Origin of the sequence: Chryseobacterium cucumeris, from assembly GCF_016775705.1 — a bacterium.
Lineage (GTDB): Bacteria > Bacteroidota > Bacteroidia > Flavobacteriales > Weeksellaceae > Chryseobacterium > Chryseobacterium cupriresistens.
Map to the genome: position 1 here is coordinate 2941246 of NZ_CP068760.1, position 57671 is coordinate 2998916.

64 protein-coding genes and 1 riboswitch (2 of these 65 only partly in view) are annotated in these 57671 nt (G+C 35.9%); of the genes, 27 read left to right on the forward strand and 37 right to left on the reverse strand.

The annotated features are described in order from the left end of the window. A protein-coding gene (locus JNG87_RS13160) for a hypothetical protein (protein ID WP_202838822.1) crosses the window boundary here: on the reverse strand, positions 1-228 show its start. The gene continues 1704 nt to the left of window position 1, outside the view; 228 of the gene's 1932 nt are visible here — the first part of the coding sequence; its start codon is at positions 226-228; its stop codon lies off the left edge, out of view. Positions 229-1256: 1028 nt separating this feature from the next. On the opposite strand from JNG87_RS13160, the gene JNG87_RS13165 reads away from it, so the two are divergent. From JNG87_RS13165 to JNG87_RS13180, 4 genes are all read left to right on the forward strand, one after another. Then, entirely contained in the window at positions 1257-2732 is a 1476-nt protein-coding gene (locus JNG87_RS13165) for a LuxR C-terminal-related transcriptional regulator (RefSeq protein ID WP_202838823.1), read from the forward strand. Between the two features lie 719 nt (positions 2733-3451). Beyond that, positions 3452-4207, forward strand: coding sequence for an aspartate/glutamate racemase family protein (locus tag JNG87_RS13170; RefSeq protein WP_202838824.1), 756 nt, complete (start codon positions 3452-3454; stop codon positions 4205-4207). 44 nt (positions 4208-4251) lie between these two features. Beyond that, the gene (locus JNG87_RS13175) at positions 4252-5202 is read left to right on the forward strand and encodes a BPSS1187 family protein (RefSeq protein WP_202838825.1); all 951 of its coding nucleotides are present in this window, start codon (positions 4252-4254) and stop codon (positions 5200-5202) included. Positions 5203-5540: 338 nt separating this feature from the next. Then, positions 5541-6650, forward strand: coding sequence for a heparan-alpha-glucosaminide N-acetyltransferase domain-containing protein (locus tag JNG87_RS13180; RefSeq protein ID WP_202838826.1), 1110 nt, complete (start codon positions 5541-5543; stop codon positions 6648-6650). A 64-nt stretch (positions 6651-6714) separates the two neighbouring features. Here JNG87_RS13180 and JNG87_RS13185 read toward each other — a convergent pair whose 3' ends face one another. The 10 genes from JNG87_RS13185 to JNG87_RS13225 all read right to left on the reverse strand — a co-directional run bounded on the left by JNG87_RS13185 (position 6715) and on the right by JNG87_RS13225 (position 12384). Then, a complete protein-coding gene (locus tag JNG87_RS13185) occupies positions 6715-7071 on the reverse strand; it encodes a cupin domain-containing protein (protein ID WP_202838827.1) in 357 nt (118 codons plus the stop codon). A gap of 19 nt (positions 7072-7090) precedes the next feature. Beyond that, entirely contained in the window at positions 7091-7510 is a 420-nt protein-coding gene (locus JNG87_RS13190; RefSeq protein ID WP_202838828.1) for a DoxX protein, read from the reverse strand. A gap of 112 nt (positions 7511-7622) precedes the next feature. Then, positions 7623-8414 (reverse strand): helix-turn-helix domain-containing protein, encoded by a 792-nt coding sequence (locus JNG87_RS13195; RefSeq protein ID WP_202838829.1) that lies wholly within the window; start codon positions 8412-8414, stop codon positions 7623-7625. Positions 8415-8614: 200 nt separating this feature from the next. Beyond that, positions 8615-9382: a GLPGLI family protein gene (locus JNG87_RS13200; RefSeq protein ID WP_202838830.1), complete on the reverse strand. Its 768-nt coding sequence runs from the start codon at positions 9380-9382 to the stop codon at positions 8615-8617. A 59-nt stretch (positions 9383-9441) separates the two neighbouring features. After that, positions 9442-9711 (reverse strand): hypothetical protein, encoded by a 270-nt coding sequence (locus tag JNG87_RS13205; protein WP_114822606.1) that lies wholly within the window; start codon positions 9709-9711, stop codon positions 9442-9444. A 215-nt stretch (positions 9712-9926) separates the two neighbouring features. Beyond that, positions 9927-10502: a hypothetical protein gene (locus JNG87_RS13210; protein ID WP_202838831.1), complete on the reverse strand. Its 576-nt coding sequence runs from the start codon at positions 10500-10502 to the stop codon at positions 9927-9929. Positions 10503-10644: 142 nt separating this feature from the next. Beyond that, positions 10645-11241 carry a hypothetical protein gene (locus JNG87_RS13215; RefSeq protein ID WP_202838832.1) on the reverse strand — a complete coding sequence of 199 codons (597 nt, stop codon included), beginning with the start codon at positions 11239-11241 and terminating at the stop codon, positions 10645-10647. 125 nt (positions 11242-11366) lie between these two features. Continuing rightward, the gene (locus JNG87_RS13220) at positions 11367-11762 is read right to left on the reverse strand and encodes a hypothetical protein (protein ID WP_110011329.1); all 396 of its coding nucleotides are present in this window, start codon (positions 11760-11762) and stop codon (positions 11367-11369) included. Between the two features lie 51 nt (positions 11763-11813). After that, the gene (locus tag JNG87_RS21730) at positions 11814-11945 is read right to left on the reverse strand and encodes a hypothetical protein (RefSeq protein ID WP_262486817.1); all 132 of its coding nucleotides are present in this window, start codon (positions 11943-11945) and stop codon (positions 11814-11816) included. A gap of 82 nt (positions 11946-12027) precedes the next feature. After that, positions 12028-12384, reverse strand: a complete 357-nt coding sequence (locus JNG87_RS13225; RefSeq protein ID WP_202838833.1) for a hypothetical protein — start codon at positions 12382-12384, stop codon at positions 12028-12030. Positions 12385-13020: 636 nt separating this feature from the next. Here JNG87_RS13225 and JNG87_RS13230 point away from each other — a divergent pair. The 5 genes from JNG87_RS13230 to JNG87_RS13250 all read left to right on the forward strand — a co-directional run bounded on the left by JNG87_RS13230 (position 13021) and on the right by JNG87_RS13250 (position 17358). Continuing rightward, on the forward strand, positions 13021-14034 hold the full coding sequence (locus tag JNG87_RS13230) for a nucleoid-associated protein (RefSeq protein ID WP_137905808.1): 1014 nt from the start codon (positions 13021-13023) through the stop codon (positions 14032-14034). Positions 14035-14095: 61 nt separating this feature from the next. Next, on the forward strand, positions 14096-15058 hold the full coding sequence (locus JNG87_RS13235; protein ID WP_202838834.1) for a hypothetical protein: 963 nt from the start codon (positions 14096-14098) through the stop codon (positions 15056-15058). A gap of 321 nt (positions 15059-15379) precedes the next feature. Further along, positions 15380-15583 (forward strand): bacteriocin-like protein, encoded by a 204-nt coding sequence (locus tag JNG87_RS13240; RefSeq protein ID WP_202838835.1) that lies wholly within the window; start codon positions 15380-15382, stop codon positions 15581-15583. 66 nt (positions 15584-15649) lie between these two features. Beyond that, complete coding sequence (locus JNG87_RS13245; protein ID WP_202838836.1) at positions 15650-16507, forward strand: GLPGLI family protein; 858 nt, start codon at positions 15650-15652, stop codon at positions 16505-16507. An 80-nt stretch (positions 16508-16587) separates the two neighbouring features. After that, on the forward strand, positions 16588-17358 hold the full coding sequence (locus tag JNG87_RS13250; protein WP_202838837.1) for a cyclase family protein: 771 nt from the start codon (positions 16588-16590) through the stop codon (positions 17356-17358). 67 nt (positions 17359-17425) lie between these two features. On the opposite strand, the gene JNG87_RS13255 is transcribed toward JNG87_RS13250, so the two are convergent. The 6 genes from JNG87_RS13255 to JNG87_RS13280 all read right to left on the reverse strand — a co-directional run bounded on the left by JNG87_RS13255 (position 17426) and on the right by JNG87_RS13280 (position 24610). Continuing rightward, complete coding sequence (locus JNG87_RS13255) at positions 17426-18178, reverse strand: succinate dehydrogenase/fumarate reductase iron-sulfur subunit (RefSeq protein ID WP_202838838.1); 753 nt, start codon at positions 18176-18178, stop codon at positions 17426-17428. 12 nt (positions 18179-18190) lie between these two features. Beyond that, positions 18191-20107: a fumarate reductase/succinate dehydrogenase flavoprotein subunit gene (locus JNG87_RS13260; protein ID WP_202838839.1), complete on the reverse strand. Its 1917-nt coding sequence runs from the start codon at positions 20105-20107 to the stop codon at positions 18191-18193. Between the two features lie 11 nt (positions 20108-20118). Further along, entirely contained in the window at positions 20119-20775 is a 657-nt protein-coding gene (locus tag JNG87_RS13265; RefSeq protein ID WP_062674167.1) for a succinate dehydrogenase cytochrome b subunit, read from the reverse strand. Between the two features lie 16 nt (positions 20776-20791). Then, a complete protein-coding gene (locus JNG87_RS13270) occupies positions 20792-22222 on the reverse strand; it encodes an anion permease (RefSeq protein WP_098971746.1) in 1431 nt (476 codons plus the stop codon). A 19-nt stretch (positions 22223-22241) separates the two neighbouring features. After that, entirely contained in the window at positions 22242-23408 is a 1167-nt protein-coding gene (locus JNG87_RS13275; protein ID WP_202838840.1) for a porin, read from the reverse strand. Positions 23409-23560: 152 nt separating this feature from the next. Next, the gene (locus JNG87_RS13280; protein ID WP_110011339.1) at positions 23561-24610 is read right to left on the reverse strand and encodes a linear amide C-N hydrolase; all 1050 of its coding nucleotides are present in this window, start codon (positions 24608-24610) and stop codon (positions 23561-23563) included. Between the two features lie 356 nt (positions 24611-24966). On the opposite strand from JNG87_RS13280, the gene JNG87_RS13285 reads away from it, so the two are divergent. From JNG87_RS13285 to JNG87_RS13295, 3 genes are all read left to right on the forward strand, one after another. After that, positions 24967-27189 carry an ATP-binding protein gene (locus JNG87_RS13285; RefSeq protein ID WP_238349590.1) on the forward strand — a complete coding sequence of 741 codons (2223 nt, stop codon included), beginning with the start codon at positions 24967-24969 and terminating at the stop codon, positions 27187-27189. Positions 27190-27210: 21 nt separating this feature from the next. Next, positions 27211-27762 (forward strand): biliverdin-producing heme oxygenase, encoded by a 552-nt coding sequence (locus tag JNG87_RS13290; RefSeq protein ID WP_202838841.1) that lies wholly within the window; start codon positions 27211-27213, stop codon positions 27760-27762. 117 nt (positions 27763-27879) lie between these two features. Next, positions 27880-28806: a malate dehydrogenase gene (locus JNG87_RS13295; RefSeq protein ID WP_034699354.1), complete on the forward strand. Its 927-nt coding sequence runs from the start codon at positions 27880-27882 to the stop codon at positions 28804-28806. Between the two features lie 140 nt (positions 28807-28946). On the opposite strand, the gene JNG87_RS13300 is transcribed toward JNG87_RS13295, so the two are convergent. The 7 genes from JNG87_RS13300 to JNG87_RS13330 form a co-directional block, all read right to left on the reverse strand. Then, positions 28947-29498, reverse strand: a complete 552-nt coding sequence (locus JNG87_RS13300) for an REP-associated tyrosine transposase (protein WP_202838842.1) — start codon at positions 29496-29498, stop codon at positions 28947-28949. Positions 29499-29660: 162 nt separating this feature from the next. Further along, positions 29661-30578: an alpha/beta fold hydrolase gene (locus JNG87_RS13305; RefSeq protein WP_202838843.1), complete on the reverse strand. Its 918-nt coding sequence runs from the start codon at positions 30576-30578 to the stop codon at positions 29661-29663. A 228-nt stretch (positions 30579-30806) separates the two neighbouring features. Continuing rightward, positions 30807-31358: a putative glycolipid-binding domain-containing protein gene (locus tag JNG87_RS13310; RefSeq protein WP_202838844.1), complete on the reverse strand. Its 552-nt coding sequence runs from the start codon at positions 31356-31358 to the stop codon at positions 30807-30809. 113 nt (positions 31359-31471) lie between these two features. Further along, positions 31472-31702, reverse strand: coding sequence for a hypothetical protein (locus tag JNG87_RS13315; protein ID WP_202838845.1), 231 nt, complete (start codon positions 31700-31702; stop codon positions 31472-31474). Positions 31703-31782: 80 nt separating this feature from the next. Next, complete coding sequence (locus JNG87_RS13320; RefSeq protein ID WP_202838846.1) at positions 31783-32319, reverse strand: GNAT family N-acetyltransferase; 537 nt, start codon at positions 32317-32319, stop codon at positions 31783-31785. Positions 32320-32328: 9 nt separating this feature from the next. After that, on the reverse strand, positions 32329-32721 hold the full coding sequence (locus JNG87_RS13325; RefSeq protein WP_202838847.1) for a VOC family protein: 393 nt from the start codon (positions 32719-32721) through the stop codon (positions 32329-32331). A gap of 19 nt (positions 32722-32740) precedes the next feature. Then, the gene (locus tag JNG87_RS13330; protein ID WP_202838848.1) at positions 32741-33526 is read right to left on the reverse strand and encodes a hypothetical protein; all 786 of its coding nucleotides are present in this window, start codon (positions 33524-33526) and stop codon (positions 32741-32743) included. Positions 33527-33628: 102 nt separating this feature from the next. On the opposite strand from JNG87_RS13330, the gene pafA reads away from it, so the two are divergent. Then, positions 33629-35275, forward strand: a complete 1647-nt coding sequence (pafA, locus tag JNG87_RS13335; protein WP_202838849.1) for an alkaline phosphatase PafA — start codon at positions 33629-33631, stop codon at positions 35273-35275. 55 nt (positions 35276-35330) lie between these two features. On the opposite strand, the gene JNG87_RS13340 is transcribed toward pafA, so the two are convergent. Both JNG87_RS13340 and JNG87_RS13345 read right to left on the reverse strand, forming a co-directional pair. Continuing rightward, positions 35331-36449 (reverse strand): tetratricopeptide repeat protein, encoded by a 1119-nt coding sequence (locus JNG87_RS13340; protein WP_202838850.1) that lies wholly within the window; start codon positions 36447-36449, stop codon positions 35331-35333. Continuing rightward, positions 36446-38053: a helix-turn-helix domain-containing protein gene (locus JNG87_RS13345; RefSeq protein WP_202838851.1), complete on the reverse strand. Its 1608-nt coding sequence runs from the start codon at positions 38051-38053 to the stop codon at positions 36446-36448. Before JNG87_RS13345 ends, JNG87_RS13340 begins: the two co-directional genes overlap by 4 nt. Before the next feature lie 154 nt (positions 38054-38207). On the opposite strand from JNG87_RS13345, the gene JNG87_RS13350 reads away from it, so the two are divergent. From JNG87_RS13350 to JNG87_RS13360, 3 genes are all read left to right on the forward strand, one after another. Continuing rightward, positions 38208-39521 carry a T9SS type A sorting domain-containing protein gene (locus tag JNG87_RS13350; protein WP_202838852.1) on the forward strand — a complete coding sequence of 438 codons (1314 nt, stop codon included), beginning with the start codon at positions 38208-38210 and terminating at the stop codon, positions 39519-39521. A gap of 137 nt (positions 39522-39658) precedes the next feature. Further along, positions 39659-39837: riboswitch (cobalamin riboswitch) on the forward strand. 30 nt (positions 39838-39867) lie between these two features. Beyond that, complete coding sequence (locus JNG87_RS13355) at positions 39868-41694, forward strand: TonB-dependent receptor plug domain-containing protein (RefSeq protein ID WP_202838853.1); 1827 nt, start codon at positions 39868-39870, stop codon at positions 41692-41694. 21 nt (positions 41695-41715) lie between these two features. After that, on the forward strand, positions 41716-42774 hold the full coding sequence (locus JNG87_RS13360; protein WP_202838854.1) for a YncE family protein: 1059 nt from the start codon (positions 41716-41718) through the stop codon (positions 42772-42774). A 152-nt stretch (positions 42775-42926) separates the two neighbouring features. On the opposite strand, the gene JNG87_RS13365 is transcribed toward JNG87_RS13360, so the two are convergent. The 10 genes from JNG87_RS13365 to JNG87_RS13410 form a co-directional block, all read right to left on the reverse strand. Next, positions 42927-44345, reverse strand: coding sequence for a CCA tRNA nucleotidyltransferase (locus JNG87_RS13365; protein ID WP_202838855.1), 1419 nt, complete (start codon positions 44343-44345; stop codon positions 42927-42929). Positions 44346-44382: 37 nt separating this feature from the next. Further along, complete coding sequence (locus JNG87_RS13370; protein ID WP_202838856.1) at positions 44383-44727, reverse strand: nuclear transport factor 2 family protein; 345 nt, start codon at positions 44725-44727, stop codon at positions 44383-44385. A 107-nt stretch (positions 44728-44834) separates the two neighbouring features. Then, a complete protein-coding gene (locus JNG87_RS13375) occupies positions 44835-45383 on the reverse strand; it encodes an L-threonylcarbamoyladenylate synthase (protein ID WP_110011358.1) in 549 nt (182 codons plus the stop codon). A gap of 112 nt (positions 45384-45495) precedes the next feature. Next, entirely contained in the window at positions 45496-46092 is a 597-nt protein-coding gene (locus JNG87_RS13380) for a hypothetical protein (RefSeq protein ID WP_110011359.1), read from the reverse strand. A 6-nt stretch (positions 46093-46098) separates the two neighbouring features. Then, on the reverse strand, positions 46099-46305 hold the full coding sequence (locus JNG87_RS13385; protein ID WP_202838857.1) for a hypothetical protein: 207 nt from the start codon (positions 46303-46305) through the stop codon (positions 46099-46101). Between the two features lie 229 nt (positions 46306-46534). Beyond that, on the reverse strand, positions 46535-47047 hold the full coding sequence (locus JNG87_RS13390) for a DinB family protein (RefSeq protein WP_202838858.1): 513 nt from the start codon (positions 47045-47047) through the stop codon (positions 46535-46537). Positions 47048-47129: 82 nt separating this feature from the next. Then, positions 47130-47579, reverse strand: a complete 450-nt coding sequence (locus JNG87_RS13395; RefSeq protein ID WP_137905789.1) for a GNAT family N-acetyltransferase — start codon at positions 47577-47579, stop codon at positions 47130-47132. A 67-nt stretch (positions 47580-47646) separates the two neighbouring features. Continuing rightward, positions 47647-48786: a cystathionine gamma-synthase gene (locus tag JNG87_RS13400; RefSeq protein ID WP_137905788.1), complete on the reverse strand. Its 1140-nt coding sequence runs from the start codon at positions 48784-48786 to the stop codon at positions 47647-47649. 132 nt (positions 48787-48918) lie between these two features. Continuing rightward, positions 48919-49242, reverse strand: coding sequence for a gliding motility protein GldC (gene gldC / locus JNG87_RS13405; protein WP_002977443.1), 324 nt, complete (start codon positions 49240-49242; stop codon positions 48919-48921). A 32-nt stretch (positions 49243-49274) separates the two neighbouring features. Continuing rightward, positions 49275-50258: a gliding motility protein GldB gene (locus JNG87_RS13410; protein ID WP_202838859.1), complete on the reverse strand. Its 984-nt coding sequence runs from the start codon at positions 50256-50258 to the stop codon at positions 49275-49277. Between the two features lie 52 nt (positions 50259-50310). On the opposite strand from JNG87_RS13410, the gene JNG87_RS13415 reads away from it, so the two are divergent. From JNG87_RS13415 to JNG87_RS13445, 7 genes are all read left to right on the forward strand, one after another. Continuing rightward, positions 50311-50949, forward strand: coding sequence for a leucine-rich repeat domain-containing protein (locus tag JNG87_RS13415; protein WP_202838860.1), 639 nt, complete (start codon positions 50311-50313; stop codon positions 50947-50949). Positions 50950-50958: 9 nt separating this feature from the next. Then, positions 50959-51489 (forward strand): GNAT family N-acetyltransferase, encoded by a 531-nt coding sequence (locus tag JNG87_RS13420; RefSeq protein WP_202838861.1) that lies wholly within the window; start codon positions 50959-50961, stop codon positions 51487-51489. Continuing rightward, entirely contained in the window at positions 51486-52019 is a 534-nt protein-coding gene (locus JNG87_RS13425; RefSeq protein WP_202838862.1) for a GNAT family N-acetyltransferase, read from the forward strand. Before JNG87_RS13420 ends, JNG87_RS13425 begins: the two co-directional genes overlap by 4 nt. Positions 52020-52031: 12 nt before the next feature. Continuing rightward, positions 52032-52823: an NAD(+) synthase gene (nadE, locus tag JNG87_RS13430; protein ID WP_202838863.1), complete on the forward strand. Its 792-nt coding sequence runs from the start codon at positions 52032-52034 to the stop codon at positions 52821-52823. 52 nt (positions 52824-52875) lie between these two features. Beyond that, positions 52876-53379, forward strand: a complete 504-nt coding sequence (locus JNG87_RS13435) for a ribonuclease domain-containing protein (protein WP_202838864.1) — start codon at positions 52876-52878, stop codon at positions 53377-53379. A gap of 51 nt (positions 53380-53430) precedes the next feature. Beyond that, positions 53431-53739, forward strand: a complete 309-nt coding sequence (locus JNG87_RS13440) for a GIY-YIG nuclease family protein (protein WP_202838865.1) — start codon at positions 53431-53433, stop codon at positions 53737-53739. A gap of 164 nt (positions 53740-53903) precedes the next feature. Then, a complete protein-coding gene (locus JNG87_RS13445; RefSeq protein ID WP_202838866.1) occupies positions 53904-54215 on the forward strand; it encodes a barstar family protein in 312 nt (103 codons plus the stop codon). Positions 54216-54448: 233 nt separating this feature from the next. On the opposite strand, the gene JNG87_RS13450 is transcribed toward JNG87_RS13445, so the two are convergent. Continuing rightward, positions 54449-54931: a cytidine deaminase gene (locus tag JNG87_RS13450; protein WP_110011371.1), complete on the reverse strand. Its 483-nt coding sequence runs from the start codon at positions 54929-54931 to the stop codon at positions 54449-54451. Between the two features lie 99 nt (positions 54932-55030). On the opposite strand from JNG87_RS13450, the gene namA reads away from it, so the two are divergent. The 4 genes from namA to JNG87_RS13470 form a co-directional block, all read left to right on the forward strand. After that, positions 55031-56083: an NADPH dehydrogenase NamA gene (gene namA, locus JNG87_RS13455; protein ID WP_202838867.1), complete on the forward strand. Its 1053-nt coding sequence runs from the start codon at positions 55031-55033 to the stop codon at positions 56081-56083. A gap of 29 nt (positions 56084-56112) precedes the next feature. Further along, a complete protein-coding gene (locus JNG87_RS13460) occupies positions 56113-56391 on the forward strand; it encodes a DUF2752 domain-containing protein (RefSeq protein WP_110011373.1) in 279 nt (92 codons plus the stop codon). Positions 56392-56658: 267 nt separating this feature from the next. After that, complete coding sequence (tssD, locus tag JNG87_RS13465) at positions 56659-57063, forward strand: type VI secretion system tube protein TssD (protein ID WP_002977458.1); 405 nt, start codon at positions 56659-56661, stop codon at positions 57061-57063. A 147-nt stretch (positions 57064-57210) separates the two neighbouring features. Beyond that, a protein-coding gene (locus JNG87_RS13470) for a type VI secretion system Vgr family protein (protein WP_202838868.1) crosses the window boundary here: on the forward strand, positions 57211-57671 show its 5' end (the start). The gene runs 1471 nt beyond the window's last position; 461 of the gene's 1932 nt are visible here — the first part of the coding sequence; the start codon lies at positions 57211-57213; its stop codon lies off the right edge, out of view.

Sequence of the window (57671 nt, forward strand, 5' to 3'; positions counted from 1 at the left end):
GATATTGTTGACATAGATAAGGGTTGATACCGGAACCCCGGTCATACTCTGAGCTTTTTGTCTGTCTACTCTTGGAATAAGTAATCCTTCTACTGTTGTACCGGTACCAGTACTGTTTTTAGCGGTCACATCAAGTGTTGCAGCGGGGGTTGGGGTATTAATCCCCACCTGTGATTTTGCCAATGAAAAGGTAGCAAGCAATCCTACTACGAATAAATTTTTTTTCATAATATGTGTTAATTAATAATTTTCTTATATCAACAGTTATAATAGCAGTGAAAATATTACTGAACTTTATCTACGTGCTTTACTTACTGTGATTGGTTGCAAAGGTAATGCTTGGTGAAGTTTTAAAGTATATTATACGCTTATCATAGATACAACATGGGTATATCATAGGTACATCATTAGTGTATTTTTATTGAAAAAATATATGATATAAGGAAAAAATGTTAATAAATTAAACCACATTATAGTGAATTAAAGAGGGAAATACTATCTTTGCTTTTTGCCCTGGTTGCTTTTATCAGCTTACTATAAGAGGTTGTAAATAAAGATTGGTTTACCAATATAATTTTAAATCATGATTTATAGAGGAGAAATCAAGATAAGGAGGGTGTTATTGATTTAAATTAATAAAGAGACAGCTAATGTTATAATAATTTTTACATCTGTTTTATACATCTGTTGATTCTGGTTAGAATTTTTTTTTGCTGTCAGGTGGAAATAGGGTGCATTTTCAAGTGGGTGTAGTAAGGATGTATGATTTTTTTTGAATCCTTTGTTTATAGGGATTTGAGAAGATGATGTATGTACGATGTATGTTATTATTGTGCATTTTTTATCACTTTTTTTTAACCTTGTGAAAAATAAGATAGATATGTATATAAGAAAAGTGAATCGCTGATCTCTTTGTGAGATTCCAGACATCCGGAACCAATAATAAGGTTGAATCATTTCTTTAAAGCAAAAAAGAAAAAAATTGAATTTATTACCGGTAGCAGGTGAAAACGGGAGACAACATATATTTTGATGTGATTCTCAATCTTGTTATTCGTGTAAATAAAAACAGAGAAAAGATAACATTCAAAAAAGGAGTAATTATACTTTACAGAACAGTAAATTATGATGGATAGGAAACTTTTGCCTTGTTTCTTGTTTTCTGAATTGGAGAATATTAATCTGATGTACTTATCATAATAATTTTATTTGGTCATGATAAGTATTTTTTTATCTTTAATCAATAACTCGTTATTATGTTTTTTTTAAAAAAAATAAATAAAATAATTTTATTTTCTTTCATAATATGTTATTCGCAACTATTTTCACAACGATATACAGAAAGGAATATTGATACTTTACTGATAAAAACAAATGAAGTACTCCGGACAAGAATATCTGACGATGATCTTATCCGTTGGAACAAAGGAATTATAAAGGAAGCAATCCGGATTGGCTACCGCGAAGGAGAAGCAATGGGATATGCCAATATTGCCAACCGATATGTATTTGGGGGTAATTTAAAGAAAGGGTTAGAATATTTAAACAAGGCTGAAGATATATCCGGGAAAAGCAATGATAATTTTCTTTTCGGTAAAATTAATCAGGAGTATGCCCAGGTTTATAGTAAAATGGATGTGAGTAAGCTGGCTTTGGAATACAATTCAAAAGCTGTGAATTATGCTTTGAAGCTGAGAAAAGATAACCGTGACTGCCGTCTGTTTTTACACTATGCCTATTCAACCAGATCTTTTTACATGTACAATGTTGACCGGCCTGACTCTGCTCTTATTTACCTGCATAAAGCTATAAAAATAGAAGCAAATCCTCTCGATATATCTAATGTTGCAAGGTACTTTACCATATTTGAGGTGAAACCTGATTCTGCCAGGTATTACTTTCAAAAGGCTTTTATGCTTTTAGAAACCAGGAATTTTAAACATGACAAATTCCAGAGAGCTGTTGTTTTACAGAATTATGGAATATTTCTGAACAGTCAGGGAAAAAGCAGTGAGGCTATCAACGCAATTAAGGAGTCAATTGAATTGGCTAAGCAGGTCAACAGACCTAAACTTCTTCTTAACAATTATAAGGAACTGTCTGGACTTTATAAAAATGAAGGAGATGCTGAAAAAGAAAATGAATATCTGAAAAAGGCAATTTCATTGCAGGACAGCCTTAATGCCAACCAGAATCAGGCTGTAAACCTCTCCATCAACAGACTGAATAAAGATAGAGAAAACGAAAAAGTTCAGTTTAAAAAACAAAATAATACCACGCTGTGGTATAGTGGTATCGCAATGCTGTTGGTTACTTTAATCACCGTTTACTTTTATTTACATGTAAGAAAAAAGAAAAAAAAGCTGGCGGAAAGTCAACAAATAATTTTTGAAATAGGGGAAGAAACAAAAGACCTGAAAAGAAAACTCAGTGAAAATTATGAGAATATCATTCAGCTTGCCAGAGAAAAAAAAGCTGATTTTTTTCCTAAATTCCAGGAAGCCTATCCGGAATTATTCAGGGAGTTGCTGAAAATAAATCCTAATCTTTCCAAATCGGATTTAACTTTTTGTGCCATGATATGGCTTGGCTTTTCGTCAAAGGAAATTGCTCAGAGTGTCTCTATGGAGCACAGATCTGTACAGACAAAAAAGTACAGAATACGGAAAAAACTGAATCTGGAAAGCGAGACAAATCTGTATCTTTTTTTCAGATCTATATTGGAGCCATAGCAGGTTTGAAAAGAATATCCATGTATCGGCTAATTTGAATAGATAATACAGAACCGGAACAAATCTTTTTGTTTCGGTTTCTTTGTTAATTTTTATCCTGAAAAGCTATAGAACATCAGAATTTATGATCTGAATTTTATAATCCGTAGTTTTTAGCTAAGGTTTTATATACATCATATGTGCATTTTCATTTGTTTATAAAATACATGATTTTAAAAAATGCCAATGTATTACATCCATTATAGTGAATTAAATAATAAAATATGATGTTTTCTTTTGTTGTTGCTGTAAAAAATATTGACTATACATAATGAGTTTATAATTGCTGTTTTGGATAATAAATGAAGGAATGCATGTCAGTTGGGGCTATCCATTTTCCTGTATTTCAATACAATAATTTTAACGATAAGAATCATTAATCCAAAAATTGGTTTTGAACCTATTACATAATGGATCGATTAGTAATTCGCCTTATTGTGTGTTTTCAAAAAACAAAAAAAGGCACTATGTGTGAGTAGTTTTTGTGGGTATACCTACAAAGTGGCGTATATATGTTGTAGGGTATTATTATGCTTCTCTCTGTTTTTTTCTTAATCTTGGTAAAAAATAGAAAATGTACTTCCCTATAAATTGCATACGATTATTTTGTAAAGAAGAGGGTGAGATTTCCGGCTTTGCAGTACAAGTACCGGCTGCAGAGAACTGCAAACAAAACTGTCATGAATAATTATAATCAAAGTTCTTCAGGTTATCCTCTGCACCATCCCACCTTACGGAAATTAGGTCTTGTCGGAGGTCTTTCCTGGCATTCAACGCTGGAATATTACATGTACCTGAACCAAACCATCAATGATTATTTCGGTAATAATACAAATCCTCCTCTTGTATTAGTAAATCTTGATCAGTATTCTATGCATCAGTTGCAAAAGTCGGATCATTGGGATATAATTGCAGCAATGCTGATTGAAGCCTGCGATCAATTATATAAAGCCGGAGCCACTGCAGCCATGTTTTGTGCTAATACACCCCATAAAGTGTATCATGAAGTGCAACGGCATAGCATGATTCCCATATTGCATATCGGAGATGCGATAGGTACTGCAGTCCGCAAGAAAGGGCTTCGTAAAGTTGGGCTTATTGGGACAGTATTTACCATGGAGGAACCATTTATTGAGAAAATCCTAAAAGATAAATATGATATTGATATAATGGTACCCGACCAAAAGAAAGACAGGGAAAAACTTCATACCATTATACAAAAAGAACTGTCTCTTGGTATTTTAAAGCCTGAAACAAAAAAATATATACTGGATCAGATTGTAATCCTGGAAACGATGGGTGCTGAAGGTATCATATTGGGATGTACAGAATTTCCGATTATTATCGGGGAAAATGATCTGGAGATTCCGGTATTCAACACCACATTGCTGCACGCCCAAATGGGAGTAGATTTTATTCTGAGAACTGATTTTTAACACTTGTTATAGTGCTTTAATTGTCTAATTTAATTTTAAATACTATGGAAAAAAAGACCTCATTATCCACCATGATACTGTTTATTGTGTTATTTTTGGCAAGTTTGTCCGCAAATCTGAAAGCACAAAAGGTAAATCCTGCTATTGATTTTTCCGGATATAAAAAGATTCAGGTGAAACCCAGTGAAGCTGATCCTTCGGTAAAGAACTGGGACAGTGCACATATTGTATTTTATGATAAGGCCATTAAGAATAATAAAGTACTGCTATGGCTCACAGGGACTAAAGGATCAACTGTTCATGTTCCCCAAAGTTTTTTAAAAACAGCATTGGAGCAGGGATATAGGGTTATAGCACTTTCTTTTATAAGTACCCCTGGAGTTTCGCAGGTGTGTAAAGGAGATTATTTGAATCAAAATATTGACTGTGCTGCAGAATTCCGTAGAAAACGTATTTATGGTGATAATACTTTCCTGCCTATTCCGGATCAGTATCAGGATGCCATAATACCTCGCCTGACAGAACTTTTACAGTATTTGTCAAAAAATGATAAAGAGGGTGTATGGTCTCAGTATCTTGATCACAACACAGGTAAACCTGTCTGGAGCAAAATCGCTATAGCCGGTCAGTCTCAGGGGGGAGGAATGGCTGAATTTATTGCCCAGCATGAGTCTGTAGCCAGGATCATCAGCTTTTCAGGGGGGTGGGATTACAGTAATTCCAAAACGAAAAAAATCGCAGGGTGGTACTCCCAAAAATTAGTAACATCACCTCAAAATGTTTTTGCAACTTATCATGTAAAAGAGGTTGCTTCAACAGAGCTAGCGGAAATTTGTAAAACACTCCATATCCCAGCAGAGAATGTTTTTGCATTAGATCAGCCTATTGTTCAAAACACAAATATGCGTACTCCTCCTAATCCCTATCATGTGGAAGGAATTAAAAATCCTGTGTATCAACCTATCTGGATAAAAATGCTTGGTTCGGGGCTATGATTTCTAAAAGATCATTTGCTATGATTTAAAGCTATAAGTTTAGATATGATAAAAACTCTTCCTGCTGGAAGAGTTTTTTTATTTAAAGACATAGAATATTAAACTTTCATTGTCTGACGATTCAAGGAAAATTACATACTTGAGTGTTGAAAATATTATTGTAATTATACTGGAGTAAATGTTTAAGTATTACTATTTTATGAAAATTGATTCATGAATTATGAGGAATGGTTTTAATTTGTATATTTGGTTTTATTTAGAATAAATAAAAATATAATTTAAAGAAATCATTAATGAATACAATTTTGTCCATCTAATCCACATTTTCATTAAAAACTATGAAACTACAAAACAAAAGAATCCTTACTCTGGATGTAATAAAAGGTATAAGTGTCATCGGAATGATCATTATACATACCTTATTGGTGTATGCCAATGTAAAATCACAATATGAAACAGCTGTCGGCAGTTTTATTGTTTTTCTTGGAAGGGGAACTTCTATTTTCCTGATCTGTATGGGAATTACTTTCATGACTTCCAGTCATCAAAGTCTTAAAAGTGCTTTAAAACGGGGTGCTTTACTAATATTTGCAGGGTTGTTCATGAACTTTATGAAGTTTATGATTCCTGTCATTTTTAATTTTGCTCCCGATAATTTTATCCAAAAATATGGCTGGGGCGCACCTATAGAACAGCAGTATGTATATCTGGTACAGCTGGGTGATATTTTACAGCTGGCTGGGATGTCTTTATTATTTGTTGGATTTATCAGGGCGTATGTGAAAAATAAATATATCATTCTGGCAATAGGTTTATTCGTTGCGCTGGTATCCAGGGAAGTAAGCGGAATTAACCTGGATTATCCTGTGATCAATTATGTTCTGGATCTCCTTTTCAATACCGATTATCCGGCATATGTCTATTTCCCTGTTTTTCCATGGATGGCCTTTATCATCATCGGAATGTTTTTCGGGAAATGGTTTCAGGAGCTGAACTACAATACCCAACAGATATTTAGAAATATGCTGTATGCCGGACTGTTATTTATTGCCATAGGAGCACCGCTGGTCTTTCTGTATGGTGATTATCATTACAATGGTTTTTATCATATGGGCCCCGGAGGTGTTCTTTATTTTGCAGGCTGGACACTACTGTTTTTATGGCTGATTAATACGTTTATGGCAAACGCCAAAGAAAATGGTTTTATACGTGTTCTCAAATATTGCAGTAAAAACCTGACCTCAATGTACATGATTCAATGGATATTAATCTCGTGGGGAAAAGGAATTTTCGGATATCGGCAACATGAAATTGGATACGTGTGTATGCTGATCCCGTTGTATATTATTCTCACTTTTTCAGTACAGACTATGGTGGATGTCATAAGAAAGAAAAAAACGTTAATTGACTTCATACTGATATCACCTGATGAAACAGTTTTAAAATAATAATTCCATCCTCTTTAAAATTCATAAAAACCACGGTAAAAATTACCGTGGTTTTGTTTTGTAATCAGCTAAGAATTTCCACTTCTTCCGGTACAACAAAAAGAATGGTACAGCCATGTTCAGATTTCACGGAATGTTTGAAATCAGGCGGAGTATATAGATAATCTCCTTTTTCAAGCCGGGCTCCTGCAATAGTTGCATCACCTTCCAGTATAAATAATTCCTCTCCTGCAGGATGGTTATGATAAGGATAGCTGGCTCCTGGTTCAAATTTTAAAAGAATACTGGTAGAACGTTTTTTTTCAGGATCAAATTTTAAGGATTTTACAAAAATACCTTGATAATGAATTCCTTTTTCAATCAAAGGCTGCCATTCTTTCTGTTCTGTTTTTACGATGTAATCGTGGATGTTGGTGTTCATGTAATATAAATTTTAATTGTTATTGATGTAAGAAATGATCAAAACTCCATTTATAATGGGAAAATGTACTCAGAAGAAATGCCCCTGCACTGAATGCGAAGACTGAATAGTCCAGAGGTTCTTTAATTCCAAAAGAAATGCTCATGGCTATGGCAAAAAATAAAGTGAGCACAGAGGCGTACCTTGCTGTTCTTTTTATCTGAAAACCCAGAAGAAGCATAAAGCCTATTGAAACTTCAGCTGCCGTTGAAAATAGGGCAATAGAAGGTGCCCACGATGGTGGTAAAAATGAATTGGTTTCAGCGGTATAATGAACAAAATTTTTCCAGCCTGAAGATTGAGCCCCCCAAAGATTCAGCCTGCTTGCTACTGCTGATAAAAATCCGGCAGCCAGAGCAATTCTTAATAAAAAAACGGCGGTATCCTGTTGCGTTTTCATACGTATAATTTTTAGGTTTTAATTACAGTACAAAGTTCAGCGAAAGCCGCCGCCTAAAGAATAGACAATTCCGGGAAAAGCATGTAATATTGAAGAAGGAAGCTGAAAGTTTTTAAATTTCCTTTACCACTTTCTGATACTCTTTGGGAGACTGTGAAGTATGTTTTTTAAAGAAATTTGAAAAATAGAAAGGATCATTGAAGCCAAGTTGGTAGGCAATTTCCTTTACAGTCAGCTTTTCATATAATAAAAGTCTCTTAGCTTCAGAAATAATGAGGCTGTAGATCACATTCTGGGCCGTTTTGTTGGTATGAAGTTTTGAAACCTCATTCAGTTTGGCTTCAGTGGTTCCGAGAAGATCAGCAAAATGAGAGACCTGATAATTATTTTTAAAATTTGCCCTTACAGTTTCAAGGAACTTTAAAAATAAAGCATCGGGTTTCCATATTTCATCGCCGTGGGCAATTTTACTGCGGTTGATTTCTACCAGAAGCAATTCCACCAGAGAATGTGTAGAGATCAGATACTGGTAAGGCTGTTGCTGAATTTCTTTTTCAATAGTGTTCAATGTTTCAGAGAAAAATTCAGGGTGCTGTACAGTGATCATTTCATTCATTCCAAAATGACAGAAGAGACCATTGTGGAAGATAAGTTCAATATCACTATCACTTTTACAGAAAAAATCCAGCGTAAATTCCAATGCAGTCAATTCTCCTTCCACTGATTTTAACTGATGGAATTGTCCTGAAGTAATGGTTACAACCTGACCGGTTTTCATCATAAAAATATTTTCGTCAATCAGAATTTCTGCATTTCCGGACTGGCACCAGAATAAGGTGTATCTGATGACCCGTCGCGGTTCAGGATATCCTGCATGGTTGGAGTATTTTCTTATTTTAATCATTTCAGATCTGTTAAAAGGTGAATATCAAATTGATGTAACTGGATGGAACAAAACGGATATTGTAGAAATCCTTTTGATGAAGCTACAACTGTAATTATAGGTATACAGCTCACTCATAATGCTAGCTATAATGATATAATGATGTATAGAAATAATGAGTAAAAAATAAAACACCTGTAAATTCAGGTGTTTTATTTTTTTTATTCTAAAGAATTGTTATACTTCCTTTTATTGTCCTCAATCATTTTTCTATACTCCGGGTTATTAATTTTACCTTGATACGGGTCATTCATATATTCTTTTCTCTTTGTAATAAATTGATCTTTGGATACAATTAACCCTTTTTTTTGCTCAATGGGTAAACTCGTTTTATTTATTGATATAAGTTCAAAACCTATATAATTATTCAACTCATTGATCTTTAATATTAATCCAGGAAGTCCTCTAAATTTGTATGGACCATCACTTATTGGAATATCATAAGTAAACCAAGCTATAAACTTTTTTCCTCCTACACTTACAACTGCTTTATTACATTTATAGCCGCCAATAGTAGAAGTGCTTTTATTATCAATTTGCCAGTCAAGTTTATCAGGACTCTCATAGGTGTAATAATTTCTCCCTAAATAATTTGATATATAGGTTTTGTTTTCATCCTTATATACATTATGCTTTACCTTAGATTTCGGAAGAGAGCCGGGATCAACAATATTTCCGGTCTTCATTGCGTCTTCCAGTTTTTTCCCAAAACCATCCACTGCAGCCTTATAATTTTCACTATAATATATAGATTTTTTGCCATTAGTGAGTAATACCATAGGCTCATTAATTGTAGATAATTTATCCAAAGTATCTTGTACAAAATTATATTTATACTTTACTTCGATTTCCGAATAATCTTTTTTTTCTTGACCTTTCACATAGTTAAAACAAAGAAATAACAAAAAAATTCTAAAAAGTGGTTTCATAGGTACTCAAAATATTATAATTAAATAGGCTGTTAAAAGACAGCCTATTATTTTTTTCATTACGTCATTGGATTTTCATAACTGGAATGTCCACAATCTTGATTGTTATACATTTCCCATTCGTTGTAAAGGCAATCACTTGAATCAAATTCAGAATCAAAAACTGTTTGATAAGTAGTTCCACAAATAGTTTTGATAGTCACCAAATACCTTGTAAAGGCTGCAATTTGCTGTTTTTCCTTTTTTGACTCTAATTTGTTAGAAGTGCTTTCTTTAGCACAAACAAGTCCAGCAACCATAAATGCTGAAAGTAATAATACTTTTTTCATAATTATGTTTTTTAAATATTTAACAATTTAAATATAAAATTATTTTTTTAATCACCAAATATGGAAAACCGTAAGGATATTAAAAAGATTTTAAGTCTTGTTTAAAGCTCCTTTAAATACTCTTTGAAATAAAACTATTATCCAATAAAAATTCGGCGGGTATAGTAATATTTTTTATACTTTTGGTTTTGCCCATTATATTGAACAGATAAGTTTTAGTTTGATTTTTTATTATCAATTTCTTCTAAATGCTTTTTAACTGAATTGACATTTTCTTCTGTAAGCTTGCCATAGCCATGGTCTCTGATTTGGCTTAATTGTAATTTTGATATTTCATCTTGCTTATCTTTATTTTTCAATAAATGATCCCGCAACGAAATATAATCCTGGGCAGAGTATACTTCATCTTTTAAAAATTCTGAAATATTTTTATTTTCTCCGACACATCCCAAAGTATATTTCATCATTAAAGGATTGTTATAATAGAAAGTATAGATATCTAAGAATCTTTTATCATTTCTTTTAAATAGCTCCTTGGCGGAATAAACCCTTAACGCATTGCTGCCATTCATCGCATAGTAATAGAGCTCATCATTACTTGCTGTTTTAGCAATTTTTTTAAATTGATTATAAATCTTACTTTCTTCACCTCCATAACCAATATGGGAGGACTCAGCATAAGAAAGAGTACTTAAAGGCTGTGCCAGTTTTTTTACTGTATCAGAAACCTGGGCATTATATCCTGTGTAAATAAAAGTGATTAAAAATCCATAAAAATATTTATTCTTCATTATTTATAAATAATATCTAAAGTTAATAAAATAACTGAAGATATATTATTACAGTATATTTCTCAACGAAAACCTTCCGGATCTTGCAGGACGGGAAGTTGGTTTCTGAGTTAATAATTAAAAAATAAAAATGTAGCTACAATTATTTATAAGAATATTCAATATTGCTCCATAAAACCTGATCTCCTGTTTTGATCATTTCAGAAGGTTTGGAGAATATATTACCGAAAATATTTTCGTATTGAGTTGTTCCAAAATGAGAACTTTTGGTAATTAATAGTGCGTCCTGGTCATCTCGGGGAACTTTTTTAACGTATCTGTACGTTCTTTTTAAGGTGAATGAAGAAGTGTCTTTATGGAAATCACCAATGTAAGTTGGTTTATTATTGTTGTTCTCTTTGATCAGTACAGAATCATTCGCGATGGTAAAACTGTAAGCAAAATCTGTAGATGAGGTTTCTGAGAATAACCTGATCGTTTTGTTTTTAAGATCAAGATTTATTTTTTCCCATGCAGGTTCCTGGTATAGGCTCCAGTAATCGGTAAGGTAAGATTCATCCGGAGTAGATTTTTCTCCTTTTGATCCTTTGTACAAAACCGTATTTTTTACAGTATAACTTTTAAATTGAAACGAGTAAACATTTTTATCAACAGGTCTCGGATCATCAATTATATTGTCGTTGTTTTCACACGATATTAATGACAATGCCATTATCAGGGCATAAAAAGAGTATTTCATGGTATATTTTATAAAAAGAAGTTTCACACCTATTTGTGAAACATATTAGAGTGGGAGTTATATCGATCAGGAATGAAAAGGCGAAAAGGTAAACGCGTATTTACCTTTTCGCTTTTTGACTTAATTTATTTCCCAAAATATATCTGATCCTGCTTCTGTTGTTCATTATAAATGATCTGGAAGCTGACAGGCATATATTGGTAAAGAAGTTTCCAATGTTGGATCTTTGCGTGTTTCTTGAAGCTTTCGAAAGATCTTACAAACAGGTTTTCAATCATGGTTCTTACATAAGAATTCCCGTTTCTGTAGATCCAGTCCATCAACTTGATGTGATGGGCAATGATATTGATCTTCGATTCCTGCAGCAGGTGCTTCAGATAATTCACGGTAGCCTGCATGATCCCTGCGAAATTGTCCTGTACAGACAGCTGGGTGATTTCATTGCGAAGTGGCGGATAGAAAAATTTTAAGTATTCAACAGCTATTTTTTGATTAATAGTTTGCATTTGTACTTTCATCATAATTAAGAATTTTTCAAACACTTTATATTGCAGCGAAATGTATACCAAAATTTAAAGACAGGCAGCAAAAATAAATACTCCGACGATCACAGCGATGTGAGTGAGTAATATTTCTGCATTGTGCCTGTTAGTAGTGGTTTTCCAGGTTTTCCAGTCTGAAATTCTTCTGATTTTATTTTTCATAATCTATTGATTGTGAGTTATTTTTATTTTTGTTTAATTTAAACACTTTGTAATGAAACGGATAAAAAATGTAACAAAACGGTTATATGCCGTGAGTGTAAATTTGTCTTGAATATACTTTCTGAAGGTTGGCAGAAATATGACTAAAAATCACTTTTCTGTATTCCTCAGTGCAGAAAGCAGTACAATTGTCCAGAGAATAGATAAAGGTTGTCTCAATTGCATTCTTTAATACTGTATCTCCGTCAGTGTAAATTTTGTCCATTTTCTGTAAACTCCTGAACAGCAGATTTCTGTCATTCTGTCTGATCATATTTTTAATACGTTCCGTAAAAGTGCGGATAATGCTGTATGAGTTTTGAATTTTGATTTCCTGTACATCTTTTTCAAAGTCGGGAACCACGTCGGTGATTTCCTTTACGGCTTGTAAATAGTTCATCGTATTATATTTTAATGGTGATAGTGTTCTAGCATTTTGATGAAGGCACCAAAAATGAAAATGGTTAAAAAAGCAAAAAAGAGCATATGATAAGGCTTCAGCCATTTTGGAGTTGCAGGTCCTTTGCTTTTTAACCTTCTGAGCTTGTCGATTCTGTTTAAAGTCTTTAAGTCCATTTTTCTATGTTTTCAAATCATGATGCCAATGATATTCCGTTGAAAATGGAATGTATTTAATGTGTTGGTAATTAGTAAATTACGATTTTGTAGGCGAGTTTTTTAAACAAAAAAGCCTGTCAAAATGATAAGGTTTTTATCAAAATGGGAGAAAAAACAAATGACTTGCCTTAAAACTCACCACAAAGTCACAAAAGAGTTAAACTGTTAAATTATTTAAGGTCATCGGCTTTATAGCTAAGAAGTACTCAGAAGTTTTGAAAATCTAAGATTTTCACCTTTAGTGAACTTTTTTAGTGTGTATCATTACGCTTCTAAAATGGGCTAAAGGATTTAAAATAAGAACTTTTGTGCCTTTTGTGGTTAAAAATCAAGTTTATGTTATCCCAAAATCAATATTCTTTTTAAGTTTCGCAGTAAGGATAAGAATGAATATCTTTGCAGTCCAAATATTCAGAAAATGTTTTCAAAAATAATAGTACACAGAGTCGGAAATAAGATCAACGGAGATTCGCTGACACTTTCCCAGGAGGAATTGAAGCTGGAAGAAGGAATGGCAGAAATGCTTGAAGACTACTTTTTAGGTTCTTTTAAATCGGAAGAAACCTTCCATTTTTACAGTGACACCTATCTGGTGAATAATCCGGTGTACAGTGCCGTATCTGAAATTTTTGATGATAAATCCAAGTTTATCTGGGAATCTGAGAATATTGCCAAACATCTTTTCGAAGCGGCAGAAAATCCGAGAGTTCAGAGTGGAGAGCTTTTTATCGTACTTTTTGAAGATGAAAGCGACCGTCCGGACAGAGTGGATAAAATCGGGATTTTTAAAACGGAGAAGAGAGAATCTTTCCTGAAAATCAATCCTGCAGAAGAAACATTTGATATTGAAAAAGATCAGGGAATCGGTTTGTCTAAAATTGATAAGGCTGCTTTGATTTACAACAACAATAAAGAAACAGGGTATGTACTTTCCGTAGTTGACAACAACAAAAACGGGGATATGTATTACTGGTTTGAAGATTTCCTGAAAGTAAAACAGCGTGATGATGAATATTTCCACACGCAGGAAGCTTTGATGGTATATAAAGATTATATCACCAAACAGCTTCCCCAGGAATTTGAAGTTTCCAAAGCAGACCAGGCAGATTTCCTGAACAAGTCTATCAATTTCTTCAAAGAAAAAGAAGAATTCAAGCTGGATGAATTTGCCAGTGAAGTCTTGGGAGATGAGCATGTGATTGAAAGTTTCGTGAACTTTAAAACAGACTACGAACAGGACATGCAGGTGAATATTGCTGAAGAGTTCCCGATCAGTGAAGCGGCGGTAAAAAAGACTCAGAGACACTTTAAAAGTATTATTAAATTAGATAAAAACTTCCATATCTACATCCACGGAGACCGACAGAAAATTGAAATGGGTGAGGATGATAAAGGAAAATATTACAGACTTTATTTCGAAAAAGAGGTATAAAAAGAAGTCTCCGGTTCCATAATAATATCATAACTTTATTGCTGATTACAAAATAACAGCTATGAAATTGATGATCATTTTCTGGGGAGCTTTTCTCTTCTTTTTCTGTGTTCCTTTTCCAATTTTCATTTACATGATGACGGAGGAGCTGGCAACAGAACCGAGAAATTCATTAGCGGTGAGCTATGGGTATCTCGGTTTTTCTTTGTTAATATGGGGATATGTGATTATTTTCTTTATCAACAAGCTTTTCATTACAACTTTTAAAGAGAAAAATACGATCCGGTCCATTGTACAGAACGGAATTCCAAGAGAAGCGGGAATCATTGATTATAAACTCCTCAAATACATTCCTAAAAAAAACATGAATCTCATTCAGGTCGGGCTTTCATTTCCCAATCTCAGCAATACGGTGATAGAACATACAATGATGTTTCATGATTCCAGACCGCAGGAGAGAAGATTTGATGTAGGAAACAAAATCAAGGTACTGCTGAATCCTAAGGTATCACAGGAACCCTATTTTATTTTAAGTGATCAGAAAGTAGGATTCAATACATCAGGAATGATTTTACGAATCGTATTTCTTGTATTATTGATTGCTTATGTTATTGGCTTATACTCTTATTTCTATTGGAGAGAATCTTTTGATTTCGGCTGGAGGTTTCTGACATTCATGCACCCGATTATTTTCAGCGGGGTGATGACCATTATTTATGTCCTGGTTTTTCAGCTTATTTTCGGGAAGTTTTTAAAAAATACAAAAGAAGAACGTATTCTTTTTTCAGGAAGAAATGCTGAAGCCAATATTATCAGTGTAAGCCAGACAGGCCTTACAGTGAACGATCAGCCACAAATCATGTTTCAGGTAAGTTTTAAAGATTTCAGAGGGACTGAACATATTGCTGTTTATAAGAAAATTGTGAGTCTTTTAAAGCTTTCTTCCATTCCTCAACAAGGAACTATTGAGATCATGTATGATGAGAATGATCCGAAGAAGATTATGATTCCCAGAGGGTTGTAGAGAGTAAAAGACAAAACAGCAAAAAGCAAAAACGCTAAATCTGATAATAATACATCAGAACAAATACATATTTTCAGACTTTAGATGTAAAGTTTCTGTTTGACATTGACTATTTAACATATAAAAAAATCTCCAAATGCATTTTTTTAATAAATGCATTTTGTTTAAGTAACAGGATAAAAATCAATTCAATTTTATACAGAAATTTTCAAGCAAAAAATATTTTTTTAACAGATAAACAACTACTTAACATAACAAAAAATATCCTTCAGATGTGAGTTATTTGTATATATTTGAGACTCAATTAAAAAAACATATTTTATGAAACAATTAAAAAAATTGACTCGTGAAGATCTTAAAACTGTAAAGGCAGGCCAAGTTTGGTATGCTGAAACTTCATGTGGAGTAAAAGCTACAACTACTCAAGATTGGACCGCTGAGCAAGCAAATGCTTGGATTGATGCTCTTGAAGCAAATTATTGTAAGCCAGCTTCTCATTATGGACCTAGTAATAATCTAGCCTAATTAATGTAAATGCACTTATAGTAAAAGTTAATACTATAAGTGCAATTTATAATGAAAATATCTCTTATGCATTACCACAAAAAACTAATACAAATATTCATTTTATTTTATAGTGTTTTATTTTATACACAATCATACAAACAGGATACTCTGCGTGGGGAATTTACCTATCAATTAAAAGCAAAATTCGATACACGGACTGATTATCGGCATGAAGAACAATTCTCATTACAGATAGGAGATAAACGTGCATTTTTTGCAAGTGTTATATCGCTAAAAGGTGATTCGGTAATGGCCACTTCAGGAACAAGCACAAAGAATGCTGATGGCAGTATAACTCTTGGCTGGAAAAAAGGGGTAGTGATTCCAAAAACAGGTTTATCTTTTACCATAATTCAATCCAACGAAAATATACAATATTTTAGATCAGCTGGAATGTCTTTACTTACCTATAAAGAACCAATAATAAAGAATTGGAGGCTTGTGGATGAGACCAAAGTAATCAATACAATTATTTGTAAAAAAGCAGAAGTTACTTTTAAAGGGCGGAACTGGATAGCATGGTATGATCCCGAAATTCCGTTGCCTTACGGTCCATATAAATTTAGCGGATTACCAGGACTGATTGTTAAAATAACAGATGATAAAGGAGATTTTGATTTTGAATTGGTAAAATCTATACCTGCATCTAAATTAAATGGTAAATTAATTACCATTAAAAAGAGCAGATATACAGATGCGATAGAAACCACACAACAAAAATTAAAGCAAGCAGTTAGAAATAATGAAGCCAATGCCGCTGCTGTACTCGCAAGTTATGGAACAACCATTATACAAGGTCAAGAAATGATAAGACAAAGACAAAAAGAACGAGAAGAAAACAAAAAATATGAAAACCCGATAGAATTAGAAAACGATCAGTAATGGCTAATCTTTTTTTCGTTTGCTACTATCTATTCGTTTTTTTGCCTTATTCATTATCTTTGTCTTCTTAGCTAAATCATATGAAAACAACACTTGTCGATTTAACAAAGCCGATTCAGTATAATGCAGGAGACCCATGGTTCATGAGGGTGAAAATCAAACATAAAGCCCATAGAAAATCGCATTGGTTGATTCGTCTGGCATTGAGGCTTCCGTCAAGGCTTTTTCCTAAAAACTGGATAGGCTGGGCAGATGACACGATCAAAAATATGGGACTTCATGCTACAACACATATTGATGCTCCCTGGCATTATGGCCCTGTAGTAGAAGGAAAGCCTGCTAAAACGATAGACCAGATTCCGCTGGAGTGGTGCTACGGAGACGGAATTGTGATTGATTGTACGCATAAAGAAGATTTTGTTGCTATCACTGTTGAGGATTTGAAAAAAGATCTCGATAAAAACGGAATTACCATTCAGGAAGGAAATATTGTTCTGATCAGAACCGATCGTGATAAAATGATGGGAACTCCGGATTTTGTGGAAAAAGGAACGGGAATGAGTAAAGAAGCTACAGAATGGCTGATTGACCAGGGCGTAAAAGTAATGGGAATCGATCAGTGGGGCTGGGATCTTCCCCTGAAATATATGGCTCAGAAAGCCAAAGAAATGAATGACCCTGAATTCTTCTGGGAAGGTCATCGTGTAGGAATCGAAAAAGAATATTTACACATCGAACAGCTTACAAACCTCAGTGCATTACCTCCATCCGGATTTAAAATCTGTGTATTTCCGTTAAAAATTGTTGGCGGATCTGCAGCTCCGGCGAGAGTGGTGGCCATGATAGAATAAGAAATAAAAGGACGAATTTGAATTTACAAATTCGTCCTTTACTTATGATCATCTTTGTTTTCTCAGATTAATTTTTCTTTCTGAAAAACAAAGCTCTGTTGTATTCAAAATTCATTCTGGCAATATTCAGGACAGAAATTCCCTGAGGACATTCTACTTCACAGGCTTCTGTATTGGAGCAGTGCCCGAATAATTCCGTATCCATTTGGGCTACCATATCCAGCACTCTTTTGCTTCGTTCTTCTTTCCCTTGAGGAAGAAGCGCCATATGAGTGATTTTTGCAGAGGTAAATAAAGCTGCACTTCCATTTTTACAAGTGGCAACACACGCTCCACATCCGATACACGCAGCAGAATCAAAAGCTTCCTCAGCCGTCTGGTGAGTCACCGGAATTGCTGTGGCATCAGGAGCCTGGCCTGTATTCACAGATACAAAACCTCCTGAAGATATAATTCTGTCAAAAGCAGAACGGTCTACTTTTAAATCTTTCTTCACCGGAAATGCTTCAGCTCTGAATGGCTCTATCAGAATCGTTTCCCCATCTTTAAAGGATCTTAAATGAAGCTGGCAGGTGGTTGTATTTTTCAAAGGACCATGGGCAATACCATTAATCATCATTCCACATTGTCCGCAGATCCCTTCACGACAGTCATGATCAAACTCAACAGGTTCATCACCCTCAATAATCAGTTTTTCATTTAAAGTGTCCAGCATTTCTAAGAAAGACATGTGTGGATTCAATCCTTTCAGGTCGTAACCTACCAGTTTTCCTTCACTTTTTCTGTCTTTCTGTCTCCATATCTTAAGATGTAAATCCATAATTTTCTGTTTTTATTTGTAACTTCTTACCGTTGGCTGAATTTCTTCAAAGATTAAAGGTTCCTTAATCAATTCAGGTTCACCATTTTCACCTTTCCAGGCCCAGGCAGAAATAAATTGGTATTCCGCATCATTTCTCATGGCTTCCCCGTCCGGGGTCTGAAATTCTTCTCTGAAGTGAGCACCGCAGGATTCGTTACGGGTTAATGCATCATAGCACATCAGTTCTCCGATTTCGAAATAATCGGCTACACGGCCTGCTTTTTCCAGTTCGGTATTCATTTTATCTCCCTGTCCGGAAACCCTTACGTCTTTGTAAAATTCCTGTTTCAGTTTTCGGATTTCCTGAATGGCGTATTTCAACCCTTCTTCATTTCTTGCCAGTCCGCAATAATCATAGAGGAGCTTTCCTAAAGTTTTGTGGAAGTAATCAACGGTTTTGGTTCCTTTAATATTGATAAAATCGTTGATCTGATCTTTAACGGCCTTTTCAGCCTGTTCAAATTCAGGAGTATCCGGTGAAATTTTTCCGGTGTGAATTTCATCTGCCAGATAATTGGCAATCGTGTAAGGCGCAATGAAATATCCGTCTACAGACGCCTGTAAAAGAGAGTTGGCTCCTAATCTGTTGGCTCCGTGATCGGCAAAATTAGCTTCACCCAACGCAAACAGTCCGGGAACAGTAGTCATCAGTTCATAATCTACCCAAAGTCCACCCATTGAAAAGTGGGCAGAAGGAGAGATCATCATGGGTTCTTTATACGCATCATATCCTGTTATTTTCAGATACATATCGAATAAATTTCCATATTTTTCTTTGATCTTATCTTTTCCCTGTTCCTGTATTGCTTTTGAAAAATCAAGATAAACGGCGTTTTTCAAAGGCCCGATTCCGAAACCGGCATCAATTCTTTCCTTGGCTGCACGGGAAGAAATATCTCTTGGAGCAAGGTTTCCGAAAGCCGGATATCTTCTTTCAAGATAATAATCCCTTTCATTTTCAGGAATGTCATTGGGAGGTCTGGTTTCACCTTCCTTTAATGGTACCCAGATTCGGCCGTCATTACGTAATGATTCAGACATTAAGGTCAGTTTAGACTGATAATCTCCGGATTGTGGAAGGGAAGTAGGGTGTACCTGAATCCAGCTTGGGGAAGCCATTAAAGCTCCTTTTTTATGGGCTCTCCAGATGGCAGAACCGTTACATCCCATGGCAAGGGTTGACAGATAATAAATTTTTCCGTAACCTCCGGTTGCCAATATTACAGCGTGTGCTGCATGTCTTTCAATATCTCCTGTGTCTAAATTCCTTACGATAATTCCTCTGGCTTTCCCATCAACAGTAACCAGATCCAGCATTTCATGTCTTGAAAATAATTGCACGGAACCTTTTCCAACCTGTCGCATTAAAGCCTGATAAGCTCCCAGAAGAAGCTGCTGCCCCGTTTGTCCTCGCGCATAGAAAGTACGGCTTACCTGAACTCCTCCGAAGGATCGGTTGTTCAGATATCCGCCATATTCTCGCCCAAAAGGTACACCTTGTGCAACAGCCTGGTCGATGAGGTTCAAAGAACATTCTGCCATTCTGTAGACATTGGCTTCACGGGCTCTGAAGTCTCCTCCTTTTAAGGTATCTACAAACATTCTGTAGACACTATCACCATCATTTTTATAGTTTTTGGCGGCATTCACACCTCCCTGTGCTGCCACAGAGTGTGCTCTTCTCGGGCTGTCCTGAAAACAGAATGATTTGACATTATATCCCATTTCCCCTAAAGAAGCTGCGATTGAACTTCCCGCCAATCCTGTTCCTACAACAATCACATCCAGTTTTTTACGGTTGGCAGGGTTTACGAGTTTTGCTTTCTTTTTATAATTTTCCCATTTATGTTCCAATGGGCCTTGTGGTATTTTTGAATCTAAAATCATGATCGTTCCTTTTAATGATAAGTGAAGAATACATACACAGGCATCAATGCAAAACCTACACAGATAATGATTGAATACGCAATCCCGATAGTTTTGAACCATTGTACAAACTTAGGATGATATAATCCCAGGGTTCTTACAGCGCTGTGTATTCCATGAATCAGGTGATAGCACAAAGCGATCATTGATACAACATAAATGATAACGTACCACCATTCTTTAAAGACATTCACTACCAGAATGTAGAGGTCTTTATTTCCGTTTTCATCCAAAGGAGGATTTCCGAATTTATAGATATACCAGAAGTTCTGGAAATGGATCACCAGGAAAATCAGAATTAATGTTCCCAGGATTCCCATATTTCTGGAAGCCCACTTGCTAGCTCTTCCACGTCTGTCCGTTTGATAACCGCCTCCTGATTTTTTATTTTTTAAAGTAATCATCAGTCCGTCTACTGCGTGCAGAATAATACTGGCATATAAAACGTAAGAGACTATTTTGATAATGATATTTCCTGATAAAAAATGCGAATAAGCATTAAACTGCAGGTGCGCTTGTTCTTGTGGAAGAAAAAGCTGAAGATTTCCAAGGAAATGAATCAACAGGAAGAATCCCAGAAAGAGTCCTGTAAGGCACATCAGCATTTTTCTTGACAGTGTTGATAACATATTTTTGATGTATTGGTTAATAATATCCTAAGACTTTCATCCACAATCCTCCTACAACCATATAAATGATCAATAGAACGATTCCAATTTCAAGACCTCTGAGCCACCAGGCTTTCAGGTCGACATATCCGCTTCCGAAGAATACCGGTGCAGGACCGTGGCCGTAATGAGTAAGTACCCCGTAAATTGAACCCATGAAACCAAGCATCATTGCGAGTAACATTGGTGGGATTCCTAAAGAAACACCCACACCCAGCAAGGCAGCATACATAGCCGCTACGTGAGCAGTAGCACTGGCAAAAATATAGTGACTGAAGAAATATACTACAATAATAACCGGGAAAGCTACCTGCCAGCTCAAACCTCCAATCTGTACTTTGATAAGATTACTGAACCATCCAATGAAACCTAATTCATTTAAAGAACTTGCCATCATCACCAGTACGGCGAACCAAACGATCGTATCCCAAGCTCCTTTTTCACCTTTTACATCTTCCCAGGTTAATACTGAGGTTAGTAGTAATAATGTTAATCCGATAAAGGCTGTAGTAGTAGCATCAATAGAAAGTGCTCCTCCAAATATCCAAAGGGCTAACAGAATGAAGAATGCCAGCAGCATCAGCCATTCATTTCTTGAGATAGGCCCCATTTCTTTTAATTTCTGAGCTGCCATTTTAGGAGCATCACCCGTTTTTTTCAATTCAGGCGGATATAATTTATACAATACCAAAGGAACGATAAAGAATGCTACTGCACCCGGAATAAAACCTGCTGCTGCCCATGACATCCAGGTAATATCAATACCAAGGTTGGCTGCAAACTTCTGACACATCGGGTTACTGGCTGTCCCGGTAAGGAACATAGAAGAAGCGATCAGGTTCATGTAATAACTGTTCAAAGTCAGGAATGACCCTAGCTTTCTATGGGTTTCCGGCTTTTCAGGAACAGAATCAAAGCTTATGGCCATAGACTTCATGATCGGGTAGATAATTCCACCTCCTCTTGCAGTGTTACTAGGAATAGCAGGAGCAAGACAAACATCGGCAAGTCCTAACCCGTAAGCCAATCCCAGTGAGCTTTTCCCAAAAACTCTGATGAATAAAAAGGCGATACGGTTTCCAAGTCCTGTTTTGATAAATCCTCTGGCAATAAAGAATGAAATCCCGATCAGCCAGATTACTTTATCTCCAAAACCGGAAAGCGCTTTGGTAATAGATTTCCCTGCATCTCCCGGAGCAACTACCTGCGTAAGGGCTGTAAATCCAATGGCCATCATACACATAGTTCCCATTGGTGCTGCCTTAAGAATGATTCCTAAAATGGTTGCCGCAAAGATGGCAAACAGATGCCAGGCATTCTCTGCAACACCTTCCGGAGCAGGAATGAACCATATGATCAACGCAACAACAAATGTGATCGCTACGTTTTTAATATTAATTTCTTTCATGATACTAACTATTTAATCGTTAAAACCTACTCTGTACCTGTACAATGAATAGATTATTGTTGTATTGTGATGTGTTTTCTACCTGATGTTTGTAGCGGTCAAACTGTACTCCCAGTTGAATTCTTGCTCCATAATTTTTCAGGAATTCCAATCCGAACATCGGGGTAATCGTTTGTCTTGGGTTGGAAGCCATTCTAAAGTTGGTATCAAGATATTCGTAACGGCAGGATAGTTCGAAGGCGCTGAGATTTTTGTGATTGATCTCATATCTTAGATTCGGAAGAAAATAGGCACCACGGATCAGATATTGATCTGGGTTTTCAGGACGAATTTCAGGAGCAATAGAATTGTACAGAACATGGTTGGTAGCCTGCTTAGCTTCCAGCTGCATATCAAGACTCCATTTTGGATCAAACTGAATCAGTGAGCTCAGATCTACACCCAGCGCATATACTTTTTTGCTGAAAACTTCCCCGATACCGCCATTCAGACCTACATTGAAATTGTATTTTTTTGATAATCCGAAAACAAGGCGGGTAGAATACTGTTTTCCGTTGTCATTATCATTAACCTGGTTTTTTCCGTTTCCGTTCACCACTGAAACCGCATATTGGAAAGGAATTTCTCCCAGCTGAAGCTGTCCTGTAGCAGACATTCCGATCTGGAAACTTGTCCAGCCCAGCTTTCCGAATTCTGTATATTGATTGGACCAATCCAGAGATTTAATAATGTCGATAGGGTAGGTCTCTTCAATACCGAACCAGGGTCTGAACTGTCCTACAGTAATCGCTAATTTGGGATTGAAAGTATACTTCAGGTAAGCATTTTCAAGAACTCTGCTTTTGGGATCATTTTTAAAATCGGCAAGGTTGGCCAAAACTACAACTTCAGTACGTTTACTGATCTGCGCGCGAACCTGAACCCTCATGTATTTGAGCATGAAATTATTGTCAGTTCCGGAACCATCGGTGTGATGAAGTCCGTTTACGTCTACATCTTTACTCATCCCAACAAGGTAACGTGCCTGAAAAAGACCTTTGATCTGCAACTGCGGATATTTAACATCATTTTTTTCCTGTAGAGCAGAGGTGGTCTTAAGAGAATCCTGATTTTGTGCATAAGCAGATAACCCACAGGCCAGCATACACAGAATCAGGCTTTTCTTTTTAATCGAAAAAAAGGCCATATCTATTTTGTTTTTTTAATTGTGAATTTTATTTTACCACATGTATCTGATGCATTTTGAATGATCATACATTCACTCATAGTGCGGAATACTTAGGTCTTCATCTGCAGGGACCAGATTTACTTAAGCATAAGTAGTTTGTGGTGAAATATCTATTTTAATCCCAAGAATGTGAACGGAGCAGATTCTTTAAATTCTGCATTGGATTTTCCGTTGTAGGTGCGGTAATTACTAAGATCCAGTTTCATTACTTTACCTTTTGGACTTAAATCAAATTCTTTAAGATCTACCCAAAAAGTGTTTGGAGTAAAGACTGTTTCAAAATAATACACAAGGTTTTTCTGATCTGAAACCGAACGCCATCTTGTAGAAGAAATATTAGGCTCTGTGGCAGAAGTGATCCCGTAAGGAACGGAACAGTTTCTGATTACGCTGAAAACACTGGCTACAGCTGTGCGGGTATCTGCAGTCTGAGGAATCGCGTTGATATAGTAAGAAGCTCTTACGAAGCGGTCTGCTGCCCGGTTGGTTCCCGGAAGCATAACGGTCCCCGGAATACCTTTCCAGTAATTGTTAAGGGCAAGCTGCTCCTCAAAAATAGGAGAATTGGTCATTACCGTGTAAGACGGGTCATGATGAATGACAAGCTTTCCGTCAATATATTCAAATACTGCATTGTCTCCTGAAGCATCCGAAATGGAAAGATGGACGGTTGTAAATCTTTCAGTTCCCGGAATATAATCACTAACAATTACGAAAGGCTCTTTGCGTGAAAATTCTACGGCTTCTTTTACTGTGGCAAAGTTATCAAGATAATATTGGGCCCATAATGAAATGGCAATACCTTTTTTACTACCTTTTCCATCAAATTTAGGATATTGAGATTCTCCCAGCCAAAGCAGGTTGGCAACCAGCCCTTTTTCGTTCATGCCGTCAGCTGAAGCAATATCCCATGAAGAGCTTACAAGGCTTCCATATTTGGCGGTCCATTTCACAGATTTAGAGCCTACCAGTCCATTTCGTTCTATCCCTTTTGGGAGAACCCAGAGATTGACAGGGATTTCGTCACGCCAGTCCATGGAACGGGCTGTAATAACGGTATTCTGGGGACCTTTGTACACTACTCTTGTACATGCTTCAGAAGGATTCCATAATCCTATAGAAAGGATCAGAGAAAATAAAATTAATGGGAACTTTTTCATAATAGTATTATTTGAATTTAAATTTTGTATTGAATTTGTTGTGAATAATTCAATGAATTTTCGTCATATTCATTATTTGGTGATATAAATTTAGCGAAAATTGTTTAAATAAAACAATTAATAAGATTAATAATCCGTAATTTATGTTATGAATCATGGTTAAAGATTGAGTATTGCATTATTGAATCTTTTTTCGTATATTTTTAAGATTTGATAGAAAAAAAAAGGAGAAAATGAAGAACATTTTAATGGGTTTTTTTACGTTTTTTTTACCAGTATTTCCTGTGAATGCCTGATATACTGAGGTTTGAAAATAGATACCACAAAATTGAAAGCTGTTCAAAAAAACGCTATATTTGATTACTAGACTGAAGAGATATATGAACTTTATAGAATGCCATGAAGAACCTATCCATATTCCGGGTTCTATACAAGACTTTGGTTACCTGATTGGCATTGATGCAGAATCCCGTACCATTACTTTTTTTAGCAGGAATATTGCGGATCTATTTAAAATTGAGCACTCAGAGGAGCTGTTCGGAAGAAAGATTACTGACTTTCCGGAAAGTTTTCAGGGCATTATTGATTCAGAAATCTATACTTCACTGGATAAGTTTACCAGACGTAAGAATGAAACGTATTTCGATAAGGTTTTTATTAATGATAAAGAATATCATTTCTCTGTTTTCAGAAGTGAACTTTATATTTTTCTGGAGTTCGAAGAGGTTATCATTAATCCCAACAAACGGATTTCCAATAAGTATGATAATTTTTATATCATCGACAATGAAAAGGAACTCTGGAATCATCTCCTGGAAACTCTTTCAAAGGTGGTAAATTATGATCGTATGATGGTCTACAAATTCATGATGGACGGTTCCGGAAAAGTAATCGCAGAAAAGAAAAACGAAAATATGGAAAGCTTTCTTGGTCTTCATTACCCGGAGTCTGATATTCCAAAACAGGCCCGTGATCTTTATCTGAAAAAAAGAAAAAGAATTTTCGGCAATGTATATGCGGATACGGTTCCCATTTTAAGCAGAAGTCCTGAAAATATTGACCTTACTTACTCCGCATCCAGAGGAATGTCACCGGTTCATGCACAGTATCTGAAAAATTCGGGAGTGGCTTCCAGCTTCAGTGTTTCCATTATTATTGATGATCATCTATGGGGTCTGGTAACCTGCCAGAATGTTGAACCTAAACATATTGATCTTGAAGATAGAGTACAGGCCGGAATTTTTACGGCTCTGGCAGCGAATGCCTATTCTTCTTTTAAATCAAAAAACGAACTGAATTACCGGTTGGAACTCAATGAGAGAATGTCTCAGCTGAAAACGGAATTTTTAAAGCATAACAATCTCTTTAATTCTCTTATTGAATGTAAAAAAGAAATCAGAAACTTACCGGAAGCTGATGGTCTTGCCATTGTTTCTGATGAAAATATAATAACAGACGGAAGTACTCCTGATCATGAAAATATTGGACGAGTTGCAGCATGGGCTCTTAGTAATACCAATGAACGTATTTATGTGAGCCGAAACTTCCTTAAAGATTATGGCAAAGAACTTGAACTGACTGAAAATGCAGCAGGAATTGCCATCTATTTTATTGAAAGGGATAAAAATGAAATGCTGATCTGGTTCAGAAAAGAGTTTGATGAACATATCAACTGGGCCGGAAATCCGGAGAAGAAAGTAAGTGTGTTTTCTCAGAACGGAGAGGAAAGACAAATGATATCTCCCAGAACTTCATTCCGCATTTTTACAGAAAATATCAAAGGGCATTCAAAAAGATGGAATTCCAGAAATGTAAGTGCAGTACAGGCTGTAAGGGATCTGATCTTAGAAACTTCCCATAAAAATTACAATGCGATTAAAAGGCTTAATGATGAGCTTAAAAAAGTAAATGAGGAACTTGACAGTTTTTCATACACTATTTCTCATGACCTGGGAACACCTCTCACCGTGATGAAACTGAATGCACAAATGCTTCTGGGAAATCTTGCTGATAATTCTGAAAAAAGTAAAGCCAAGATCAATGCAATTATTGAAGAAATTGATAATATGGCTGAAATGATGCATGACGTCCTGCAGCTGAGCCGTGCCAAGCACAGCGAAATTCAGCTTGAAAGTCTGAAAACAACGTATACTATTGAGAAGATATCTGAAAATGCCAAGATGACCTACGGAAGTGCCAACAGTGAGATTATCATCAAAGAGTGTCCGGATGTACTGGCTGATAAGACAATGCTTCATCAGGTGTTTCTGAACATCATCAACAATGCTGTGAAATATTCTTCCCATAAAGATCTTCCAAAAGTAGAAATTGAAGGGACAGAAGACGGGCAAACCATTATTTACAGGATCTCAGACAACGGTATTGGTATTCCTGTGGAGGAAAAACATAAAATGTTTAAAATCTTTAACAGGATGGATAATGCCAAAAAATTCAAAGGAAACGGAGTGGGACTATCTATTGTGCACCGCATTATGCAAAGACTTGGAGGAAATGTTGATTTTGAGAGTAATAATGAGGGGACTTCATTTATTTTAACGTTCAAAAAGCCTTACATTTGAGAAACTTTTAAAACGTTATTTATGGTATCAGAATATCTTAAACAGAATACAGCAGAGTATCACGATGCAGCAGAAAAACTTTTTAATTCTGAGAAGATTTTCAACAAAACCTTCACTTTAGAGGATTATAAAAAAATCATCCATACCAATTACCTGATGCTTCTTCACAGCGAAGATAAAATATTCAGCAGTCTTTCAGACAAGTATGCAGAAAAACTTCAGCTTGAGGAAAGAAAAAAGCTTTGCCTTATTGAAAAAGACCTGAAAAGCCTTTCCCTGAAAAATCAGGAAGCGTCCCACGACCTTGAATTCATTAATGAACATGAAGCGCTTGGAGCGATGTATGTGATTGAAGGGTCTACGTTGGGAGGAAATGTTATTGCTAAACAGCTTTCTAAAACGGAAGGTTTTGACGACGTTACTTTCAATTTTTTCGGATGTTATCAGGAAAATACAGGCCCGATGTGGAAAAATTTTAAAGAAGTTCTGGATACTGAGGTGGCAGAAGAAAGCTACAATGAAGTGCTTTCCGGTGCAAAAAAACTGTATTCGTTTTTACTGAATGTCAACTAATTATTTTAATTCTAATTAAATTCCTGAAAAATTGCGCAATTTTTCAGGAATTGTTAAATTTGGGGAGTTTCAAATTAAAATTTAACTAACAAAAAAATAATTTAAAAAAGTAACAATATGAAAGTAACTGTAGTAGGTGCAGGCGCTGTAGGAGCAAGCTGTGCAGAATACATCGCAATGAAGAACTTCTGTTCAGAAGTAGTTTTGGTAGACATTAAAGAGGGGTTTGCTGAAGGGAAAGCAATGGATTTGATGCAGACAGCATCTCTTAACGGATTTGATACAAAAATTACGGGTACAACAGGAGATTACAGCAAAACTGCAGGTTCTCATGTAGCAGTAATCACTTCAGGAATTCCTAGAAAGCCTGGAATGACAAGAGAAGAATTGATCGGTATCAATGCTGGTATCGTGAAGGAAGTTACTGAAAACTTAGTAAAACACTCTCCGGAAGTAATCATCATCGTGGTTTCCAACCCAATGGATACTATGGCTTACCTTGTTCACAAAACTTCAGGTCTTCCTAAGCACAAAATCATCGGAATGGGTGGTGCATTAGACTCTGCAAGATTCAAATACAGATTGGCTGAAGCTTTAGAAGCTCCGATTTCTGATGTTGACGGAATGGTAATCGCTGCTCACAGTGATACAGGTATGCTTCCATTATTGAGCAAAGCAACAAGAAACGGGGTTCCTGTAACTGAGTTCTTAAGTGATGAACAACAAAAATATGTCATCGAAGAAACTAAAGTAGGAGGTGCTACGCTTACCAAATTATTAGGAACTTCAGCTTGGTATGCTCCAGGTGCTGCTGTTTCTGTAATGGTTCAGGCCATTGCATGTGACCAGAAGAAAATGATCCCTTGTTCTTTAATGCTTGAAGGAGAATACGGACAAAATGATATCTGCTTAGGTGTTCCTGCGATTATCGGAGCTAACGGAGTAGAATCAATCGTAAACGTAACATTGACTGCTGAAGAGCAATTGAAATTCGCTGAAGCTGCCAACGCGGTAAGAGAAGTGAATGGAGATTTGAAATTTTAATGATTTACCCGCTTTTAAGCAGGAATTAAAATAGATAAAACCCGGCTGTTTCAAATTTGAAACAGCCGGGTTTTGCTTAAATATTTGAATGGAGGAAGTTTTCCCTTTTGCTGGCGCGAGCGTCCCGCTCGTGTCCACAATCATAAATTAACATCTATTTCAAGAATCTCATCATAATCATCAGAATAATTTCTGGCACTACTGTATTTCCACTCCCAAGGCTCCATAACAAAGCCCGCCTTCACAGGGGTTTGATGAACGTAATTTAGTTTTTGCTCAAATACTTTCAACGTCCATATTTCTATTGGATTATTATTCTGCTGCCAAAACTGATATTTTTTTATATTAGAATTTTGGCCTCCTGCTTTTTTGAACATCCACAATAACCATTCTTTTCTGCTTTCCTGATTATTTTCTTCTATGGCCTTAAGCAACTTTTTAGCAGTAAAACCCTTAAAATCTCTTATTAATTCTGAAGGTTGACCTTTTTCTGATCTGAAAATTAAATGTATATGACTGGGCATGATACAATATCCGAAAATAGTCATTCCTTTATTCTTTCTACAATAATTTAATGCTTCAATAATGATATCGAAATATTCAATTCTTGTAAAAATATCAATCCAAAATACCGTAGCAAAGCTTATAAAATATGCTCCTTCTTTTTCATGAAATTTGTGTTTTCTACTCATAATCTAAAAGCAATAAAAACACACATTATTATTTTTAGAAATTAAATTTTTTAAAATAGATTATTGTGGGGACACGAGTGAGACGCTCGCGCCAGCGTAGGGAAAGTTTTCGGCCGGCCGGAGGCTGCGCCGAAAACTTTTCATAAAAATAAACAACTGCTATTACTTCGTTGTTTTTACGAAATGAGTAACAGACTTCACAAATTCTTTATTTTTCTCATAGTACAAAAGATGTCCGCCATCAATAGAAACTACTTTTTGATTGGGAAACCGGAAGGTTTTATAATGCTGAGTTCCGACTGCTTTATCATTTTTTCCGGTAATGATAAGTACCGGAACACGAATGTCCCTGGTGATGGGTGCATAATCGGCATAATATTCAGGAAATTCTTTGGGTTTTGAGATCACTGCCATTCCAAAGTCGATGATGCGGGGATGAAGAGAATCTATTTTATCAGACTCTTTTATGGTTTCAATATCTTCGGTCAGGAATTTATATCCGATTCTTTTCTTTCTTAAAGCGCTGCTGACTTTTGAAAGCTCTGAAGAAAGACTGTCTTTAGGAATCACTCTGTTTTTTAACTGTAAAAGGCTGTTTCCGTATTCAATCTGTTCTTTGACAGATTCATCATTCAGAAAATGAAGGGTAACGTTCGCAAGAATGAGTCCTTTGGTATACTCTGGATATTTTCTTGCATAATTGACTGCTATGATTCCGCCAAAGGAATGAGCCAGCAAGAATACCTTTTTCAATTTCAGATGCTGTCTCAATTCTTCAATATCCTGAATCATTGTATCGAGATGATAGTTATCTGATGTATCGGATTCGCCGGAACCCCGTTGATCCATATAGATCATCCGTAAGTTTTTTTCCAGATTATTTCCGCCCATCAGCTCAAAAGACGGATATCCCTGTCCGGGACCACCTGGAATATAAATACAAGCTTTTCCTTTTCCGGAGACTTTATATTTGATCTTTACGTGATCTGAGGTCTCAAAGATGCCTTCTGACGGTTTATTCTGAGCTGAAATGACAGTCAAGGAAGTGAGAAAAAAGAGTAGGATAGCAATTGTTTTCATATTATTATAACAACTGTATAAGGGTATTTATTACTAAAATACCAAACTATCTTCCTTTGGCTCTGTCACATCTTAATTCTTTGATTATATTGTACAAATGCAATACATTTAAAAAGAGCATTATCTTTAAGTTCTCTTACTTTATCAGATTGTTCTTGAGTATTATTTGCCTTGAAATGCAAGGGCAGCAGCTTGATCTATTAACGATTATGGAGGTCTTTTATGGTATTAAAATTCTGCAATCTTTTCAAACAATTCAGGGTAGCTGGTGACTAATCCACTTTCGTCAACCGAAATTTCAGCTTTAAAATTGGTTTCGATATTTTCATACAGGTATTTATTAACAGCTGTCCGGGTATAATCTTGTTGAACAGGTCTGATATGATGTTTTAACACGTCAATATATATAATATTAATCTTTTGAGAACCACTCTCTGAAAGCTTTAAATTGTTGATCGGTAGAGTATTGGTAAACGGAGTAAGAGAAATGTCTATGAAATTGAAATGATCAAACTCAGGATTTACAACACCATTAATTTCCCATTGGCTTTGATTTCTTTTTCCCGAAAAAGTTTTTTTAATTGTATTGATCTCGGATTCGATCAGAAAATCCTGAACGATCCAGTTTTTATCAGTATGGATTTTATACTCTACATTGTATATTTTATCTTCAATACAACCGATGATTTTTGATTCAATAGTGTAATTTTTATCATTGGATAATAGATTGAAATATTCAAGGGACTGATAATAGATTCCTTTCCAGATTAATGTCTTCATAATGATATTCTTTGATGTATTATTAAGAGATGCAAGTTAATGAATGCTATGGCTGATTGCAAAAAAAGAGCGGTAAACACCGCCCTTCCAAAATTTTATCTAACAAAATGCATTTACATATAAACACATCCACATCCTGTTTCCCATTCCTGGCACAGACGCATTGGCTCATTACATCCGGGATTACCGCCACCACCCGAAACTCTGTAACAGGTACCATCACTGCAATAGTAGTAACCTATTGTCGGAGGACAGTTGCCATCCAGATCACATAAAGCATAGGGAGTGTCACCACCACTGATCAGCACCAGCTGATTTCTCTTTAGTTTTTTAAGGTTTTTCATAGTAATTATTTTTAATTTGTTGATTACTAATGTATAAAAATTTTAACACACCAGCAAGTGTTTTAATGAGTAGGATAAAATTACTCTATATCCAAAGTCATGAAAAGGGCAATCTCCTCTGTATTTTCGTACAACCTTGTGTTGAGCCCGGTAATATTAAATCCCATTCTTCTGTAAAATTGTATCGCAGGATAATTGGTATTTTGTGTTTCCAGTTCAATAACCCTGCAATTTAATCTCCTTGCTTCTTTAATGGCGTTTTTAATCAGCATGATTCCGATTCCCTGCCGTCTGTATTTTTCGTCAACCAGAATGCTTTCTATATAAAAACTGTTGTTCCACGTCCTGTGTTCACAGATGATCCATCCTGCCAGCTCTTCATTGACAAAAGCACCAAAGGAATTTCCCTGTTCAATGATTGTATTCATTTCTTCAAGGTCTTCGGAAGTCGTTTCCCAGATTTTGGTATAAGGCAAAGACTTTTCCTTTATAATAAACTCAAAAGAACCTCCGAATTCAATAGATGAAACTACATATCGTATGTCTGTTGTATATCCGTTATGTCCCCATCCTGAGCAGGGATTGAAGGACAGCTGCTGTAATTTTTTTATTTCCACCTTTATATTTTATTGCATTTCAGTACAGATTTCTACCAGATAATTGCTGGGATCTTTGATATAAGCTGTTTTTTGTCCCCATGGTTTTACCGCGATATCTTCGTAAAGAACAGCCCCGTTTTTTAGTGCCTTTTCTACCAAGGCTTCCACATCATCCGTTGTAAATCCCAGTTCCATTCCAAAAGGTTTGTCTTCTGTTTTTGCGGTTAAAAATCCTTTTTTAATATTGGAATTGGCCAGGCTCACAGAAGCAAATGAAAGACTTGTTTCCCCGGTCAGCAGTTCGCCATAATCTTTTTCAGGAGTGATGAATTTTATTTCCGAACCAAAGGTGTTTTTATAAAAATTCATGGACAGTTCTACATCTTCCACGTACAGAATAACATACTTGAATTTGATCATAAGTTTGAATTTGAAAGGTTTATTTCTTGTTTACAATATATTCTTCATCTACTATCAACACTGAATGGGGTCCGTGTAAAGGATATTCCTTAAAGCTTCCGAAATGACCGAAATGAAGAGGATATTTCTGGCTAAGCTGCCGCACTTTACGTCCAAATGAATTGATGTCAACCTTTTGCAGGGAATCTTTTTTCTGTCTGCCATTGGTGAAAAAGAGCATCAGGTTACAATGATCTTTAAAATCAAAATCATTATAGTAAAATACATGGATGTCTTCTTCTTTGCATATACGGTCTAAATCATTAATAAGATCCTGCTTGTACTGCAAAGGCAGATTGCAATCAATTCTGGCTGCATAATTTTCTGCATTGCTTTTTCTGAAATCCGATCCCACCATCTGGATAAAGCGGTGTTCTATATTTTTGAATTCTTCTTTTTCAGGAGGAAAACTTTTGGTAGATTGAATGGTAAAAGGAACACTGTAATCCACTGATACAGCATTTTCCCGGATTAATAATTCTTCAATTTCCAATGCAAACTGAAAATGAAAATCAAAAAGCATATGGCCACCAATATTGATGATCATTTGATTTCCATCGATATTCAGGTGTAAGTATGTTCTTTTATAGCAAGATTTTAGCTCTTGAAGTTTATGGACAAAATCAGCTGTATTTTCCACTTGTACTCTGGCAGTCAGTTCAGCAGGAGTATCGGCATGTCCTCCAAGTCCAGGAGAAAATTTGAAAAATTGAAAGTCATATAAATGGTCTGGGAATTTGAAATACCAGTATACACCTAAAATCATAGAAGATTGGTTGATAATTGTACAATAATCAAAATTAAATAAAATTTCACACTCCAAAACTTTCAAAACCCTTAAATTTGTCATCAATAAAAATTTACTTGGATGCTTAGGAACATTTCAATTGCGGCAGCTACTTTATTCTCCGTAGTTACAATCAATGCACAGAAGAACAGAAATACTCAACTGGAAAGACCTAAATTAGTCGTTGGTCTGGTAGTAGACCAGATGCGTTGGGACTATTTATACCGTTTTTATGGTAAATATGGAAATGACGGTTTCAAAAGACTTTTAAATACAGGATATTCTTTGAATAATGTACATATTCCTTATGTTCCTACTGTTACAGCTTTGGGACACACATGTATCTATACAGGTTCTGTACCGGCTATTCACGGAATTGCAGGAAATGACTGGACAGATAAGGAAACAGGTAAAGGTGTTTACTGTACTGCAGATGAGAATGTTCAGCCGGTAGGTACTACCAATACAAAAACGGGAAGCCACTCTCCGAAAAATCTTTGGTCTACGACAGTCACTGACGAATTGAGACTGGCAACAAATTTCCAGGGAAAAGTAGTCGGTGTCTCTTTGAAAGACCGTGCTTCCATTCTTCCTGCAGGACACACTCCAAACGGAGCTTTCTGGTTTGATGACAGTACCGGGAATTTCATTACCAGTACATGGTATATGAATGATCTTCCTCAGTGGATAAAATCATTCAACTCTCAGAATCTTCCTGAAAAGTTAGTAGCCAACGGCTGGAATACATTACTTCCAATCAATGAATATATAGAAAGCGCACCAGACAATTCTCCTTGGGAAGGCTTGTTGGGAAGTGCAAAAACGCCTACTTTCCCTTACAGTAATTTAGCAAAAGATTATCAGACTAAAAAAGACAATATCCGTTATACACCTTTTGGAAATACATTGACTTTAAAGCTGGCAGAAGCTTCTGTAGAAGGTGAAAAGCTGGGTGGAGATAATATTACAGACTTCTTAGCCATCAATCTGGCATCTACGGATTATGCAGGACATAAATTCGGGCCGAATTCTATTGAAGTAGAAGATGTATATATCAGATTAGATCAGGATTTAGCTGAGTTTTTCAAGTATCTTGATTCAAAAGTAGGAAAAGGCGAGTACACGGTTTTCCTTTCTGCTGACCACGGTGGAGCACACTCTGTAGGATTCCTTAAAGAACATAAAATCCCTACAGGTTTCTTTGGAGAAGATGCGGAAAAGAATCTGAACCAGAAACTGAAAGAAAAATTCGAAACCGATAAACTGGTCAACGCCATTGATAACTATCAGGTTTATTTCGACAGAAAAGTATTGGCAGACAACAAGCTTGAATTGGATGATGTTAGAAATTTCGCTGTAAAAGAAATTGAGAAAGATCCTACTGTTTTATATGCTGTTTCTGTAGACAAAATTCAGGAGTCAAGCATTCCGGAGCCAATCAAACAAAGAATTATTAACGGGATCAACAGACAGAGAAGCGGAGATATCCAGTTAATTTCTCACGATTCTATGCTTCCGCCATATTCTAAAACAGGAACTACGCACAGCGTATGGAATTCTTACGATTCTCATATTCCATTGATCTTTATGGGTTGGGGAGTGAAGCAGGGAGAAAGCAATAAAGAATATCACATGACGGATATTGCACCTACGGTATCTTCTTTATTGAAAATTCAATTCCCGAGTGGAAATGTAGGAAACCCAATTACCGAGGTTATTGGTAAGTAAATTGAAAATTATAAAAAAACATTCCCAACCGGGAATGTTTTTTGTTTTTTACAGCTTATGATGTTCGTATCATTTGCTGTATCTCATGATGAAACTTCTTATTTTGCTTTCTGATTTTTATAATAAGATATAACAGTAGAATTATAAGAATACCTCCCAGGAAAACAGAACCTATTTTAATATAACGATCATCAGATTTTAGTTTCTCACTTTTTAAAAAGGTTTCCCTGTTATGATTGTCGATCACCTGATTAATAGACTTCAGTTCATTCTGCTTTCTTTGAAATCGCATTTCCAGGTATTTTTTATTATACTGCTGATAAAGATCCTGTTGTCCTAAAGCAAGATAATTTTCTGCCAATTCCTTGTAAAGCCCTTCATTCAGGATGATATCTCCGGTATTTTTACAAAGTTCCCCGGCTTTTAGTAAGAGATCTATTGCGGCTTGATTTTCATGCTTTTGTTTGTGTATTTCAGCAATTCCTTTCAAAGCAAATGCTTCCAGACTTTTACCATAATTCTTCCGGGCATAGCTGACAGACTGTAAAAATGACTCTTGTGCTTTGTCAATCTCATTAAGGTTCAGATAACAGTATCCAATATTGTAGTATACCACACTCATATTGGAGTAAGTGGTTTTCTTTACAGGAACCTTTTCATAATTCTGTATGGAAATCAGGAACTTTTCCAAAGCAATTTCTGAATTAGACTGGCTTTTGTAAACCATTCCTCTTATCGCATAGCTTGCTGCAGTCTCACTATATTTTTCAGGAATTTTTGCAATATACTGTTCAGCCTCATTCAGTGTTTCAAGACATTTGTTAAAAAGTTCCATTTGCTGATACTGGATAGCGACTGAAATGAGAACCCCGGCTTGGCTTCTGGGGTCATTGGTTTTTTGTAGAAGTTCTTTTGCTTTTAAAATATATTGTAAAGATTCCTCAAAATTTCTTTTAGCAATATTGGCTGTTGAAAGCAGCATATAGAGATCAATGGAGGTTTTTATATCATGAGATTTTTTTAATAATTGTTCCCCGATTTTGATGGTGTTATCGGGGTTGTCATAAATTTCAAGTTTTGCTTTTTTTATTAAGACACTATCGGGTGTCTTTTGGCCTTTCACACAATGACAAAAAACAGCCAGCAGCAGTACTATTTTTAAAATTGATTTCATAAGACTTTTGTTTTACTGATTTCCTGAATATAGGTGTTGGGAGACATGCCGGTAACAGATTTGAAAACAGTTGTAAAAGCACTGTGTGAAGAAAACCCGGAATATTCTGCAAGATAGCTCACTTTATAATTAAGAAAAGTAGAATCAGTTCTTAATAGCTGTACAATATGATTGATTCTAAGTTTATTAATGTATCCATTGAAGTTTTTTTCCTTACTGTTAATAATTTCGGAAAGGTACTTTGTATTGATTTCCATTTGAGAAGAAAGCAGCGACAGAGACATGTTTTTATTGAGAAACCTATCGGATTTTTCAAATTCTTCTAGCTTTTGGAGAATTTCATCTTCTTTTTCCTTCGATATTTTTGGCGTCCCGTTATCTTTTATTGTATTTGTTTTGTTTGAAATAGCCGGCTGAGTCTTTTGGCTGGTCTGCTTTTCAAAGAAATCAAACTGTTTTTTTAAATCTTTATTTTTACCTCTAATGACTAAAAAATAGGCAAGCAAGCCCAGGATTATCAAAGATAAAATGAAGATTAAAACCGAGGAAGATCTTAAAAGCATATACCTCTGAAATTCAATGTTTTTATTCTGATTGGTTTCCACAAGCTTCACCAGATATCGTATCCCTTCTTTTGAACCGGAATCTGTTTTTGTTTTTAAATCAGTGTAAAGTTTATTGTACTGATGATATTTTGCATCATTATGTACCGCGTAATAATTACGGGACAGTGATTCGTAAATTTTAATTTTTAAATTATTAAACGGAAGATTCTCGATCAATCGAAGACCTGCCTCCAATTTTTGAATAGAGGTTGCATAATCCTGCTTCAGAAAATAGTATTGGGACAGATTCTCATAAGCCAAACCTAAAAGAAACGGCTGGTTTTTCTGAGATTCAAGATCAGCAATCACATTTTCTATAAGTATTTTATATTCTATTGATTTATTCTGCTTCAGCAGATAAGAAGAGCGAAAAATTCTGTTTTCTATTTTTAAAATTCTGTTCTCTTCATTATGATTCCCAAGGTATTGGTTGCTTTTATCAAGATTTTGTAAGGCTTCAGGATAGTTTCTGTTGATTCCTGAGTTTAATGCCTGAAGCTGATACAATTTTGCAGTGGTGATTCTTAAGGAACGATCATTACTTTTAGGAAGTTTCTGATCGGATAAAAGATTGGTAATAATTGTCTTTGACTGATTGTATAAACCCAGATTCTGATACTGATCAGCAAGATTATAACCACTGAAGACCTGCATAAAATATGAAAGGTTATTTTTCTGATCAATATCTTCTTTTTGAGCAAAAATATTGACAGACTGTACATAGTCTCCCTTCAGGGCAAAAGCTTGTGAAATAATATTTTGAAGTACAATTTTGTGTTCCGCGTTTTGATCACTCACAAGAATTCCCTGGGTATAACTGATGCATTCGTCGGGATTCTGATACAATTTCAGAAATGCTTTATCTGCTAGCATATTGAAGTCGGGGCCGGACTGTCCTTTGGTAATAAGGAAGCAGAAAATAAACAGTAAGATTTGAAATAATTTTTGTCCTGATAAATTGTTTTTTGTGTTTTTTTGAATAATTCCGGTAAAATCCATATTCAAAATATTGTTTTATATCTATTTGGTTATTAGTATTTTAAAAATTAAACTCTTTTAAAATTCACGAATTATGAAAGTCAATTTCTTTTAATTGAGTGAATGTTGTATTAATATTGTTTTCACCAATTCAAAACGCTAAATATAATAAAATATGAAAAATTTTTACAGAATGTCAATGAAAATATTGATAGCTTATCTTTTCTTGAAATTTGGTTTTGCAGAAGCGCAGCTTACTGTAATCGGCTTGGGAAATTATAATGTAGGCGCAGTATCGGATAATGGAGTAGTAAGCTTGCACACCAGTGCAGGAAGTATATATAAATGGAATGCTGCAGGAGGACTCGTACAGATAGGTTCTATAACAAACGGATATCCGGCTGCAGGCAGAACCATTGTTTCGAATGACGGAACCAAAATATCGTCGTCGGTTACCAATGCCGCAACAGGATTCAATGAAATATCTACTTATGATGTCGCTACGGCCACATGGGTAAACAGAGGCGGGCTTGTACCTACAGGATGGGATGGCAGCGTAAGCTCTACCTGGGGAATGTCGACTGATGGAAATACTATTGTTGGTCTTGGTTTTCTCACCGCAGCGAATGCGCATGCTGTGAAATGGGATGAAGTAAACGGCGTGGTAGATCTGGGAAGTATAGTTCCCGGACGCAGCTCCAGAGCAAACGCAATCAATGCAGCAGGAACAGTGATTGTAGGCTGGCAGGATGAATCAACCGGAACAAGAAGCGGAGCAAAATGGCAGGATGGAGTGGAAAGTTTTATTACAGATAATAATGGGAATCATGTAGGAGAAGCAGGAGGAATTTCTGCTGACGGAAATACAATAATAGGTTCGGCAAATCCTAATCCTTATGTATGGAATGCTGTGAGCGGACTTACTTATATAACGCATCCTAATGCTTCTTTCAGCTTCAAAGGAGGTGCCACCGGGATTTCTGCTGATGGGAAAAAAGTGATCGGGTATTACAGAGCATTTGGGGCTCCTCCCATGTCAGGAGAAGGCTTTATCTGGACCTCTGCCGCCGGGAGAATTAACCTGAATGATTATGCGGCATCTTTAGGAATTGCCACTAATGGAGTAACAATGGGACTTCCTCTTGCAATTTCACAGGACGGAAAGAAAATTGCCGGGTCAGGGACGAATGCTTCAGGGCAGATGATTGCTTTTTACCTGGATACTTCTGAATTTTTATCGGTGAGTGATGCTGTGAAAGAGAAAAACAATATAGGTATCTATCCTAATCCAGTGGCTGACATCCTGTATTTTAAAGGAAAAGGAAAAATAGAGAAAGCAGAAATTTATAATATGGTTGGACAAAAGGTAAAATCATTGGATACTGTAGAAGGACAGATTGATGTTTCATCCCTGTCAAAAGGAGATTATATTTTACAATATTCCGTAAAAGGAGTACAACAGGAGCCTTATAAATTTATTAAAAAGTAACATATATAAATAGTAAAGTAGTGGGATGAATGGCTGTTTTCAATATTGAAAGCGGCCGTTCTTTTTTGTGTATATAACAAAAGGATAGCATATTTTGTATAGAAAAGTCTGGTTTTTGGCAAATACATATAAAAAACTATCTTTGCAAAAATTTTGGTTTCCAGTATTTTGGAATGAAAAGGGAATCGGGTGTAACTCCCGGACTGTCCCCGCAACTGTAAATCGCAACACAAGTTTCTGCAAAACGCCACTGTGTAAAAACGGGAAGGAGCAGAATGCGAAAGTCAGGAGACCTGCCAGGATTATAATTAAAAACATATTGCTTTCGGAGGAAAAGTAAAAAAGTATGGATATAAAAAGATCTTTAGTACTGCTTTTTTCATCTTATGGGTGTTTTCTTTTTGGACAAGAGAAAACTATTGACACTATTTATGTCTTCGACAACCAGATGAACAGGGTGAAACTTTTTCATCCCGTAAAAACAATTACAGCAGAAGATGCTGAAAAAAACTCCGGTAATCTTTCGGAGCTTCTGAGGTTTCAATCGCAGGTTTTCATTAAAGAAAATGGCCGTGGTGCTGTTTCTTCGCCTTCTTTCAGAGGAACAACTGCCCAGCAGACTGCATTCGTATGGAACGGAATTAATATCAATTCTAATTTTTTAGGCCAGGGAGATATCAATAATATTGCTTTGTTCGGCTATGATCAGATCGGTATCAAAGCGGGTGGAGGAAGTGTAGTGTACGGAAGTGGTGCCATCGGGGGAAGTATTCACCTGAATAATACTCTTGATTTTAATAAAGGCTTCCATGGTTCTTTATTCTCTGAAGTGGCTTCCTTTAATACCTATAATAACTTTGTAAAAGGTTCTTACAGCAATGATAAGTTCAGTTTTAAAGCCTCCGGAAATTATTCCGTAAGTGAAAATGATTATAAGGTAAGCGATCTAAATTACATCAACAGAAACGGGAATTATTACAATACGACATTCAATGTAGGAGCATCCTATAAAATTACAAACGATCATAAGGTTTCGTGGCAAAGCCAGTTTTTTGATTCTTCACAGCATTATCCTGTATATGAGGAAACGGGAACAAAAACAAAATATACAACTCAAAGTGTAAGAAGTCTTCTTTCTTGGGACTGGAACAAAGCGAAGTTCAGCAATTCCCTTAAAGCAGCCTATACGGAAGAGAATTTTCAGTATTTCGGTTCGTTAAACCAACCTAAATCCAGTGGAGGAACCGGGAAAAATTATATCTTTAAAAATGATTTTAATTATTTCCTGAATTCAAAATGGAATTTTAATATCATCGGAGAATTTCAGATTAATAAAGGAGAAGGGTACGAGAGCGGAATATCCAATGTCAGCAGGAATATAGGTTCTGTTTCAGGATTATTGCGGTATTTTGCAACAAAAGATCTGCGTTTTGAAGGAGGATTCAAAAAAGATTTTGTAGAAGATGTAAAGTCTCCTTTTATGTATTCATTCTCCGGAAAATGGAACGCCGCAAAATGGTATGATCTGAGTATTAACGTATCCAAAAACTTCAGATATCCTTCATTTAATGATATTTATTATGAACCGGGAGGAAATAAAGATCTGAGACCGGAAACCTCTACTCAGGTGGATATGACCAATGAGTTCAAAGTGGGAGATTTCAAACTTACTCTGTCTCCCTACTATATGAACATCACAGATCTTATTGTATGGCTTCCAACGGCTATGGGATACTGGCAGGCATACAATGTCAATAAATCCGAATCTTACGGGCTGGAATCCCTGTTGTCTTTCAGCAAGCAGTGGGGAAATCATAAATTCAGAGCCAATGCAGCATACTATTATGCAAAAGCTATCGATAAAGAAACGAAGATGCAGAGACCTTACGTTCCCATGCACAGGGGAAATGCCGGTATAGATTACGAATATGGTTTCTTCAGGTTTTATGCACAGGGACAGCTGAACGGTGTTACCTACACCACAAGTGATGAAAAGAGATCAGAAGCTATAGATCCTTATTTTCTTTTAAATATGGGAGTTTCTGCCACCTTAGCAAAAAAATATACCTTAGGGTTTAAAGTGAATAATCTAACCAATACCTACTATAAAACCGTTTCTTTCTATCCTTTACCAAAAAGAAACTATAGTGTGTATGCAGCAATAAATTTTTAATAAATTAAAATTGAATAAATTATGAAAATAACTAAACTTTTAACTGTCTTATTTGCAGTTGTACTATTGTTTAATATGTCTTCATGTACAAGTGACTCTGCCGAGTTTGAAATTTCTCCGATCACTTACCAGAACGGATATTTTATCTCTAATGAAGGTAATTTTAACAGCCAGGGTGCTAAAGTAACATTCCTGACAAGAGATTTAAGCTTAAAGCAGGATGACGTATATGGGTACAATAACAATAAAGAAATTCTGGGTGACGTTCTTCAGACCATTGGTCTTAATGGAAATAAGGCTTATCTTGTGATCAATAACTCAAACAAAATTGTTGTAGTAGACCGTTATACATTTAAGAAATTAGGAGTAATCACTAATCAGATTGATAACCCGAGAGGAATTGCTTTTGCTAATGATTTTATCTATGTTGCTAATCTAAACTTCTCTACGAATGCAACAAGTGTAACAAAATATAAGGCTTCCGACTATTCATTTGTAAGCAAAATCACGATGACAGGCGGGGCTGATAAAGCAGTAGAAGCAGGTGGAAATATTTTTGTGCAGAATGCTACTTCCGGATATGGAAATATGATTACTTATATCAATACTTCTAATGACAGTAAAACTGAACTTACTGTTCCGAATGGTAAGATTAACAGTACTATTTCATACAAATCCAATGTATATACAATTTCTTCTACAGCTACTGATTCTTATATCTATAAAATCTCCGGCACAGGGGCTATGACACCGGTAGTTACGTTGACAGGAATTCCAAGTGCTACCAATCTTCAGATTGATAATGATAAAATCTATTTCAGTTCTGCCAATAAAGTGTATACAACAAGTTTAGCTACACCAACAGTTCCTGCAAGCCCGCTATTAACAGCTGCAGATGGTGGTCCTTATTTTACGCTTTATGGATTTAATGTTATTGATGGTAGAATTTTTGCATCAGATGTTAAACAATTCACTCAGGAAAGCGAAATGACTGTATATTCAGCAACTACGGGTACCAAGCTTACCTCCCTTAAAACAGGTGGTCTTGGTGCTAACGGAACTTTCCTTAACCCGCAATAATTATTACTTCTAAAAATAATTTTTTATTTTTTCATCATTTGTGTTTTTTTCCGGCCGGTTTCGAAGAAACCGGCCGGCTTTGTTTCCTTAAGAAAAAAATTCCGGCGGGATGGAACATCCCGCCGGAATTTTTAATATTTTTCTAAATTGAATTATAAGGTTAATCCCAGTTTCTCAGCTTCAGCAATGACAAACTTCGTCGCTTCTTCTTTTTCATTGGGAATTTCACCTTCAAGAATAGCTTCTTTCACTTTCTCTTTCAGGATACCAATTTCACGGCCCGGCTTAAGATTAAACATTTCCATAATTTCTTCTCCGGTGATAGGCGGCTGGAAGTTTCTTACCTGATCTTTTTCTTCCACTTCCTTGATCTTGACCGCTACATATTCAAAGTTTCTTTTGAATTTCTCCTGTTTTTTAGAATTTTTAGTGGTAATATCTGCCTTGCAAAGGGTGAAAAGATCTTCCAGATCTTCTCCGGCATCAAATAAAAGTCTTCTTAATGCAGAATCTGAAGCATCATCCGTAATCAGTGCAATAGGCCTTGATGAAAGCTTGACCATTTTCTGAACATATTTCATATCACTTCCCAAGGGTAATTTCAATCTCTGGAAAAGTGTTTTTACCATTTTTGAACCTAAAAATTCATGCCCGTGAAAAGTCCATCCTGTTCCCTCTACAAACTTTTTCGTCGGAGCTTTTCCAATGTCATGAAGAAGGGCAGACCAGCGTAGCCAAAGATTATCGGTATTCACAGAAATATTATCCACTACTTCCAGCGTATGGTAAAAATTATCTTTGTGAGTTTGTCCTTCCACTTCTTCCACGCCCTTCAGTTCGATCAGTTCAGGAATAATCAGCTTCATAAGACCGGTTTGTTCCATCAGTCTCAATCCGATAGACGGTTTTTCAGACATCATGATTTTGTTAAACTCTACCATGATTCTTTCCATGGAAACAATCCTGATTCTTTCTGCTTCCTGTTGGATCGCTTTCAGAGAGTTTTCCTCAATTTTAAAATTTAAAGTGGAAGCAAAACGCACTGCTCTCATCATCCTTAACGGATCATCAGAATAGGTTTGCGCAGGTTCCAGAGGAGTTCTTAAAATTTCTTTTTCAAGATCATCAATCCCATTAAAAGGATCAATCAATTCTCCGAAATTATTTTTATTTAAAGAAATAGCCATCGCATTGATGGTAAAATCTCTTCTTTTCTGGTCATCTTCAAGACTTCCGCCTTCCACTTCTGGCTTCCGGCTGTTTTCTGTGTAGCTTTCCTTTCTTGCTCCCACAAACTCAAGTTCAAGTTCTTTATACTTGATCATAGCCGTTCCGTAAGTTTTGAATACGGAAACCTTCAATTTCGGATCTATATCCTGAGCTACATTCTGAGCAAGCTCGATACCGCTTTGTTCCGTTACAAAATCTATATCGGTAGATGCTTTTCTGTTCATCAGCAGATCTCGCACATAACCACCCACAATGTATACGGACTGATTATTCCTTTCTGCTGCTTCAGAAATGATTTTAAATAGTTTTAAATTCTTATTTTGATTAAGATTAATTTTCATCGTTGATAATAGTGACAATTTCTACGTATGTTACCCATTAATCATAATGAGCATACATTCTACTAATTTTTCCCTCTCCATTAAAAAACATGACTTCAACGGCATGTTTATCCATAATCGACTTATAAAATAATGCTACCGAATCTACTCCTGCTGTGGAATGGATCAGATCAAAATGAAGGTCAGGAAATTTATCCAATGCCTTTCTCCAATATTCACGAACAGCTTCTTTTCCTTTTAAAGAACTTTCTTTACCGCCCGTAGCCAGTGCAATCATAGGAGTTGTAATCTCAATATCATCTGAATAGTGGGAAAGTATATCCTCCAGATCATGAGAATTCCACGCATTGATCCACATTTGGGCAAATTCGTGATGATTCATAGCAAATAGTTTATGAGTTGAGTTTGCAAAGATAGAATTAAAAAAAAGAAATCCTGCCGATATGAACTGACAAGACTCTAAAAAGTAAACATAAAAGTTCAGAATTCTTATTCCCGAAGAACTTTTATTCTGTTGTCATTCCATATTTTGATCACCGAAGAACCTGAGTATTTTGAAACTTTTTCTCTGTCTTCTTCCACTGCATAATCTACAAGGCTGATTATTTCCTCAGAAATATCAGAGAATTTCAATGGACTTTTTTCACCGCTGAAATTGGCAGAGGTAGATACCAATGGTCTGTTCAGTTTTGTAATCAGTTTTTTACAGAAATCATTTTTTACAAGACGAATTCCGATACTTCCATCCTCTGCAAGAAGTTCTTTGGGTAAACCTCTTGGGTTTTCGTAAACGATAGTTACCGGTTTTTCACTGAGATCAATAATTTCCCAGGCCATTTCAGGAACATCCACAAGATCCTGAAGTCTTTTCTCAGATTCCACAAGGATGATCATGGATTTGTTTTTTTCGCGCTTTTTAATGTCAAAAATCTTATTGACCGCTTCTATATTGGTGGCATCACAACCAATTCCCCAGATAGTATCAGTAGGGTAAAGAATTGTTCCGCCGGATTTTAATATTTCGATAATATGTTCCATAATTGTAGTGAATTCAAAGAATGGATAAAGGTAGAAAATATAAGAATTTCAGGCAAAAAAATGGGGTTTAAATATGATTTTTCAGCTTGATTATTATGACAAGATGCAAAGATTATAATCCATGAAAAAATGAATTAAAATAAGTTGTACGCTTAATAGGCTCAATATAATCAGGATGTAGTATTTTTTTGAAATCTTTTTTGGTAAGATGTTGTGAAATCAAGACAGGGAAATTTGATCTTGAACCTTCTTTAATTAAAGTATAAAGAATCGCATTGTTTTTAAAAAATACAATGGTTGTCTGTTCATAATCTTTACCCAAACTGTAGAGATCTGTCGGTTCATTAAGGAAAATCAGATTCCCAGAAATCTTTGAAATTCTATGATGATGTTTTTTTCCATACTCAATGATTCTGCTTTTAGCTTCTTCTTTAGGAATTTCAAACTTAATTTCTTTCAAATGTTTTTCGGTGTATTTACAATACAGCACATATACGCTACAGATGAATAAACTTATAAGAATTGCACACTCGAAGCTGTTATTAAAAGAAAAATCTACTTCTTTTAATAACAGCAGAGAAGCTCCTGCCAATGCAGAAAATCCAAAATAGATCGAGATCGTATCAAACTTATCGTATGAACTTTCTTCAAAAACTAATTTTTCAGTTTGAATACTTTCTGTGATTCTTAAATTTTTTATAGATCTCATTGCACATCAGGATGAGAATTTATGATTGATAAATTTAGATTTTATGGTTAAATATAATGAGCCAGCTATTAAAAATGCAATAGAAGCTATCCACAAAAAATAACCTGTTTCCAAGCTGTATATTCTTCCCATTCTTCCATTTTCTGCAGCCAGAATTTCCTTCCAGAAAAAAAATGTTCCTGCAATTAAAAAAGCTATTGCAGCCAATATCATAGAAATTAAAAAATATTTTTTATAACAGAATACCACTGCAATAAAGAACCAAATATTAGCTGTCCATACCAGAAATTCAAATAAGCCCCCGCCTAAAAAGCTAATCGAACCTATAAGAAAAGTTTCAAATGATTTATAATCTTAATCTCTCCCATATCTTCAACTTTAAAAGCTGTAAAACAAAAAGAAATTATGAAAATTAACAGGCTGGCAAGGGGAATTCGTTTTCTTACATCCATCCCAATTTCGATAAATACCTTTCCTCAATAATATTCAGGTGGTGATAATTGTGACCTATAATCAGTTTTCCGATAGTTTCTACAGATATTTTATGGCCATTGGCTGTTCCTGTATTCTGTAAAGCAGAAGGTTGAAGAGTTTCTAATAAAATCTGTGAAGATTTTCTCACCAGTTTGTATTCTTCCAAAAGAGATTCCAGGCTTCTTTCACCTGCAAAAGAATTTTCTGCATATTCATTTTCATCAAATCCGGGAAGATTGTTTTTTTCTCCTCTCGCAAAAGCTAATATTCTGTATTGGAAGACTCTTTCTGTATCAGATAAGTGGAGTAGAAGACCTTTTAAAGTCCATTTTCCTTCTGCATAAGCAAAATTAGATTGTTCTTCGGTAAGGTTGGAATAAATTCCGATGGTTTTGTCTGCTGATATCTGCAGTTCATTGATCCAGTTTCCTGATGGAATCTGATCTAAATATCTTTGGATGTATTTTTGAAAGTCGGTCATATTATTTTTTGTTTGGGTTACGGGTTTTCGGGATTCGGGGTCTTGAGATTCGGGATGGTGAGTGTAACGCATCAATTACTCATTAATCATGATTCGTCCACTCGTAGAAATTTACAGAGTCATAAAGCTCAAAACCGCTGGCTGGATACAATTGGTTTCCAATATCATTGCTTTTTCCTGTTTCTAAAAGAATTCCACATGCTTTTGAGGAACGGCAGAGTTGCTTAGATTCTTCAATCAGTTTTTTAGAATATCCTTTTCCTCTGTGACTTTCATTTACATACAGGTCGTTCAGCAGCCAGTAACGCTGCATTCTTGTAGATGAAAATATAGGATATAGCTGTACAAAACCTGTCAGGTTACCATTTTCTTCCGTAACAAAAATTTCGGAATCTTTGTTTTCAAGTCTGTCCTGAAGAAAGGTTGTAGCAGCAGGAATATCTGATTCTTTGTGATAAAATATCCTGTACTGATCAAATAATTCTGCGAGTTGTGGTAAGTCGGAAATAGTTGCTTTCCTTGAGTTTTTCATAATATCAGTTGGTGTTATAATAAATGAGAAGGATTATCAAAACCCTTCTCATTTAATGTATTGTATGTTAAGAAAAAGCTTTCTCAAGATCTGCAATAAGATCCTCTGCATCTTCAATGCCTACGCTTAAACGTACAAGGTCGTCCGTGATTCCCAGTTCAGCACGTTTTTCTGCCGGGATTGAAGCGTGAGTCATCAACGCAGGGTGGTTAGCCAAAGATTCTACACCTCCTAAAGATTCCGCAAGGGTAAATACTCTTACTTTTTCCAAGAATTTGACAGCATCTTCTTTCTTACCGGATTTAAAAGTGAATGAAACCATTCCCCCTGATTCCTTCATCTGGGATTTTGCCAGTTCATACTGTGGATGAGATTCCAATCCCGGATAAATTACCTTATCCACAGCTGGATGTGTCTCAAGGTACTTCGCTACAGCAAGACCATTGTCCGAATGTCTCTGCATTCTTAAGGCCAGTGTTTTAATTCCTCTCAATACAAGATAAGAATCGTGAGGACCTAAAATACCACCGCTTGCAAACTGAATAAAGTGAAGTTTTTCTCCCAGTTCGGCATCTTTAGCAATAAGAGCTCCTGCAATTACATCAGAATGGCCTCCTAAATATTTCGTTGCGGAGTGCATTACAATGTCAGCTCCCAAATCAATAGGTCTCTGGATATAAGGCGTAGCAAAAGTATTGTCTACTGCTACCAGAATATCTTTCCCTTTTGCAACTTCTACTACTGCTTTGATATCTACTAATTTCATCAAAGGGTTCGTAGGAGTTTCTACCCAGATCAGTTTTGTTTTATCTGTAATGACATCAGCAATTTTAGAAACATCGTCAAAATTTACGAATGTGAATTTCAGCTGATATTTTTCGAAAAGTCTCGTGAACATTCTGTAAGTTCCTCCGTAAAGGTCATCTACAGCAATCACTTCATCACCTGGGTTTAATAATTTCAAAACACAGTCGATGGCTGCAAGACCGGAACCGAAAGCCAGACCTCTCGCTCCGTTTTCAATACTTGCCAAAGAATCTTCCAATGCCTGTCTTGTAGGATTGGCAGCTCTTGAATATTCGTATCCGGAATGTACTCCCGGACTCTTCTGTGCAAACGTAGAGGTTAAAAATACAGGTACATTTACAGAACCTGTTGCAGACTCGTGGTGCTGCCCTCCGTGAATTACTTTTGTATTAAAATTCATAATTTTTTGCTTTAGGCTTAGCATTAAACAATAAAGTATATTGCTTAAGCGGATTGTTTATTTAAAATTTGCTCTAGCTGAATACAAAAAGCTTACCGCTTACTGCCTGCAGCTTACTGCAATTATATTTTTTTACTTAATAGCAGATTTTACCGCAAATTCTTCTGCAATTTCTTCCATCCACTGCGCTACATCTTCTTCTCCGGTTGCTCTCTGATACGTATTTCCTAGAGATATTAAAATCTGGTGGATAAACATCTTCATCTGGTCTACAGGCATTTCTTTGGTCCAAAGATCAATTCTTAACGCTTCTCTTGTTTTATCATCCCATACGGAAATCATGGTTGCTTTGGTATCTTGTTTTTCAATACCGCCATCCTGAGCGTTCCATGTAATATTTTCCGGTACGTGATTTTCATCAAGCTCTACATCTATCGTAATCTGAGTCTTTCTCATTTTTCTATTTTTTCTAAATTCTAAAATTTCTATTATTTAAGTTTCGGTTTATAACCGGATTGATTAAAAATTGTGGTAGCATCCATTTTCAGGAACTCTGTTAACTTTGTTTCAGGCTTTTCTTTAAAGTATGCTTTACAGATCTGCCAGCCTGTAAAAATCCCGATTTGTGGTGAAGATTCATTGTCAATTTCTGTATAAAACTTCGAGAATGGGCCTGGGGAAATAAAACGTTCTCCCAGTCTCGGATCATCGCCGAAGATCAGATTACTTTCTACAAAATAATTCCAGATATTCGCCTCATTACTGGTTGCCCATTCATACTGCTTTTGAGTATAATTCATTTTCAGATAATCGGGAGTATCCGGAAGAAAAGCATCCTGAAGAATCATTACTTTTCCGTTCAGAATCATCTGATCAATGAATTTCTGATGATCAGGAGATTCCGTTACAATATTTTCTGCAAACAACTGTGATACTTTAGGAACAATATTCTGTGGATTCATTGATTTTTGGAAATACAACTCCAGCCCTTTGTAATTAGGATTTCCATCACCCATAAAACCGGTTACATCTATGAATAACAGATTGCCTTTTTCATCATAAAATATAGGATCCTGTACCATCTGTAGAGCAGATGAGAACAGATATACTTTTGGATTTTTAAATTGAGGAAAGTAATATTTGATATGAGAAAATAAGCTCTGAAGCTCATTTTGCAGCTTTGCCTGATCTATTTTCCCGATAGCTTCCTTGTAGATTTTTATCTCCTCAGCATCTGCTCTTCTTTTTTCGAAATCAGCATCAGAAACACTTCCCTGGAACCAAGGAAATTGAGCTTTAAACTGATCCAATGGAATGTTCTGATTATAGAATTCTTTGGAAATATCTGTAATGTCAACTTTTTCGGCAGTTTGTTTGACTTCGACCTTCCATTGATTTTCAGGTTCTTTTTTGCAGGAAACAAGCCCGGCAGCTAAAACGAAAGAAAGCGCAATATATCTAAAAATCTTCATTATTTTTACATGGAATTTAAGTTTACAAAAATAAGGATTAAATACACAATTCATGATGAAAATTAAAATATTTACAGCGGGTTGCCTTATTTCCGGGCTTTCTTTTTTCTGCGGGCAAAACCTTGAATTTAAAGATAAAAACTTTGAAAAAGCAGTGCTGGAAAATTTTGATCTGAATAGAAACGGAATACTTGAATCTCCGGAAGCAGGTAGGGTTACCAATCTGTTCCTGGTTCAGAAAGGAATTACTTCTGTAGAAGATCTGTCACTTTTTAAAAACGTGAAAATGGTTATTCTCGATGATAATAGAATTTCCAGCATTGTACTTAATGATTTGTCTCAGCTTGAATTATTTTCATGTACGGGATGCAAAATTTCTTCATTCAAAGCCGAAAACCTTAAAAATTTAAGTTCATTATATCTCGATAATAATTTGTTGGAAAGTATTTCGCTGATGGAGATTCCGAAAATTGATCAATTAACATTATCTTTAAATCAATTAAAAATAATAAATCTGCTTCAGTTTAAAGTATTAAGAAAGCTGAATGTACAGCATAACAAGCTTCAGAAAATTGATATTTCCGGCAACCCGGCTTTACAAACCCTTAATATCATGGGGAATAAGATAAGAGAAACAGATATAAAGAAGGGTGCTAAAACTAACGTAACCATTTTTGGAGCTGAAGAATAGACTAATATTATGATGATAGAAACAGAACGACTGATTTTAAGAAAACTCGAAGATGAAGATTTTGAACGCATATTTTTGCTGGATTCCAATCCTGAAGTTATGAAATACATTGGTGTACCGGCTTTGACGGATATCAATGAATCAAAAAAGGTCATCAGCATGATTCAGAAACAGTATGAGGAGAATGGAGTAGGAAGGCTTGGAGTAGTAGAAAAAGAGAGCGGACTTCTGATAGGATGGAGCGGCTTGAAACTGCTTACCCATGAAACCAATGGTTATAAAAATGTGCTGGAACTGGGATATCGTTTTCTGCCGGAATCATGGGGAAAAGGATATGCTGTGGAATCCGGAAAAGCTTCTCTGGATTATGGTTTTAATGATTTAAATGCAGAAGTCATTTATGCCTATGCCCATTCTGAACATGATGCTTCCAATCATATTCTAAGAAAATTAGGTTTTGAAAAAACCGACGAGTTTGAAGAACCCGACGGAATCTGTTTCTGGTATGAACTGAAGCGTGAAAAATACAGTAAAAAATGATAACAATACGAAAAGAAGAAAAAGAAGATCATCAAAAGGTCTTTCAGCTGACGGAAGAAGCTTTCAGAGAAATGGAATACAGTAATCATCAGGAACAGTTTCTGGTAGAAAAACTAAGACGTTCAGAAGCTTTCATCCCGGAATTATCATTGGTGGCCGAAGATGAAAAGGGTAGAATTGCAGGACATATTCTGTTTACTAAAATTAAAATTGTCAATGAAGAAAAATCGTTTGAATCCCTTGCACTGGCACCTGTTTCCGTAAAACCTGAGTTCCAGAATCAGGGAATCGGAACGAAACTGATTCTGGAAGGACATCGAATTGCCAAAGAATTAGGATATGAATCTGTAATCCTTATCGGACATGAAAAATATTATCCGCGCTTTGGTTACAAAAAAACAAGTAATTTTGGAATTTCTTTTCCATTTGATATTCCGGAAGAAAACGGAATGGCTGTAGAATTGGTAAAAGACGGATTAAAAGATAAAAAAGGAGTGGTAAAATACCCTCATGAATTTGGAATAGACTAAAAAATATAAATAATGCAGACACAAAAAGTAATAGATCATATTGTAAGCTGGTTAAAGGATTATGCTACAAATGCTAAAGTAAACGGATATGTAATCGGAGTTTCCGGAGGTGTAGATTCCGGAGTAGTTTCTACTTTAGCAGCAATGACAGGCATGAAAACATTACTAATCGGAATGCCGATCCGTCAGAAAGCTGATCAGGTAGATCGTGCACAGGATCATATGAATGATCTTAAATCCAGATTTCCCAATGTAGAAACAATATCTGTAAATCTGACCCCGGCCTTTGAAGAGATCTATAAAACCTTCCATGTAAATGATGAGGTGTATCCCAATGAGAATTTGACTTTTGCCAACACAAGAGCACGTCTCAGAATGCTTACACTTTATTATTACGGACAGCTGAACGGGCTTCTTGTTTGTGGAACAGGAAACAAAGTAGAAGATTTCGGAATTGGATTTTATACAAAATATGGAGATGGCGGGGTAGATGTTTCACCTATTGCAGATCTTTATAAAACTGAAGTATATGAACTTGCTAAAGGATTAAATCTTATCAAAAGCATTCAGGAGGCTATTCCTACCGATGGACTTTGGGATACGGAAAGAACAGATGAACAACAGATTGGTGCAAGTTATCCGGAACTGGAAAAAATCCAGAAAGAATACGGAACGAAAACGGCTGAAGATTACGAAGGGAGAGATAAGGAAGTGTTCCTGATCTTCGACAGAATGCATAAAGCTGCCAGACATAAGATGGATCCTATCCCGGTTTGCGATATTCCTGAAGAATGGAGAGCATAACAATACTATTCATTGGTAAGCTGACTAATACATCATATAGTAAATAATAGTTATGAACGGAAAAATAAGATCTGTATTTTTTATATGTCTGGGACTCCTTTTCGGAATGTCTGTAATGTATGTCTACAGAAACTTTATTGAAAATAAGAAAGATCGGTCAGATTCTGTAAAAAAAGAAGCAGTGAGTTACGGAAGTACTTCTTCCGATGGAAGTTCATCTGGTCAGGTTTCTATAGATCAGCTTACAGAGGAGAAAATGGTAATCAGCTATGTAAAGCAAAATCATAAGCTTCCGGATTATTATATCACTAAAAAAGAAGCAAGGAAACAAGGTTGGAATCCTTCTCAAGGAAATCTTTGTGATGTACTACCTGGAAAAGCTATCGGCGGAGATCATTTCGGAAACAGAGAAGGACGTTTGCCGGATGGAGAACGATACTTTGAAGCAGATGTAAACTATCATTGTGGTGGAAGAAATGCTGACCGTATCATCTACACTCAAAATGGCGATGTATACCTTACCAAAAACCATTATAAGAGCTTTGAAAAGCAATAACGTCATTGCGAGGAACGGAGTGACGAAGCAATCTCTATAAAAGAATCACAGATGAAAGCAGGTTTTGTCTACATTATGACGAATAAAAATCATACTACTCTTTACACAGGAGTGACTTCAAATCTGCCTAAACGTGTTCAACAGCATAAAGAATCATATTATTCTCAAAGCTTTACTTCAAGATATAATTTATATATATTGGTATACTGGGAATCCTTTCAGGAAATAGGTGATGCTATATATAGAGAAAAACAAATAAAAGCAGGTTCCAGGCAAAAGAAACTGGATTTAATCAATAGTATAAACCCTGATTGGAATGGTCTTGCGGAGGATGTGGAAGATATTATGGATGTTTTCTGAGATTGCTTCGTCGCTAAGCTTCTCGCAATGACTAGTGCATAATTTGTATTTAAGGGGTGATAAGTCGTAATTTTGAAAAATAAAATATTGTATGAGTGGCTCTGAAAAGATCCGCAAAAATGCAAGACTTTTTTAATCAATAAAAATTGGAAATTTAATTCAATATGAAGACAGTATATATAGATTTTACGGACATAGGTGACTATGAAGATTTTTACGCCCAGCTCAAGGAGAAAATTCAGCTTCCTGAGCATTTTGGGGATAATCTTGATGCCCTTTTTGATACCATCACCGGTAGTCTGGAAATGCCGCTCCATTTAGAATTCGTCAACATGACTGTAGATCAGCTTGAGATTTTTGAAGATCTTCTGACGACGCTGGAGGATGCGGAAGAAGAAGTTGAAGAATTTAGTTTTAGCTACTATCTTGAGCAGTACGAAGACGAAGATGATGATGTAGAATCTGAAGAAGAATAAAAAAGAAAGGTTGTCCCAATACAGGAGACAGCCTTTTTTATGCTGATCCTTATTCTATAGTATTCAAATCTTTATTCCTTATCATACAAACCTAACAGGTTTTCAAAACCTGTTAGGTTTCTTATTTTATTTCACTGTAACGTTTATTCAGGATGAGCCGATGTGAACTTTTTGCTTCATAGCCTGTCAAAGTTTCAAACCTGGGCAGGGAGCTAAAATCAGGTTTCATCTGGTTACAAAAACGTAGAATCAAAATAAAAAGGAAGCAGATCTTTCACGGCATGCACTTTTACAACCTCCTCATTCATGCTTGAGAAATAAAGGTCGATATTTTCATTCTGCTTGGTTTCATACTCAATTAAACTCTGGCGGCATGCTCCACATGGAGGTATTGGTGGGTTTTTCTCATGAAACTCCTTCGGACCTCCTACTACAAAGATCTTTTTTATTTTCACATCCGGAAAGTTGGCAGCTACCCAAAAAACAGTCGTTCTTTCTGCACACAATCCTGACGGATAGGCTGCATTCTCCTGGTTGTTCCCGGAATAGATTTCTCCGTTTTCCAGTAATACGGAACATCCTACCAAAAATTGAGAATAAGGTGCATAAGCATTCTCACGAGCTTCTTTGGCTCTTTCAAATAATTGTTTTTCTATATCGCTCAGCTCACTGCTATTTTTAAAATATTCGTAACCGATCTGTATGTCTTTTTTCATATATTGTCAACTAAAAAAGGGGGGTAAAATTAGTTCTTTTTAATGAAGTGGGCAATATTTATTCTTCCCCTGAAAAGTTTAATTTTTTAATGTTTAAAAATGTTATACACACCGATAAAATTCAGAAATATAGAGTTGAAAAACAGATGCGTAATGTCACCCATGTGTATGTATTCATGTGAAAACGGAGAGGCTAACGACTTCCATTTTGTACATTACGGAAGCAGATCGCAGGGCGGTACCGGTCTTTTGATGGTAGAAGCTACAGGAGTAGAACCCAAAGGAAGAATTACCAATCACTGCATGGGAATCTGGAATGATGAACAGGCAGCGAAACTGCAAAGAATCGTAGAATTTGTACACAAAAATTCAGAAAGTAAAATAGGAATCCAGCTGGCTCATGCCGGAAGAAAAGGATCAACATGGAATAATATACAGATTCCTGTGGAAGAAGGTTGGGAAACTGTAGCTCCAAGCCCTATTCCTTATCACCCTACGGAAAGAATTCCTCATGTACTGGGTACAGATGAGGTAAAGGAGATTGTTCAGAATTTTAAAAAAGCTGCCCGAAGAGCTGTAAAAGCAGGTTTTGATGTCATCGAAATTCATGGTGCTCACGGATATTTGATCCATCAGTTTCTGTCGCCGCTTTCCAATATCCGAACGGATGAATATGGAGGTAGTTTTGAAAACAGAATCAGATTTCTGATCGAAATTGTAGATGCTGTTAATGAAGAACTGGACAAAAATACTGCCCTTTTTGTAAGGATTTCAGGAACGGAATATGCTGAGAATGGCTGGGATATTCAGAGTAGTGTAGCGCTGGCAAAAATTTTAAAAGAGCATTCCGTAGACCTTGTAGATGTATCCAGCGGTGGAAATATTCATGGAGCTAAAATCCCGGTTTTCGATGGTTATCAGGTTCCTTTTTCTTCGCAGGTGAGAAATGAGGCTGAAGTGAAGACAGGAGCGGTGGGATTGATTACCAGGGTAGAACAAGCCGACGAAATCCTTCAGAAAGGGGATGCTGATCTTATCTTTGTAGCAAGGGAGATTCTGAGAAATCCTTATATTGCTGTTCAGGGATCTTTTGAAATGAAAGAAGACTGCTTTTTTCCACATCAGTATACCAGAGCCAAAATCTCTTCTTAGTTACCCCAATAATCTGTAAAACCACAGGAATGAATATTGATGATTTCATGCTTACCTGCCCCAGTAAAAAATTCCTTGGGGTAGAATGTCTGGGATGTGGTGCTCAGAGAGCGATCCTGTTGGTATTTGAAGGAAAGTTTTCGGAAGCGTTTCAAATGTATCCGGCTGTATACACTTTATTGTTATTCTTTTTGATCCTTGGGGTAAGTTTTATCGATAGAAAAAGAAAATACAGTAAAATTTTAATGATTATGGTGGTCGTTAACCTGATTATTATGGTAATCGGGTATATGTACAAACACTGTTAACTATTAGAATCAACAGTAACCGTTTGATTATTAGTTGTTTTTGTGTTTTGATCTTCTTTGGTGTTATGTAGAAAAATTTTAATAAAAAATATAATTTATTAGATTAAAATTCCTGTATTGTTTTGTTGTGTAGAATTTTAAAATGTCGTAGAACTACTACAATTTATGAAACAGTGCCTTAAAAACTTTTTAAATTAGAACATGACCTTTATCTTTGTTTTATAAATCCTATAGCAGGGATCTCGTTAATGATTAAAATTTAAGAATATGGCAGGAAATTCAAGAGGAATCTTAAAATTCAATGGAGGTGAAGGTCAGAAGTTGTTAAAGCTTAACTATAGTGTGTCAAGATCTACAGATGTTTCAGGACGTGTAGCCTCTGACCCGTCAAACGCATTGATCAAAGTAACAATTGAAGCAACAGAAAAATCTGATGTTTTAGAAAGTTTATTAAACAGTAAATACAAACCAACTAGCGGGGAAATCAACTTTAATAAATCTCACGAAGAGGGAACATTGATCTCTCTGAAATGGGAAAACGGATATGTTATCCAGCATGAAGTAGACTTTGATGCCATTGATAGCAATAATATGCTGATCAGCTTTGTAGTAAGTGCTGAAAGCATCACATATGGAAACTCATCTTATGACGGACTTTGGCCGATGAGCTAAGTCTTTCATGAGCCAGAAATAAAAGACTGTCCTTACAAGACGGTCTTTTTTTACCTAGGACTATATTCTACAGGATTTTTGTTTTTAATTTTTAAACTCTCTTTCTGTTGAATAATCGTTTAAAAAACAAATCAAATCACTAAAAATATGTCAAATACACCTGGAAACTCACAAGCGGCGTCTTTTCGTCCGACGCAGAATGCAGATGGTATTTCCGAAAACCATCACACAGGTATCAACCGTCTGGTAAAGCTTTCTCTTGTCATAGAAGGGAAAATTATCAAGTACTACAAGCATTTCAAGCTTAAACAAAGTACCAGACGACATCACGAATTTACACTGACACTGGCACACGATACCCTGGGAGACAGACAGACCCACTCACTGGAGGAAGCTAACAAGTTTCTCGGAAAAAGACTTACGGCGGTTATTTCCTATAAAGATATAGATAACAGTCCGGAACGAACTTTTGTGGGAGTGATTACCGGAGTAGGATTCAGTCAGGAGCATATGAGTCTGGGAAATATTGTACTTACAGGTTACAGTCCGACCATCCTTCTTGACGGAGCACCACACATCCAGAGTTTTGGAGGAAGCCAGCCGGTTAA

Excerpts from the sequence above, each read along its gene's own strand:
- JNG87_RS13165 (WP_202838823.1), top strand. The coding sequence starts at position 1,257 with ATGTTTTTTTTAAAAAAAATAAATAAAATAATTTTATTTTCTTTCATA.
- JNG87_RS13170 (WP_202838824.1), top strand. The coding sequence starts at position 3,452 with ATGAATAATTATAATCAAAGTTCTTCAGGTTATCCTCTGCACCATCCC.
- JNG87_RS13175 (WP_202838825.1), top strand. The coding sequence starts at position 4,252 with ATGGAAAAAAAGACCTCATTATCCACCATGATACTGTTTATTGTGTTA.
- JNG87_RS13180 (WP_202838826.1), top strand. The coding sequence starts at position 5,541 with ATGAAACTACAAAACAAAAGAATCCTTACTCTGGATGTAATAAAAGGT.
- JNG87_RS13185 (WP_202838827.1), bottom strand. The coding sequence starts at position 7,071 with ATGAACACCAACATCCACGATTACATCGTAAAAACAGAACAGAAAGAA.
- JNG87_RS13190 (WP_202838828.1), bottom strand. The coding sequence starts at position 7,510 with ATGAAAACGCAACAGGATACCGCCGTTTTTTTATTAAGAATTGCTCTG.
- JNG87_RS13195 (WP_202838829.1), bottom strand. The coding sequence starts at position 8,414 with ATGATTAAAATAAGAAAATACTCCAACCATGCAGGATATCCTGAACCG.
- JNG87_RS13200 (WP_202838830.1), bottom strand. The coding sequence starts at position 9,382 with ATGAAACCACTTTTTAGAATTTTTTTGTTATTTCTTTGTTTTAACTAT.
- JNG87_RS13205 (WP_114822606.1), bottom strand. The coding sequence starts at position 9,711 with ATGAAAAAAGTATTATTACTTTCAGCATTTATGGTTGCTGGACTTGTT.
- JNG87_RS13210 (WP_202838831.1), bottom strand. The coding sequence starts at position 10,502 with ATGAAGAATAAATATTTTTATGGATTTTTAATCACTTTTATTTACACA.
- JNG87_RS13215 (WP_202838832.1), bottom strand. The coding sequence starts at position 11,241 with ATGAAATACTCTTTTTATGCCCTGATAATGGCATTGTCATTAATATCG.
- JNG87_RS13220 (WP_110011329.1), bottom strand. The coding sequence starts at position 11,762 with ATGATGAAAGTACAAATGCAAACTATTAATCAAAAAATAGCTGTTGAA.
- JNG87_RS21730 (WP_262486817.1), bottom strand. The coding sequence starts at position 11,945 with ATGAAAAATAAAATCAGAAGAATTTCAGACTGGAAAACCTGGAAAACC.
- JNG87_RS13225 (WP_202838833.1), bottom strand. The coding sequence starts at position 12,384 with ATGAACTATTTACAAGCCGTAAAGGAAATCACCGACGTGGTTCCCGAC.
- JNG87_RS13230 (WP_137905808.1), top strand. The coding sequence starts at position 13,021 with ATGTTTTCAAAAATAATAGTACACAGAGTCGGAAATAAGATCAACGGA.
- JNG87_RS13235 (WP_202838834.1), top strand. The coding sequence starts at position 14,096 with ATGAAATTGATGATCATTTTCTGGGGAGCTTTTCTCTTCTTTTTCTGT.
- JNG87_RS13240 (WP_202838835.1), top strand. The coding sequence starts at position 15,380 with ATGAAACAATTAAAAAAATTGACTCGTGAAGATCTTAAAACTGTAAAG.
- JNG87_RS13245 (WP_202838836.1), top strand. The coding sequence starts at position 15,650 with ATGCATTACCACAAAAAACTAATACAAATATTCATTTTATTTTATAGT.
- JNG87_RS13250 (WP_202838837.1), top strand. The coding sequence starts at position 16,588 with ATGAAAACAACACTTGTCGATTTAACAAAGCCGATTCAGTATAATGCA.
- JNG87_RS13255 (WP_202838838.1), bottom strand. The coding sequence starts at position 18,178 with ATGGATTTACATCTTAAGATATGGAGACAGAAAGACAGAAAAAGTGAA.
- JNG87_RS13260 (WP_202838839.1), bottom strand. The coding sequence starts at position 20,107 with ATGATTTTAGATTCAAAAATACCACAAGGCCCATTGGAACATAAATGG.
- JNG87_RS13265 (WP_062674167.1), bottom strand. The coding sequence starts at position 20,775 with ATGTTATCAACACTGTCAAGAAAAATGCTGATGTGCCTTACAGGACTC.
- JNG87_RS13270 (WP_098971746.1), bottom strand. The coding sequence starts at position 22,222 with ATGAAAGAAATTAATATTAAAAACGTAGCGATCACATTTGTTGTTGCG.
- JNG87_RS13275 (WP_202838840.1), bottom strand. The coding sequence starts at position 23,408 with ATGGCCTTTTTTTCGATTAAAAAGAAAAGCCTGATTCTGTGTATGCTG.
- JNG87_RS13280 (WP_110011339.1), bottom strand. The coding sequence starts at position 24,610 with ATGAAAAAGTTCCCATTAATTTTATTTTCTCTGATCCTTTCTATAGGA.
- JNG87_RS13290 (WP_202838841.1), top strand. The coding sequence starts at position 27,211 with ATGGTATCAGAATATCTTAAACAGAATACAGCAGAGTATCACGATGCA.
- JNG87_RS13295 (WP_034699354.1), top strand. The coding sequence starts at position 27,880 with ATGAAAGTAACTGTAGTAGGTGCAGGCGCTGTAGGAGCAAGCTGTGCA.
- JNG87_RS13300 (WP_202838842.1), bottom strand. The coding sequence starts at position 29,498 with ATGAGTAGAAAACACAAATTTCATGAAAAAGAAGGAGCATATTTTATA.
- JNG87_RS13305 (WP_202838843.1), bottom strand. The coding sequence starts at position 30,578 with ATGAAAACAATTGCTATCCTACTCTTTTTTCTCACTTCCTTGACTGTC.
- JNG87_RS13310 (WP_202838844.1), bottom strand. The coding sequence starts at position 31,358 with ATGAAGACATTAATCTGGAAAGGAATCTATTATCAGTCCCTTGAATAT.
- JNG87_RS13315 (WP_202838845.1), bottom strand. The coding sequence starts at position 31,702 with ATGAAAAACCTTAAAAAACTAAAGAGAAATCAGCTGGTGCTGATCAGT.
- JNG87_RS13325 (WP_202838847.1), bottom strand. The coding sequence starts at position 32,721 with ATGATCAAATTCAAGTATGTTATTCTGTACGTGGAAGATGTAGAACTG.
- JNG87_RS13330 (WP_202838848.1), bottom strand. The coding sequence starts at position 33,526 with ATGATTTTAGGTGTATACTGGTATTTCAAATTCCCAGACCATTTATAT.
- pafA (WP_202838849.1), top strand. The coding sequence starts at position 33,629 with ATGCTTAGGAACATTTCAATTGCGGCAGCTACTTTATTCTCCGTAGTT.
- JNG87_RS13340 (WP_202838850.1), bottom strand. The coding sequence starts at position 36,449 with ATGAAATCAATTTTAAAAATAGTACTGCTGCTGGCTGTTTTTTGTCAT.
- JNG87_RS13345 (WP_202838851.1), bottom strand. The coding sequence starts at position 38,053 with ATGGATTTTACCGGAATTATTCAAAAAAACACAAAAAACAATTTATCA.
- JNG87_RS13350 (WP_202838852.1), top strand. The coding sequence starts at position 38,208 with ATGAAAAATTTTTACAGAATGTCAATGAAAATATTGATAGCTTATCTT.
- JNG87_RS13355 (WP_202838853.1), top strand. The coding sequence starts at position 39,868 with ATGGATATAAAAAGATCTTTAGTACTGCTTTTTTCATCTTATGGGTGT.
- JNG87_RS13360 (WP_202838854.1), top strand. The coding sequence starts at position 41,716 with ATGAAAATAACTAAACTTTTAACTGTCTTATTTGCAGTTGTACTATTG.
- JNG87_RS13365 (WP_202838855.1), bottom strand. The coding sequence starts at position 44,345 with ATGAAAATTAATCTTAATCAAAATAAGAATTTAAAACTATTTAAAATC.
- JNG87_RS13370 (WP_202838856.1), bottom strand. The coding sequence starts at position 44,727 with ATGAATCATCACGAATTTGCCCAAATGTGGATCAATGCGTGGAATTCT.
- JNG87_RS13375 (WP_110011358.1), bottom strand. The coding sequence starts at position 45,383 with ATGGAACATATTATCGAAATATTAAAATCCGGCGGAACAATTCTTTAC.
- JNG87_RS13380 (WP_110011359.1), bottom strand. The coding sequence starts at position 46,092 with ATGAGATCTATAAAAAATTTAAGAATCACAGAAAGTATTCAAACTGAA.
- JNG87_RS13385 (WP_202838857.1), bottom strand. The coding sequence starts at position 46,305 with ATGATATTGGCTGCAATAGCTTTTTTAATTGCAGGAACATTTTTTTTC.
- JNG87_RS13390 (WP_202838858.1), bottom strand. The coding sequence starts at position 47,047 with ATGACCGACTTTCAAAAATACATCCAAAGATATTTAGATCAGATTCCA.
- JNG87_RS13395 (WP_137905789.1), bottom strand. The coding sequence starts at position 47,579 with ATGAAAAACTCAAGGAAAGCAACTATTTCCGACTTACCACAACTCGCA.
- JNG87_RS13400 (WP_137905788.1), bottom strand. The coding sequence starts at position 48,786 with ATGAATTTTAATACAAAAGTAATTCACGGAGGGCAGCACCACGAGTCT.
- gldC (WP_002977443.1), bottom strand. The coding sequence starts at position 49,242 with ATGAGAAAGACTCAGATTACGATAGATGTAGAGCTTGATGAAAATCAC.
- JNG87_RS13410 (WP_202838859.1), bottom strand. The coding sequence starts at position 50,258 with ATGAAGATTTTTAGATATATTGCGCTTTCTTTCGTTTTAGCTGCCGGG.
- JNG87_RS13415 (WP_202838860.1), top strand. The coding sequence starts at position 50,311 with ATGATGAAAATTAAAATATTTACAGCGGGTTGCCTTATTTCCGGGCTT.
- JNG87_RS13420 (WP_202838861.1), top strand. The coding sequence starts at position 50,959 with ATGATGATAGAAACAGAACGACTGATTTTAAGAAAACTCGAAGATGAA.
- JNG87_RS13425 (WP_202838862.1), top strand. The coding sequence starts at position 51,486 with ATGATAACAATACGAAAAGAAGAAAAAGAAGATCATCAAAAGGTCTTT.
- nadE (WP_202838863.1), top strand. The coding sequence starts at position 52,032 with ATGCAGACACAAAAAGTAATAGATCATATTGTAAGCTGGTTAAAGGAT.
- JNG87_RS13435 (WP_202838864.1), top strand. The coding sequence starts at position 52,876 with ATGAACGGAAAAATAAGATCTGTATTTTTTATATGTCTGGGACTCCTT.
- JNG87_RS13440 (WP_202838865.1), top strand. The coding sequence starts at position 53,431 with ATGAAAGCAGGTTTTGTCTACATTATGACGAATAAAAATCATACTACT.
- JNG87_RS13445 (WP_202838866.1), top strand. The coding sequence starts at position 53,904 with ATGAAGACAGTATATATAGATTTTACGGACATAGGTGACTATGAAGAT.
- JNG87_RS13450 (WP_110011371.1), bottom strand. The coding sequence starts at position 54,931 with ATGAAAAAAGACATACAGATCGGTTACGAATATTTTAAAAATAGCAGT.
- namA (WP_202838867.1), top strand. The coding sequence starts at position 55,031 with ATGTTATACACACCGATAAAATTCAGAAATATAGAGTTGAAAAACAGA.
- JNG87_RS13460 (WP_110011373.1), top strand. The coding sequence starts at position 56,113 with ATGAATATTGATGATTTCATGCTTACCTGCCCCAGTAAAAAATTCCTT.
- tssD (WP_002977458.1), top strand. The coding sequence starts at position 56,659 with ATGGCAGGAAATTCAAGAGGAATCTTAAAATTCAATGGAGGTGAAGGT.